Below are 55987 nucleotides of genomic sequence, written 5' to 3' on the forward strand. Positions count from 1 at the left end.
GCCGAGGGAGATGCCGGAGCCGTGCACGTTGAGCCGGTCGAAGTCCTTTTCGCCGAAGCCCCATTCGCGGGTGCAGGCCAGTGCCTGCGCGGCGAACGCCTCGTTGAGTTCGATCAGATCGAGGTCGGAGATCTTCAGCCCGGCACGCTCCAGCGCGAGCGCCGAGGCGGGCACCGGACCGATGCCCATCACCTTCGGCTCGACCCCGGCCACGCCGTGGGATACCAGCCGCACCAGCGGGCGCAAGCCCAGTTCAGCGGCACGCTCGCGGGTGGTCACGATGCACACGGCAGCGGCGTCGTTCTGCCCGCTCGCGTTGCCCGCGGTCACCGTCGCGTCCGGATCCTGCTTGCCCAGCACCGGTCGCAGCTTGGCGAGCGTTTCGACGGTGGTGTCCGGACGCGGGTGCTCGTCGGTGTCGACGACGACGGTGCCTTTCCGCGTCTCCACCGGCACCGGAATGATCTCCTCGGCGAACACCCCGGACTGCTGTGCGGCGACGGCCCGCTGATGCGACGTGGCGGCGAGCCGGTCCTGCTCCGCACGGGTGATGCCGTACTGGCGTCGCAGGTTTTCGGCGGTTTCGAGCATCCCGCCGGGCACCGGGTAGTGCTTGCCGCCGGGCGTCTGGCGGCCGCGGGTCAGGGAATCGTGCAGCATGACGCCCGCACCGGTCGCGCCCCAGCGGACGTCGTTGGCGTAGAAGACGGTGTTGGACATGCTTTCCGCGCCGCCCGCGACGATCAGGTCGCTCGCGCCCGCCTGCACCTGCAGTGCGGCCAGCAGTATCGACTGCAGCCCGGAACCGCAACGCCGGTCGACCTGCATTCCGGGCACGGTGACCGGCAAACCGGCGTCGAGCGCGACGACGCGGCCGATCGCGGGGGCCTCGGCGCTGGGGTAGCAGTGGCCGAGGATGACGTCGTCGATCGCTTTGGCGGGCAGGCCGGTGCGGTCCAGCAAGCCCTTCAGCGCGATCGTGCCGAGGTCGGCGGCGGGCACGCTCTTGAGCGAACCGCCGAAACGGCCGATCGGCGTGCGGACAGGTTCGCAGATGACGGCGTCACGCATGGGGAGTGCCTTCCTCGTGATAGTCGGCTTCGAGGCTGGTGCGCGGCCAGGCGGCACCGATGAGGGTCAGGGTCGCGCCGCCGGGACGGGGCTCGGTGCGCAGCTGCGCGGGCTGGCCGCAGAACAGCGGGGCCAGGTTGCGGTGCGCCAGCCGGGTCACTCGCGCGGCGGGGGAGTCCAAGCGCAGCACCTCGGCCAGCGCCAGCGACATCAACGGCCCGTGCACGACCAGGCCTGGATAGCCCTCGACTCGGGTGGCGTAGGGCCAGTCGTAGTGGATGCGGTGCGCGTTCGCGGTGGCCGCGGAGAAACGCATCAGCAGGGTGGGGTCGGTGGCGAAGTCCCAGCCGTTTTCGCCGCGGCGGAACGGAGTGCCCGCCAAGTCGGCGGGCTCCGCCGCAGGCGCTTCGGAACTCCCGCCTGCCTCGCGGTAGATGAGGTCCTGCCGTTCCTCGACGAGCGGCGAACCGTCCACACCGGACAGCACGGTCCGCACCACGACGATCACCAGCTGCCCGGAGCGGCCGGATTTCTCCGTCACGGAGTCCACAATGGACCGCCGGGTGACCGTCTCGCCGATCTTCGGCGGCCGGTGCACGGTCACCTCCCCGCCGGCGAACATCCGGCGCGGCAGGTCGACCGGCGGCAGGAACGTGCCGCGCGCCGGGTGCCCGTCGGGGCCGAGTTCGGCGGAACCAGGCCAGCGGGGGAGTGCGACCCAGTGCCACAGCGGCGGCAGGTCGTCGCCCGGCCGCGGGGCGGGCAGCCCGTTGTCGAAGAGCGCGGCCAGCGCCGCGACCGGGGCCGGGTCCACCAGCTCCGCGGTCGTCACCGCATGGGGTTCCCAGCCGGTCACATGAACCGTCCGCCGGTCACCTCGAGCACCGTGCCGGTCATGTACGACGAGAGGTCGGACGCGAGAAACAGCGCCACCGAAGCGATTTCGCCGACCTCGCCCGCCCGGTGCATCGGGATCTCGGCCATCTTCTGGTCCCACGCCTTCTGCGGCATGGCCTCGGTCATCGCGGTGCGGATCAGACCCGGCTGGATCGCGTTCACGCGGACGCCGTGGTGCGCCATCTCCTTCGCCGCGGCCTTGGTCAGCCCGACGATCCCGGCTTTGGCGGCGGAGTAGTTGGTCTGCCCGACCATGCCGACCTTGCCCGACAGCGACGACAGGTTCACGATCGCGCCGCTCTTGCGTTCGCGCATGATCGCGGCGGCTTTGCGGGTGCCGTTCCAGGTTCCCTTGAGGTGCACGGAAATGACCTGGTCGAAGTCGTCCTCGGTCATCGTCCGCATGGTCGCGTCGCGGGTGATGCCCGCGTTGTTGACGAACACGTCGACCGGGGAGAACGATTCGGCCGCGGCGGCGAGCAGAGTGTCCACATCGGACCCCTTGGTGACATCGCAGGCGACGCCGACCGCTTCGCCGTCCAGGCTGCTCGCGGCTTTCGCGGCCGCGTCGCCGTCGATGTCGCCGAGCACCACGCGGGCGCCCTGGGCGACGAACAGCTGGGCGATGGCGAGCCCGATGCCCTGCGCGCCGCCGGTGACGACAGCGGTCCGGCCGTTGAGCAAAGTCATGGGATTCCCTCAGATCTTGTTGCGGGCGACGAACTGTGCGGCGATGACGTTGCGCTGGATTTCGTTGGTTCCCTCGCCGACGATCATCAGCGGCGCGTCGCGGAAGTAGCGTTCGACGTCGTATTCGCGGGAGTAGCCGTAGCCGCCGTGGACGCGGATGGCGTCGAGCGCGACCTCCATCGCGGTTTCCGACGCGAACAGTTTCGCCATCCCGGCTTCCATGTCCGCTCGTTCGCCCGCGTCTAGCTTCTCCGCGGCGTCCAAAGTGAGCAGCCGCGCCGCGCGCATCTTCGTGGCCATGTCGGCGAGCAGGTTGCCGACGGACTGGTGTTTCCAGATCGGCTTGCCGAACGACTCCCGCTCCTGGGCATAGCGGACCGCGTCGTTCAACGCGGCCTGGCCGACGCCCAGCGCGCGCGAGGCCACCTGGATCCGGCCGACTTCCAGCCCGCGCATCATGTGCGACCAGCCCTGGTTCGGCTCGCCGCCGAGAACGGCGTCCGCGGGCACCTTCTGGCCGTCGAAGACAAGTTCACAGGCCTCGACGCCGCGGTAGCCGAGTTTGGGGAGCTTCTTGGAGACGGTGAGGCCGTCGCCGGGTTCGACGAGCAGCACGCTCATGCCGCGGTGGGCGGGGGAGGCGTCGCGGTCGGTGATGCACAGCAGGCCGATCAGGCCGGAGTGCGCGGCGTTGGAGATCCAGGTCTTCGAACCGGCGATCGTGTAGCCGTCGTCTCCCGGCACGGCCTGGGTGCGCATCGCCTGCAGGTCGCTGCCGCCGCCGGGCTCGGTCAACGCCATCGTGGCGCGGATACGTCCCTCGGCCATCGCGGGCAGGTACTTCTCGCGCTGCTCCGGCGTGCCGAAGGTCTTGATCAGGTACGTGATGACCGAGTGCCCGCCGATCGCGCCCGCCAGACTCATCCAGCCGCGCGCGAGTTCCTCGGTGACGCGGGCGAAACAGGCGGTGCTGACGTCGACGCCGCCGTACTCGGCCGGGGCGAGCAGGCCGAAGAAGCCGAGCTTCTTCATCTCGTCAATGAACTCGGCCGGGTAGATGTCGTCGGCTTCGAATTCGCGGACCCGGGGCCGGACCCGTTCGTCCACGAACTCCGCGACCAGTGCGACCATCTGCTGTTCGTCGTCGGTGAGCGTCATCGCCCATTCCCTTCTCGTGCCTGCCGGAGGACGCGCTGGGCGCGTTCCAGCACTGGCTTGTCGACCATCTGCCCGTTCACCGCGACCGCGCCGTCCGCTCCGGCGTCGAGGATCGACTGTGCCCAGCGGACTTCCTCGCGCGTCGGCCGCAGTGCCGCCGCGGCGACGGGCACCTGTTTCGGGTGTACGCACAGCTTTCCGGTGAACCCGAGCCGCCGTGCGTAGTGGACTTCGTCGGTGAGGTGCAGCTCGTTGTCCAGATCCGCGGTGACGCCGTCGATCGGCCCGGGCAGTCCCGCTGCGGCGGAGGCGAGCACAAGCGCGCCCCGCGCCGCGACGAACGCGTCGCGGTCCGCTGGATCCGCGCCCAGTTCCGCGGCCAGATCGAAGCTGCCGAACGCGAGGCGCTGCACGTTCGGGACGGTCGCGGTCTCCCGCGCGTCCAGCACGCCTCGCGCGGTTTCGACGAGCGCGATCACCACCGGCAGGACACCGAGCTGTTCGCCCGCGGCGCGCGTCGTGGCCGGTTCGGCCTTCGGCAGCATCACGGTGCACCGGCGCCGCCTGAGCACGGCGAGGTCTTCGTCGTGCCAGGCGGTGCCGGCGGCGTTTACCCGCACCGCGCACTCGGGGTTCTCCTCGAGCCACGCGACGACCTGTTCCCGCGCGTACTCCTTGCGGTCCGGCGCGACGGCGTCCTCCAGATCAAGCACGACCAGGCTCGGCCCGGCCGCCATCGCCTTGCCGAAGCGCTCCGGCCGGTCGCCCGGGACGAACAGCAGCGTCGCCGCTTCCCGGGCCCGGGTAGCCGCGCGGCTGGTCATTTCCGCGCCTTCTTCGCCTGCCGGACGAGGCCGCCGCCGATGATCAGGCGCTGGATTTCGCTGGTGCCTTCGTAAAGCCGCAGCAGGCGGATGTCACGGTAGATCCGCTCGACCGGCACGTCGCGCATGTAGCCGGTGCCGCCGTGGATCTGCACCGCGAGATCGGCGACCTTGCCCGCCATCTCGGTGCAGTACAGCTTCGCCGCCGACGGTCCGATCCGCCGGTCCTCGCCGGACACGTAGCGCGCCGCGGTCTCGCGCACCAGCGCCCGCCCCGCCAGCACGCCGGTCTGCTGATCGGCCAGCATCGCTTGCACCAGCTGGAAATCGCCGATCGCCTGACCGCCCTGCGTCGCCGAAGCCGCGTACGCGACGGACTCGTCCAACGCCCGTTGTGCGGAACCGACAGCCAGCGCGGCGATGTGGACCCGGCCGCGAGCCAGCGACGTCATCGCGGCGCGGTACCCGGCGTCCTCGTCCCCGCCGACCAGCGCGGAAGCGGGCACCCGGACGCCGGTGAAGGTGACGTCCGAGGTCCAGGCGCCTTCCTGGCCCATCTTCTTGTCCTTGGGCCCGACCTCCAGCCCCGGCGTGTCCGCGGGCACGAGGAACACCGCGATTCCCGGCCCGGAGTCGTCCGCCGGGCGGGTGCGGGCGAAGACGACGAACAGATCCGCGATGGGAGCGTTGGTGATGAAGCGTTTCTGGCCGTCGATGACCCAGTCGTCGCCGTCGCGCACGGCCTTGGTGCGCAGCCCGGCGGGGTTGGACCCGGCGCCGGGCTCGGTCAGCGCGAAGGACGCGACGACCTCGCCCGAGGCGATGCGCTCCAGCCACTGAGTCTTCTGCTCGTCGGTGCCGAAGCCGACCAGCACCTGTCCGGCGATGCCGTTGTTGGTGCCGAACATCGACCGCAGCGCCAGCGAGGTGTAGCCGAACTCCATCGCCAGTTCGACATCCTGGGTCAGGTCGAGCCCGAGCCCGCCCCATTCCTGGGGGATCGCGTAGCCGAACAGGCCCATCTCCGCCGCCTGCCCGCGCAGATCGGCCGGGATGGCGTTGCCGTCCATGATCTCCTGCTCGCGCGGAACGACCTTCGCCCGGACGAAGTCGCGCACCAGGTCCAGGATGGGCCGGAAGTCCTCGGGAGTCACCGCTGCTGCCATGCCCCCACTATGACTCAGCCGACCCGCTGAGAAAATACTTTATCAGAAATCATCGAATGGCTCACACTGTCGGGCGATGGTCAGATGGCGGTAAAACCGCAGGTGAACTCGGGATTATGGCGGCGTCGGGCGCGCCTCGCGGAGCGGGAAGAGGTCGCCTGTGCGTGCCACTGTCGTGTAATACTTCATCCGATACAGCTGTCGGCGCAGGGATGGGAGAAGGTCGTGGCGATGCCCGAAACCGCGAGTGCCGGACCGCGCCGCACCGGCCCGGCGAACCTCAACGCGATGGCCGCGCAGGAGATCCGGCGGCGCGTCTTCTCCGGCCATTTGCGAGCGGGCGCGAAGATCGACCAGGAAGCGCTCGCCGACGAGCTAGGCATCAGCAAACTGCCCGTCCGCGAAGCGTTGATCACCCTCGACCACGAGGGCGTCGTCGAGCACATCGCCCGCCGCGGCGCGTTCGTCGCCCGGATGACGCGCGACGACATCCGTGACCACTTCCGCGTGTTCGGCGTCGTGTCCGGATTGGCCGCGGAGCGCGCGGCGAGGAACCTGTCCCCGGAAAGCCTGCAGGCGATGCACGATCTGGCGGACCGGATGGAGTCCGGAGCGGACCGTGCCGAACAGGAACGGCTGAACTTCGAGTTCCACCGGAGGATCAACTACGCCGCCGACTCGCGCCGGCTCCTCTCGCTCCTCGGCATCCTGGGCAAGACGGTGTCGCACGGGTTTTACGAGGCGCACGAGGATTGGCCGGACAAGGCACGGGCCGATCACCGGCTGATCCTGGCCGCGTTGTCGGCTCGCTCGGCCGCCCGGGCGCGCACGCTCGTGGAGAAACACCTCGCCGACGCGGGCGAACGCGCGGTCGCTTTGCTTGAGAGACAAGGATTCTGGGACCACTGACCTTCAGGTCGGTTTCTGGTCCATGCCACCGGCGAGGAGCGCGTCCGACACGGCGCAGCCAGTGGTGAGCCGAGTACGGAGCGCGAGTTCTGCGGTGGTCGCGGGATCTGCCCAGGACTTTGGCGAGCGTGGTCAGCGGGTCGGTGCCCCCGCCGTCGACGATCCATGCCCTGCGGGTGACCGAGACCATCTTCGCCCCGTTGTGCGAATTCATATTTTATGGCTTCTCCAGGTACCCGTTACGGTCAAATTCATGGAGCAGAACTTTCACTCGGCCGAAGAACTCGCGGCTGCTTTGCGTGCTGGCGGAGTGACGTCGGCGGAGCTGACCGACGAGGCAATCGCCCGCATCGAGCGGGAAGACAAGGCGCTCAACGCGATCTGCGTGCCGGACTTCGACCGTGCGCGCGCCGCAGCCCGCGACGCCGACCAGGCGCGCGCCCGCGGCGAGGACCGGCCGCTGCTCGGGATTCCGGTGACCGTGAAGGAGTGCTACAACGTCGTCGGCCTGCCCACGACCTGGGGCATCCCGGAGCACCGGGACTTCATGCCCGCCGAGGACGCGGTCCAGGTGTCGCGTCTCAAAGCGGCTGGCGCGGTAATCCTCGGCAAGACCAACGTGCCCCTGGGACTGCAAGGTCTGCAGAGTTCCAACCCGGTCTACGGCACCACCAACAACCCGTGGAACCACGACCGCACCCCCGGCGGCTCCTCCGGCGGTTCGTCAGCGGCCCTCGCGGCGGGCTTCGGCGCGTTGTCGATCGGCTCCGACATCGGCGGCTCGCTGCGCACCCCCGCGCATTTCTGCGGCGTCTACGGGCACAAGCCATCCCTCGGGTTGGTGGCGAACCGCGGGATGGTCGCACCGCCCGGGCCAGCGTTGCCGGTCGACCTGGACCTCGCCGTCGTCGGCCCCATGGCGCGCACCGCCCGCGACCTCGCACTGCTGCTGGACGTCATGGCCGGACCGGACCCGCTCACGTACGGCGTGGCACACGAGCTAGCCCTGCCGCCCGCACGGCACTCGCGCCTGAACGACTTCCGGGTCCTGATCCTCGAAGACCATCCGCTCATCCCGACCGGGTCCGCCGTGCGAGCGGGCGTCAACCGGGTAGCCGCCGCACTTGCCGACGGAGGAGCCCGCGTCGAACGCCACAGCTCGCTGCTGCCCGACCTGACCGAAGCCGCGACCTTCTACACGCAACTGCTGTTCTCCGGCTCCGTCGCACGATTCCCCGTCGACGCGTACGAGCAGTTGCAGACCCGCGCCGCCGGACTGAGCGCCGACGACCATTCCCTCGACGCCTCACGGCTGCGCGGAATGGTGCTCACCCACCGCGATTGGCTGGAAGTCAACAACCGCCGAGAACTGCACCGCCACGCCTGGCGGCAATTCTTCGCCGAGTTCGACGCCGTGGTGTGCCCGGTGACGCCGACGCCCGCGTTCCCGCACGACCACAATCCCGACCTGCTGGCCTGCCGCCTCGACATCGACGGCGTCGAATACCCGTTCTTCGACCAGCTCGTCTGGGCGGGTGTGGCCACCATGCCCGGTCTGCCCGCCACCGCGATGCCAGCGGGCCTGTCCGCCGAAGGACTGCCGGTCGGGGTGCAGGTGATCGGGCCGATGTTCGAGGACCGGACGCCGCTGAAACTGGCCGAACTGCTGGAGGAGCGGATCGGCGGGTTCCAGGCTCCGAAGTAGGGGCTCGGTGTTCGCCTCGAAGACGAGGGGTTCGAGGCGAACACCGACGGTCCGCTTCCGGGCCGCGAGTTCGGGATGCTCAACGGAGCTCGCCGCCGGGCCGAAGGGGTGCGTAGCGGTACCTGCGGTAGGCCGTGGGAAGCGGACCGGTGACCGTCTCCGGAGTGACCGTGAATCCGAGGTGCCTTCCCAGAATCGCCATCAGCGCGATCGAGCTGTCGGCGATCGTCGCGTCCGACGCGAAGTCGATGAGGCCGGAATCGATCATCTCGTCGTCGAACAGGTGCGGGTGCGTGCCGCCGCGGGAGTCGTACCCGCCCCCGCAGGTGAAGGTGAAGACGAGGTCGCCGTGCGAGAGATAGCTGACCACCGCCGGGTCGTCTTCGTTCGCTGCGATGAAGACGACGTCGGTGTTCCGGGCGAGGTCACCGGCGATGCCGTCGACGTGGGTTTTCTGTTGGATGTACTCCACGACTACGGCCCACTCGCCGGACTCGGCGACGCGAATCCATTGTGGTCCCTCGAAGAACCCGGCCGTGCTCAGCACCGGGTCGGCGAGGGCTTGCGCCGCGGTCATGACGCGTGCCGAGTCAGGGTCGAGGTCGAACGTGCGGAACACCTCGGCCGGAGCCATGCCGCGCACGAAGGTCAGGGCTCCGCCGTCGAGGACGACACCGGCCGGGGTGGCGAGCCACGTCCAGTCGGGATCGAGGCGGTATCGCGCATCGACCGGTGACGTCTCGTTCATCGTCAACTCCTCAGCAGACAATCAGCCCCAAGTAACCGAAAGCTCGTGCACCCCGTAAATGTTCATGTTCGTCCGCAACGGCACCTCCCCAGCCGGAACCGCGAGCCGCAAGTCCGGGAAACGGCGGAACAGCCCCTCGAACCCAGCCCGCATCTCGAGGCGAGCCAGCTGCTGCCCGAGACACTGATGAATCCCGTGCCCGAACGCCACCTGCCCCCGGACTTTCCGGTGCACGTCAAGCACATCGGGGTTCTCGAAACGACCCGGGTCGCGGTTGGCGGCGAGCAGTGACACAACCACAGTCGATCCAGCCGGAATCGTCTCCCCGCCGAGTTCGACGTCCTCCGTCGCATAACGGTAGAAGATGTCGGCCACCGACAGGTAGCGCATCAGTTCTTCCACCGCGTTGGAGAACAGCGACGGGTCCGCGCGCAGTTCGGCCAGCGGCGCGGGGTTCTCGAGCAGCGCGAACGCACCCAGCGACAGCATGTTCGCAGTGGTCTCGTGTCCGGCCAGCAACAGCAGGAACGACATCCCGGTCAGCTCTTCGATGCTGAGATCCTCGTCGCGGGCCAGGTCAGAGAGGATGTCCTCACCAGGCTCGGCGCGCTTGTCCGCGCACAGCTGGCCCAGGTAGCCCATCATCGCGCCGAACGCGGCCATCTTGTCCTCGAGGTTCACGTCGCGTTCCATGAACTTCGACGAGTTCGCCTGGAAGGTCTCGCGGTCGGCGTAGGGAACGCCGAGCAGCTCGCAGATCACCAGCGACGGCACCGGAAGCGCGAACTCCCGCACGAGGTCCACCGGCGGCGCCAGCTGCGCGACCGCGTCCAGTTGCTGTTCGGTGATCTTGATGATGCCGTCTTCGAGCTGCTTCATCCGCTTGACGGTGAACGCGCCGGTGAGCTTGCGCCGCAACCGGGTGTGGTCGGGGGCGTCCATGCTGATGAACAGGCCGGGGATCTGCGGCGACGGCTCGGTGGCGACCGGCATGCCCGGCGTCTCGTACGGCACGTGGACCACGCCGAGGTCCATGCGGTTGCTGAACCGCGCGTCGGACATGACCTGCCGGACCGCGTCGTAGCCGGTGATCAGCCAGCCCTCGTGGCCGTCCGGGAACAGCATCGGGCTGACCGGGCGGGTTTCGCGCAGCGCGGTGATCGCGGCGGGCGGGTCGAACGGGCCGGCGTCGCGGTCCATCGGCAGGCCCTGGACCGGGGAAAGCTGCTGGCTCATCGGAAATCCTCTCGTGGTGGCTTGATGTCACCACGATCGCGGAGCGGCCAGACACCGGGCGGTCACGGCGCTGACACGGGCCGGGCGCCGCGTCAGGGCGCGAGCGGTGCCACGACCAGTTCGGTCCACGAGGCCGCCGCGCCCTCCCGCGCGGCCTGGTCGAACGCGTCGTCGCCGAGGTGGCTGCGCGCCTCCTGCTCGATCCGCGGCACGTCCGGGTTCGACAGGTCTTTCCGGCCGAGCACCTGCGCGCTCGCCGCCAGCAGCCGCGCGGCGTGGTCGTACTGCGCGCGTCGCGATGCCAGGTCAGCGACTCCGACGACCATCTGCGCGATCACCGGCGCACGACCGGTTTCCGCTGCCGCGTCGCAGGCAGCGGCACGGTGCTCGCGCGCCTCGTCGAGATCGGCGGTGAACCAGGCGTGCAGGTCGTGGGTCGCGGCCCGCAGATGCGGTTGCCGCGCTTCGTCTCCCAGCAGGCTCATCGCCTGGCCGAACTGGTCGAAGGCGTCCTGCGCGTTGCCGTTCCACCGGGCCAGTTCCGCCCGGACCAAGGCGAGCGAGGCCAGCGTTCCGGGCCAGGTGACGCCTTCCGCGAGGCTTTCCGCTTCGGCCACCGCGGCGGCGCTGGCGTCCTTGTCGCCCGCGAGCCAGTGCAGCCGCGCTTGCCGCATGCGCATCTGGACGACGTCGTCGAGCGCGTCCAGTTCGGTGACGACGGCGATCGCCTGGTCGAAGTGTTCGCTGGCCTCCGCGAATTCACCGCGCATGGCCACGCAGCCGGCGAGTTCGGTCTGCGCGAACGAGATGCCGAACCGTTCGCCGAGCACCCGGAACTCGACCAGCGATTCGTCGAACCAGGATTCGCCGTCCTGGCCGAGCATCATCCGCAGCTTGCCGATGTGCAGCCGGGACAACGCGCGCACCCACGGGTCCTCGTCGGCCAGCAGCGACTCCCAGGCCGGCAGGAGCGCGTCCATGTCGCGCAGCATCATTTCCAGCGGCACCACCAGCCGCAGCGCCGCGTGGCGATGCCGGTCGTGCCTGCCGAGTTCGTACGCCTGATGGATCCACTTCGCGGCTTCCGGCATGTCGCCGGGTCCGGACGTGACGAACATCGAGGTCAGGGCGTACACGATGGCCTTGATCCCGTCAGGGACCTCGCCGGGAGTCGCGATCGCGGCGCTGATCAGCTCCATGCCCTCGGCTTTGCGGCCCACGAGCCACCAGTACCAGCCGCAGGCCGCGGCGAGCCGCATCGACGCGTGGGCATCGCGAGCCGCGAGTGCACCGCGCATCGCCGAGACGAGATTGTCGTGCTCTGCCTTGAGAAGGGTGAGCCACTCCAGCTGCTCGCCGCGGCGCAGGCGGGGTTCCGCGGTCTCGGCCAGCTCGGTGAAGTACGCGAGATGCGCCTGCCGAGCAAGGTCCGTCTCCCCGGCCTCGGCGAGCCGTGCGGCGCTGTACTCCTTGATCGTGCCGAGCATCCGGTATCGCGGCTCGCCTTCGCCGAACGCGACGAGCAGGGACTTGTCGCTGAGCGCGGTGAGCAGGTCCAGGACCTCGTACTCGTCGACCTGCTCGCCCGCACAAACCCGTTCCGCCGCTTCCAAGCTCGCACCACCGGCGAACACCGACAGCCTGCTCAGCACGAGCCGTTCGCCGTCGCTGAGCAGTTCCCAGCTCCAGTCGACCATCGCGCGCAGCGTCCGGTGCCGGGGGAGAGCGGTGCGGCTGCCGCCGGTGAGCAGCCGGAACCGGTCGTCGAGCCGGTCCGCGAGCTGCTCGGGCGACAGTGTCCGGAGCCGGACCGCGGCCAGTTCGATCGCGAGCGGCATCCCGTCCAGCGCAGTGCAGATGCGGGCAAGAGTCCGGTCGTCGGCGAGGTCCTGGCGGCGCGTCGTCGCCCGGTCCCGCAGCAGCTGGACGGCCTCGGCCCGCGCGAGCGGTTCGACCGGCCACAACGCCTCGCCGGTGATCCCCAGCGGTTCGCGGCTCGTCGCGAGGATCCGCAACCCGCGGCACTCGCCGAGCAGCCGGTGCGCGAGGGCGGCCGCGGACTCGATGACGTGCTCGCAGTTGTCCAGCACCAGCACCATCTCGCGGTCGCGGATCGCGGAGACCAGCCGGTCCACCGGATCCGCCGAGGACGCTTCGCCGAGCAGCGCGTCGCGCAGACCGAGCCCGGACAGCGTGGCCTGCGCGACGTCGTCGCCGGTCCCGATGGCGGCCAGCTCCACCAGCCAGGCGCCGTGGTGCAGGCCGTCGACCACCGTGCGGGCGGTTTCTGTTGCCAGCCGGGTCTTTCCCGAGCCGCCGGGACCGGTCAGGGTGGTGAGCCGATGCCGCGACACCATGTCTCGGACGGCGGCGACATCGGCCTCTTTGCCGACGTAGCTGGTGAACTCGGCGCGCAAGTTGGTCTTGCGGCTTTCCTCGCGCCGTCCCACCTCGCCTCGCAGCAATGCGACGTGCAACGCGGACAGCTCGGGCGACGGATCGGCGCCCAGCTCGTCGACCAGCGTTTCCCGGAGGCGCTGAAACGCTTGCAGCGCTTCGGTGTTGCGGCCCGCGGCGGCGAGCGCCCGCATCAGCGCGGCGACGAGCTTCTCCCGCACCGGGTTCGCGGCGACCAGGTCAGTCAGCTCCGCGACGAGGTCCGCGCCCCGGCCGAGATCGAGTTCTGCTTCGAACCGGTCTTCCACGGCCGCCAGGCGCAGGGCCTCGAGCCGGGTGGCCGCCGCGTCGAACGCCTCGCTGTCCTGCAAGCCGACGTCCTGCATCGCGGGCCCGCGCCACAACTCGAGCGCTTCGCGCAGCTGCCCAGGCCCGTGGTCGGCGCGGGCCTGGGCGACGAGCCGCTCGAAGCGCACCGCGTCGACCGCGTCCGGGTCGAGCACCAGCCGGTAGCCGTCCGTCAGTCCTTCGACGACGGCCCCCGGCAATGCCTTGCGCAGCCGGGAAACCAGGCGTTGCAAGGCATTCGCGGCCTCGGCGGGCGGGTGTTCGCCCCAGATCCAGTCGATCAGCGCTGCCTTGGGGACGACCTGGCCCGGCCGGAGCGCGAGGGCGACGAGCAGCCCGCGCAGGCGCGCGCCCGGAACGTCGGCCACGTCGCCGTCGCGGACCTCGAACGGACCCAGGATCTTGATCTGCACCTGCACGATCCTGCCATCCGATCGGGTGGTCAGGCAGCGGGATAGAGAACGATGTCGTCGAGCCGCGTGCGGGCGTGGACCTTGAGCGCGGCGCCCGAGCTGCCCGGCGTGCCGAGCGTGCTGCGGACCAGGCCTTTCGTGCTCTTCGCGTCGACGTCGGCGGCGATGCCCGCGCTGACGCCGACCTCGATCCCGCCCGCCGCGTTCGACAGCTCCACCTGGCCGCGCGTGACCCGCCCGATCCGGATCGGGCAGTTGGCCGCCTTGGCGACGACGCTGCCGTCGGCCGTCCCGATGTCGAAGCTGCCGTTCGAGCCGCCGAGATCGACGTCGGCGCGAGCGTGGCCGATCCAGACCTTGCCGCTCGTGCCCTGGTAGCGGATCTCGCCGTCGGCCTCGCCGATCCGCAGACCCGCCGTGCTGCCCTCGATGACCGCCGCGCCGGAGACGTGGCCGACCGCGAGCCCGCCCGCGCCGAGGCTGCCGCGCAGCGCGGCGACCCGGTCGAGCTGAACCTGGCCCGAGCCGATGTTGACCTCGCAGTCGCCGAGGACGCCGTCCGCCCGCACCTCGGTCCAGGCCGTGTTGAGGACGAGCCCGGACCCGGCGGGCAGTTCGATCGCGATCTCGACGGAGCCGGTCTGGCTGCCGGACTTGGTGGTCTTGACCGACAGCACGCCGTCGGCGAACTCGACCTTGGTCTTCTCGGCGACCTTCACGTCGGTGGGGTTCGCCGCGTTGACGGGTTGCACCCGGACGACGGTGTCGGTGCGCTCGGCGGCGGTGATCCGGACGCGGGCGCCGGCGGTGGTGAGGGCGGCGGTGATGGGGTTCGGGGTGGTGAAGGTGGACATTTTCGGTCTCCTTGGCTGGCTTGGCGGTTCGTTGTGACCACATTCGCCTGCTGGGGAGACACGCGGCTGTCACGGCTCAGACGCGGCGGAGCGCACCCGTGTCAGTGCCGGTGTCAGTGTTGTCAGGCCCGTTCGCGGCTGCGGGCCCGGTGGTTGGCGACGCTGACGCGGTTGCCGCAGAGGTCGGGCATGCAGTAGCGGCGACGTCCGGCGCGGCTGGTGTCGACGAAGACGCCGTCGCAGTCCGGTGCGGCGCAGTGCCGGAACCGGTCGTGGCCGAGCGACTGCAAGGCGCCGAGCAGACCAGTCCCGAACACCGCGGCCAGTTCGTCGGCCAGCGCCGCGTGCGGTGCGGTTTCGGCGTGCCATTGCCAGCGGCCATTGGCGTCGCGATGCAGCAGCGGCCCGGTTCCCGCCCGGGCGACCAGTTCGCCGGCGCGGCGGGCGACCTCGTCCTCGTCCGCCTCCAGCACGGCGCGGATCTCGTCGCGGAGGGCGTGCACCTCCGCTAGGTCGTCGCTCTTCCTGGTCGCGCCCGGGCAAATGCCGTGCTCGGCGAGAAACCGGTCCAGTGCCGGGGAATCTGGGAGTGCGTCACCCGCACTGCGCACCCGGGGAGACGTGTTGACCAGGTCCGTCGCCGCGCCCGCCCCGGCTGCGTAACCGTTAAAAGCTATCTTCACGCCTTACTCCCTGTTAGGGTAACCGTTGCAAGGACACTTTACCCCTTACGGAGGAGAGCTATGCCCACGCGCACCGCGACCTGGCCGCTGACCGACCGGATCCGGGTGTCCGGCGGCGAGGTCGCGGCCGGCGTGTTCGGCGAAGGGTCGCCGGTGGTCCTGACCCACGGGACTCCGGCGTCGTCCTACCTGTGGCGCGAGGTGGTCCCAGTGCTGGCCCGCAAGCACACGGTGTACGTCTGGGACCTGCTCGGTTTCGGCGATTCCCGTCCCGGCCCGGGGGTCGCCCCGTCGATCGCCCGGCAGTCCAGGACTCTCGCGGAACTGGTGGCGCACTGGGGGCTCGAGTCGCCCGCGCTGGTCGGCCACGACATCGGCGGCGGGATCGTGGTGCGGGCGCATCTGGCCGACAACGTGGCCGTCAGCAGGCTGGCGCTGGTGGACGCGGCCGTCCTCGGTCCGTGGAACACGCCCTTCACCGAGCACATGCAGCGGCACGCGGCCGCTTACCGCACCATGCCGCCGCACGTTTTCGCCGACCTCATCGCGCCCCGGATGCGCACCGCCACCCACCACGCGATGTCCGACCAGGTCGCCGCCGCGTATCTCGCGCCCTGGGCCGGACCCGAGGGACAGCAACGCTGGATCGACCAGGTCGCCGCCGTCCGCTTCGACGACGTGCGCGAAGTGACGCACCGGCTCGACCGGGTCGCGGTGCCGACGCTGGTGCTCTGGGGCGAGCGCGACCAGTGGCTCGACCTCGCGACCGGCGATCGGCTCGCCGCGGCGATTCCCGGCGCGCGGCGGGAGAACATCCCCGGCGCGGGGCATTTCGCACCCGAGGACAATCCCGCCGATACCGCCGAGGCGCTCTTGCGTTTCCTCGGCTGATCCACGCCGGGGATAAGAAATTCTGATCGAGAACACTGCGAAAGCAGCGAACGGGAACGGATTTCCTGCGCCACCCGGCCCAATTCGCCGCCGAATCGTTTTCGGTGCTCCCCGGCTGTGGTGAACTCGGGTGCCAGAAGGACTTCGCGTTCAAAGGGGATAAGTCGTGGTGATTCTTTCCTTGCTGGGTTCGAGCGTGCTGGCGGCCGGAGTGCTGTCGACGTCCGGGACGGCCGTCGCGCCGGTTCCTTGCGACGCGGCCAGCCTCAGTTCCGCGATCGCGGTCGCCAACGCGCATCCGGGCAGTTCGCTCGACCTGACGGAGAATTGCACCTACCAGCTCACCTCGGCGCTGCCCGCGATCACCGCGCCGACGACCGTCAACGGCCATCACGCCACTCTCGCCCGCACGCAGACTGCCGCGCTGTTCCGCATTCTGCGCACCGACGCGTCATTGGTTTCGATTTCCGATCTTTCACTCACCGGCGGCCGCACCGCACCGGGCGAAGACGGCGGCGGCATTCTCAACACCGGTGCGCTGACTCTGAGCCGGGTGACGATCCGCGGCAATTCCACCGGCGACGGCCCGCCCGCCGCGGACGGCGGATCCGGCGGCGGCGTGTTCAGTTCGGGCGGCACACTGTCGATTTCCGACAGCACAGTCGCCGCCAACTCCACCGGCAGCGGCGGGCCCTGGGCCAGGGTCGGCACAGGCGGTTTCCCCGGTTCGGGCGGCAATGGCGGCGGAATCGCGGTTCGCCAGGGCGTGGTGAAGGTCGAGCACAGTTCGGTCGACGGAAACCGGACCGGGACCGGCGGCGACAGTTCGACGGCTCCCGGCGCCGAGGGAGACAACTGGGCGCACGGCGGACACGGCGGCGGGATCTGGAGCACCCAGCGCACCACCGTCACCGACAGTTCCGTGTGCGACAACACCGCGGGCGACGGCGGGATCGGCGGGCCGGTCGGCAGTTCGCCCGCCGGATCCGCCGGTCATGGCGGGCCTGGCGGAAACGGCGGCGGGGCATACGTCGCCGGTGACACGACGTTCGCCCGCGGCACGGTATGCCGCAACACTTCCGGCGGCGGGGGCACCGGTGGCTCCGGCACGACCCGCGGCTATGACGGGAACGCGGGCGACGGGGGCGGAATCTGGACCGGCGCGGGCCAAGCGACCCTCGACGGCACGACAGTCGCCGACAACCGCACCGGCTCGCCCGGCTCCGCCCGGCCAGGAACTCCGGGCTCCGGCGGCGGGGTCTACGACCACACCGGCGAACTGACCGTCACCGGCGGCCTGGTCGCCCGCAACCGCGCCGGGCAAGACGGCGGCGGCATCGGGCTGCACAGCACGCGGAAGCGCCCAGTCGCGCAGTTCCGGATCACCGGGGCGAGGATCGCCGACAACGTCGCGGGCGGCAGCGGCGGCGGAATCGTGATCTCCAGCGTCCACGGCGCCGCGGCGCACGTTCTGGCCGACAGCGTCGTCACCGGGAACACCGCGGCCAGGGGCGGCGGGATGCACGTCGGCTCCGGCAACACGGTGAAGCTGGAGCACACTGCCATCACCGGCAACCGTCCCGACGACTGCGATCCGGCCGGATGCCAGGGCTCCCGCTGAGGTCCGGAGGCAGCGGTCGAACGCGGGCCGGCGCGGCGACAAAGCCGAAGCTGCCTGCGAATTCGCTCTTTTTCGTTCTCGCATCTCACGTTTCGCGGGCGGCGCGCGTCTACGAGACGGAAGAGAGGGGACGCAAGTGAGCGCATCGCCGTCGAGGCCGGGCCCGGGCCGGTCGCCGCGGGCGGGGCATTCCGGCACGCTCGGGGTGACCGGCGACCTCGCCGCGGCTGCCACGACCACGTCTTCAGCGGGATGGACATGCAACTGCCTTTCGAGCACATAGTCGCGCGGCACGGGGCCACTGTGCTGCGCGTCTGCCGGGTCGTCCTCGGCCCGCACGACGCGGACGACGCCTGGTCGGAGACCTTTCTCTCCGCCCTGCGCGCCTATCCCGACCTGCCGGAGACGGCGAACGTCGAGGCGTGGCTCGTGACGATCGCGCACCGCAAGACCGTCGACGTGCTGCGCGCCGCCAACCGGAATCCGCTGCCCGTCGGCGAGATCCCGGAGGAGCCGGGACCGCGGGACGTCCCCGATCTCGAAGACCGCGACCTGTGGGCCGCGGTGCGCGGTCTCCCGGACAAGCAGCGCCAGGCCGTCGCCTACCGCTACGTCGCCGGGCTGCCCTACGCCGAGATCGCGGAGATCCTCGGCGGCTCGGTCGACGCGGCACGCAGAGCCGTCGCGGACGGCATCAAGAACCTCAGAAAGAACCGTACGGGCGCGATCGCGAGAGGAGCATCGTCATGAACGGCATCCGCAACGACGACGACCTGGTCGCGCTGCTGTCGACGCACGTGGACGCCGATCTCCTCGACCGGCTGCACGCCCGGCTGGAACGGGACGCCGACCACGCCGGACTGATCGACGTCGCCTACTCCACTGTGGACTCACCGGTCGGAAAACTGCTGCTTGCCGCGACGCCTGCGGGCCTGGTCCGCGTGGCGTTCGCCGGCGAGGACCACGACCGGGTGCTGGAAACCCTCGGCGAGAAACTGAGCCCGCGGATCCTGCGCGCGCCGAAGCGGCTGGACGAGGCCGCGCGGGAGATCGAGGAGTACTTCGCCCGGAACCGCCGGACGTTCGACGTGCCCTTGGACCTGTCCCTCTCGCGTGGTTTCCGGCGGCTCGTGCAGACGCATCTGCCCGAAATCGGCTACGGCGAGACCCGCAGCTACCGGGACATGGCCGAACTCGTCGGCAGCCCGAGGGCCGTCCGCGCGGTCGGCACCGCGTGCGCGACCAACCCGCTGCCGATCGTCGTCCCGTGCCATCGCGTGCTGCGTTCCGACGGCACGCTCGGCGGGTACATCGGCGGCACCGAGGCCAAGACCGCGCTGTTGAACCTGGAGAGGGCATGAGCACCGCACGGCGAAAGACCCGGGACCGCTGGCGCGAACGCGTCGAAGCGGGGGACTGGGCCGCGATCACCGCCGAGGTCAACGAGTACGGCGGCGCGCTGCTGCCGCGGTTGCTGGCCCCGGAGGAAACCGAAGAGATCAGAGAGCTCTACGGGCGGGACGAGTTGTTCCGCAGCACCGTCGACATGGGACGGCATCGTTTCGGCCGGGGCGAGTACCGGTACTTCCACGCACCGTATCCGGAGCCGGTCGAGCGGCTGAAACAAGCGTTGTATCCGCGTCTTCTGCCGATCGCCCGCGACTGGTGGGCGAAACTCGGCCGTCCCGCGCCCTGGCCGGACACGCTCGACGAGTGGCTCCGGATGTGTCACGACGCGGGCCAGCCGAAGTCGACGGCGATCCTGCTCCGCTACGCGGAGAAGGACTGGAACGCGCTCCACCGCGACCTGTACGGCGACCTGGTGTTCCCGCTGCAGGTCGTGATCAACCTGAACGAGCCGGGCGTGGACCACACCGGCGGGGAATTCCTGTTGCTGGAACAGCGTCCCCGCGCCCAGTCCCGGGGCACGGCGACCCTGCTGCCGCACGGGCACGGCTATCTGTTCACCACCCGCGACCGCCCGGTCGAATCCGCCAGGGGCTGGTCGGCCGCGCCGGTCCGGCACGGGGTGTCCGCCATCAGGTCGGGCGAACGGCACACCTTGGCGCTCGTTTTCCACGACGCGGCATGACCTACACCCTGCTCGGACCAGACGGTCGCGGCTACCGGTCTCCGGTCAAAGGACGATGGGGCGGCCACCGCGCAGCGAGAATCTACGGACGGCTCGACTGCCCGTCCGCGCGGCGCGCGATCGCTTGCGGCGGCTACGTCCGGCAGCGGGTCTTCTTCGCCGACGAGGCCACCGCGATCGCGGCCGGCTTCCGCCCGTGCGCACGCTGCTGCGCGGACCGATACCGGAAATGGAAGAACGGCGAACCATGGAAACGCTGACCAGTCCGTTGCTGACCAGTCCCGCCACACACGACTCGGACCCGACCGCCACTGACGCCGAGGTCGAAGCCATCGTCCGGCTCGCCCGCGATCGCGGCGCCAGGGACATCGCGATCGGCTCCGGCCGCACCGCCCGTGCCGTCGCGACCGCCCGGGCGGTCGAATCCGCCTGGGACAAGGCAGGCGGCCGGACTCTCGCCACCGTCACCTGGCCCGAGACCGGCGCGTCCTGGCTGCGCCCCGCGTCGCGCTTCGCCGCGACGGACCCCGATCTGTGGATCATGACCGGACCGGCGACCGGCTGGGCGCAGATGACCCGGCGGCTCCTGTGGTCCACCCGCTGGCGCCCGGACCGCACCCTCGCGACGGCCGCGATCGGCGATCCGCGCACCCTCGCCCTCGTCGGCCTCGCCACCCTGGACGGCCTGTCCGGGGCCACCGCGGCGGGCGCTTCGTGGCGGGTGAACCACGACTGGCCGAAAAGGACGAACGCATGACACCGGACCCGGACGTCGTCGTCGGGGACGACGGGCTCGCCCGCCCCGCGTGGGCCGCCGCCGACCCGCTGCTGCGCGGCTACTACGACACCGAATGGGGAATGCCCGTCACCGACGAGCACGGCGTCTACGAACGCGTCAGCCTCGAAGGCTTCCAGGCGGGCTTGTCCTGGGCGACGATCCTCCGCAAACGCCCCGCCTTCCGCGCCGCGTTCGCCGACTTCGTCCCGGACAAGGTCGCCGGCTACACCGAGACCGACGTCGAACGGCTGATGGCCGACGCCGGGATCGTTCGCAACCGGAAGAAAATCGAGGCGACGGTCGCCAACGCTCGCGCCACTGTCGCGCTGCGACAGGAGATGGGGCTCGCCGAATTGGTGTGGTCGTTCCGGCCGGAGGACACGCCCCGTCCGGTTCGGTTCGACGAGATCCCCACGAAGTCCGCCGAATCCATTGCCCTGTCGAAAGAACTGCGCCGGCGCGGGTTCGCCTTCGTCGGGCCGACCACCATGTACGCGCTCATGGAGGCGATCGGCGTCGTCGACACCCACCTGCTCGGCTCGCACCGGCGGGGCAGTTCGGGAATCTGGGCCGCGTGACGCTGCCGTGCCAGGCGGTCAGGCGGTGGTGCGGGTGACGAAGCCGGCGATGGCGTCCTCCATTTGCCGGAGGCCGGGGTCTTCGAGGGGATAGTGGCCGGCGTTGTCGAGCATGACGGTGTCGACGGGGACCTTGGTGATGCGGGAGAGGACCGGCACGCTGAGGCGGTGCGGGGTCCAGCGGTCTTCGGCGGGCTGGGTGAGCAGGACGGGGCAAGCGTCGAAGTCGGGCGGTTCGACGGCGGGGGTGTAGGTGGCGTAGCTGTCGAGGAACCGGACGCTGACCCAGTTGGCGGCGGAGGTGCGGTCCTTCATGAGGACCTTCATGGCGTCCGGGTCGTTGGCGAGCGCGGACATCTTGGAGGCGAGGCTCATCGGGTATTTGGCCGCGGCGGCGGGGGTTTTCGCGAGCAGGCCCATGAGCGGGACACCGGCCCGGGCGGTGAGCTTGTCGTGCGAGGTTTCGTCGCGGACCTGCTGGTCGCGCTGGTCGAGGAAGGTCATGCCGACGATGCCGCGCAGCGTGCCGCGGGGAGCTTTGGCCGCGACGTGGTAAGTCAGCATGCCGCCGGCGCTGAGCCCGTAGAGGACGATCGGGCGGTCGTCGCGGGACTGTTCGTGGGCAAGGAAGTCGACGACGAGGTCGACCCAGTCGTCGTAGGAGGGCGTGGTGCCGGGTTTGACCTGGGTGAGACCGTAGCCGAGGTTGTCCAGGGCGACGGTCTCGAAGCCGCGCCTGGCCAGCGGGCCGCCGAGGATGAGGGACATCTGGCGGCCGTTGGTGCCGACGCCGTGGTGGAGGACGACTTTGGCCTTCGCGTCCGGGTTGCGGTAGCGGTCGAGGTGGACGCGGTGGCCGTGCCAGTCCCAGTACTCCTCCTCGGGAGCGGTGGAGTCGGTCAGGCGCAGCCTTTCGGGCAGGAACTGCTGGAGGTCGCGCCATGCCTGCTGGTCGCGGTAATACGCGGTGTTCATCCGGGAACGCCTTTCGGGTGGGGCCAACCTGAGACGGTCAGCCAGAGGTGGCCGCAGGACGGGCCAAGGCCCCGCGGGTGATCATGTGCACGCCAGTCTCGAGTTCGCCGCGCACGGCGTCGGCGTCACGCAGGTCGTCCTCGAGCCCGCGCGTGAAGGTGAGCAGAACGGCGGCGGCCTGCCGCGCACCGTCGGGCACGGCCTCTGCCAGCGCTGAGGTCAGGAGCTCGGCGAGGCGGTCGATGTAGCCGGTCACCAGGCCGGGAGCCTGGGCCGTGGCCGCGGACAGCAACTCCTGGGCGTGCGCGGGGCTGTCCTGCCAGAGCCGAATGGCGACTTCCAGTTTCACCGTGAGCACAGCGAGGACCTTCTCGTCCGGCGCACCCGCGGCGTCGGCCGCTTCCTGTGCCGCCGCACCGGCGCGCTCCAGCAGGGACTGGACGACCTTCGTGATCGCCTCTTCCTTGCTGCCGACGTACTTGTAGACCGTCGGACGCGACAGCTGCGCCTCCTCGACGATGTCGGAGATCGTGGTACGGCGATAGCCGGTGCGGCAGAAGCAGCGGTACGCGGCGTCGAGGACGATCTGGGAGGAGGGAACCTTCGGCATGCTTACAAATTTAACACGCGATTGGAAAAGTGTAAAGTTTGGTGTCAGGCGGGGGAGTGCGAGAGGTTCCCCGGCACTGGTTGCGAGAGCTGATCGAGCGGCACGCCCGCTGACCCTCGACTGTCCCCGGAGACCGCTGCCGGGCGACGAGGATTGGCCGAGTCCGGAGAAGCAGCAGTACCGGGCCAACCCACCCGGGCTTGAGTGTCCACTATGGACTCATCGGAGCAGCGTGCGACACCCTATCGGCCCTGGAACGGAGGGGCACCTGGCTTTAGCATGCGACCGAGGACGTTTCCGGTCTCGCTGGGAGGTTCCTGTGCGCCCGAGTTCAGGTGTTCTGGCGGCGCTCACCGGGCTGACGTTCTTCGCGGCCCCGGTCGCACACGCCACCGGTTCTGTGTCGGTCAGCGGCGGCGACGCGATCTGGGGTACGGGAGGCGTTCGCTGCAGCGTCGGGTTCAACGTGCACAGCCACGACGCGCCCGCGCTGCTGACCGCCGGTCGCTGCGGCCAAGGTGCCAGCGACTGGTACGCCGACCCCGGGCTGACCCAGCACATCGCCACGACCGCGCTGGTCGGCTTCCCCGGCAACGACTACGTCCTCGCGATCTACGACCAGGGCGTCTCGGCGCCGAGCACCGTGAACCTCCACGACGGGACCTTCGCGACGATCACCAGCGCGGGCGACGCCGCTATCGGACAACGGGTCACCCGTTCCGGAGCCGAGACCGGGGTGCGGACCGGCACCGTCACCGGGCTGAACATGACCGTGAACTTTCCCGAAGGCACCGTCTCCGGCCTGATCCGGACCGACATCTGCGCCGAGCCAGGCGACAACGGCGGCTCGCTGTTCGACGGCTCCGCGGCGCTCGGCCTCACCGTCGGCATCATCGGGGACTGCGCTTCCGGCGGCGAGAGCTTCTACGAGCCGGTGCCGACCGTACTGGCGGCGGTCGGGGCGACCATTCCCTGATCCTGGGCGAACGGCGCGGGCAGTGGACAAGGCAGTGTCGGTTTCGCATCGAGCGCGGCGTGAGTTTATGGCGGCTTCGGGGAGTGCCGAGAGCGCCGGAGTCGGCGTTGACCTTCTTTCTGGTCTTCAACATCGGCGCGGCCGTGGTTGTCATCCTCGCGGGCGCGCTTGCCGACCGGATCCGGCGGCGCTGGTGGTCATCGGTCCGGGGGATGGGCAGGAAGACTCGACTGTCGGGGCAGATGCCGGAGACTCCCCGTCACGCGGTCTTTGGGGCGGTGGACGAAGCGCGAGTGTCTGCTGAATCCGGACGATGCGAGCGCGGTTCCGGAGGTCGGGTCCCCGCCGCGGCGGCAGTCTCGTCCGGAGATCGTGTCGGTGGAGACCTTCCTTCAGACACGGTCGTTGCGCGGCCGAGGGACTAGGCGGCCGTAATCATTGCCGCGGGTCCCTTTTGCGGCGCTGCCAGAAGGCTTCGATGATCTCCGTGAGCTCCGCTCGGTCGGCTTCGTCCAGACTGGCCGTGCGGATGTTGATCGTGACCTGCATCTCGGCGAGTTCGGCGAGTTCGGGCTTGGAGCGTTGCATCTCCATCAAGCGGTCGAGTTCGGCGTCGACACGCTCGGCGACTTCGGAGTCGGTGAAGTAGCCGGCTGAGACCCCGAAGGCGCCGGCGATTCCGACGAGGTGATCCAGCGTCGGGTTGTCGCGGACGCCGCTGCGCAGCTGGGAGATGTAGGCCGACGAGATCGATCCTCCGAGCTGCTTGACCCGCGCGGCCAGGTGCCGGTTGGTGATCGGCCGCTGTCCAGCGGGATGAAGCACCTCGAACAGCCGATTGAGCTTCTCGGCGATCGTGTGCGGCCGATTGGCCGCGTCGCCCGGGCTGTCCCCATTGCTCAACTTCGATCACCCGCCTTCCTGTGCCAGGCGCGCCCGCGTGGCCGGATTGTTCCAGCCCAGCATGCCATCCGGTCCCAATGAAGCAAACACCAGCTACGTTGCGGTTGTGTTTAGTTAGCTGATGTGCCACTGTCTTGAGAGAGGTTAGTGCTCGGATCGTCGCAATGAGGCCCGATCGAGCACTCTCGAACGCCCGTCCGTTTGCTCGCACAGGGTCGTCGGCGCAGCGGACATCATGGATGTTCTCCAGTTTCAGGCAGGCTCGGCAGCGCGGGTGTCCGCCCCGCCGCGGAGCGGCAATCAGCGCTACAGCGCCGTTTCAACTAGCGCGCGACGTCAGTCACTATCGTCCAGCGCGAGGCGATCGGCTGGGGTGACCCGAGAGCAAGAGGGGTCGCAGATCTCAGCCGGGGACTCGTGACGGTACCGGAGGGGGCCTCATGGCGACGATTCATCTGACCGGTCCGAGCAACCTCGATCCCGCGCGACTGCCGGCGATGCGGTTGGCGGCGCTGAACTGCCTTGCCGTTGGCAAGGCGGGAAAACCGGATCTCGTGCGGGACGCGCGAGCGTCTCTGGGCGAGACGCCCTAGTCAACGCCATTTCGCCACGCGCGCGGCCGACCGCCGGCGCGCATCGAGCCAGGTTTTGTTCACGACGGGACGGCACGTCCAGCCCGCTCGCCCCACGACGTTGCGCGGAATCGGCCCGGCCGTGCCGACGACCGCACGGGCAGGCAGGCAGCTCTGGGCGGCCGATATTCATTAGGCGGCGGGAAATAGTCCTGCCGTGCCGGGAGAACAAACCGGAACTGAAACCGAGTGCGGGGAGGTGAATTTTGAGCGTTGATTCGGGCGCGATTCGAGTCGTCAAATTCGGTGGCACGTCGCTGGCGGACGCGGATCTTGTCGCGGCGGCGGCACAGAAGGTCGTGTCGCTCGCGGACGGCGGTTACTCGGTAGTTGTCGTGGTGTCGGCGCAAGGGGGTACTACCAACGAACTCCTCTCCGCGGCCCGGGCAATTGCCCGGAAACCGTCCGCGCGCGAAGTGGACCAGTTGCTGATTACCGGCGAAGCCGCGTCCGCCGCGCTTCTGGCGATGGCTGTCGACGCCCGCGGTCGCGCGGCGACGTCACTGGTCGGCGTGCAAACTGGAATCAGGGCACAGGGCAGGCACGGCTGGGGCCGAATGGCTGAAATCGATCGGCGGAGGATTGACGTCCTGCTTCACAAAGGCCACGTTGTCGTTGTCGCCGGGTTTCACGGCGTGACATTCAAGGAAGAAGTGCTCACGCTCGGCAGGGGTGGATCGGACACCGCGGCGGTCGGGCTCGCCGCGGCGCTCGGCGCCTCCGATTGCGAAATATATACCGACGTCGACGGCGTGTTCACCGCGGATCCCCATCTCGTTCCCGCCGCGCGATTGCTGGCGGGAGTGTCCGCCGAGGTGATGGTGGAGATGTCCTACGCGGGCGCCAGGGTCCTGCATCCCCGCGCGGTCGACCTCGCGTTGCGGCATTGCATAGACATCCATGTTCGAAATTCGCTGAGGCCGTCGACCGGGACGACGGTGTTCAGCGGACTTCGGAAAGGAATTCAGGGAATGATCGAGGATTCAGGGGCGGTCGTGGGCGTAGCGCACGACCGCGCAAAGGCTCGCGTGATAGTGTGGAACCGTCCGAGTTCTCTCGACTGCACCCCGGAGTTTCTCGGTGCGCTCGCCGAAGAGTCGATCGAGATCGACGTCGTTGTCCGGCAGGGAAGCTCGGAATCCGGATTCGAACTTGATTTCGTCGTGTCCCTCGACCAGCTTGACGCTGTTTTCGAGGCGGCTGCTGAACTCGGCCTCGAGACGACGTCGGACCGAAACATCGCGACCGTCTCCCTGGTCGGCACGAGAATGCTCGAGCGTCCGGGAATCCTCTCCCGGTCGCTGAGCTCTCTGCGATCGTCGAGAATCGAGGTCAAATCCTTCTCGGTCGCCCAGAATCGCATCAGCCTCATCGTTCCGGAAGAGCACTCCGGCAGCGCGGTGAACGTGCTCCACCGGAGCATGGGACTCGCTTCACGGCGGGACTGCTCCGGTTCCGAAGTCAACGTGTGAGCAACAGGAAGAAGGTGTGCGCCGGTGTCACTATCGCTCAACGGATCGTTCGCCAGGAGACTGCGTACTCTGCGTCTCTACAAACACCACGACGAGCGCCTCTTGGTCATCCCGCTGGACCATCCCGTCGGCAATGGGCCGGTCACCGGCGGCAGGCGGGTGAATCAGCTCGTCGAGCAGATCGCGGCGTCCGGGGCCGATGCGGTGGTCCTGCACAAAGGTTCCCTCCGATACGTCAATCCCCGATGGTTCGCGAGGGTTTCGCTGATCGTGCACCTCAGTGCCAGCACGGTGCACGCGACGGACCCGGACGCGAAATATCTCGTAGCCGGGGTGGAAGAGGCGCTGCGGCTGGGCGCGGACGCGATCAGCGTGCATGTCAATCTGGGCTCGTCCCAGGAGAAAGAGCAGATCAGGGATCTCGCCGCGGTGTCGGATGCCTGTGATCGCTGGAATATCCCGCTCCTGGCCATGATGTACGCGAGAGGGCCGAAGATAGCGAACCCGTACGACCCGGGTTTGGTCGCGCACGCGGCCGCGGTGGCGACCGACCTGGGTGCGGACCTGGTGAAACTCGATTACGTCGGCGATGCCGTCGCCATGCGCGAAATCGTGGACACCTGTCCCGTTCCGGTCGTAGTGGCCGGCGGTCCGGTTCGCGAGGGCGAGGCCCTGACCAGACATGTCGAACAGGTTCTTTCCTGCGGCGTCGCGGGTCTGGCCATCGGGCGCAACGTGTTCACCGCCGCCGACCCGGCGGCGGTGACCCAACTGCTGAGCGGCTTGGTCCACCCCGCCTCGTCCCCGTCTGTTCCGGCACTCGACGCGCCCCTGACCCGCATTGGAGCATTGACATGAAGCTGAGCTGGCTCGATGTGCGTCTTCTCGAACCGGAGTTGCGCACCGCCGTCATCGAAGAAGCCATCCACCAGGGCGTCGACGCGGTCGTGTCCGATGACCCCGCCGTGCTCGCCGCGCTGCCCCCGACGGTGCGCACGGTTTACCTGGCCGACGGCGAGGACCTGCGGGAACTGCCGAATGTCTCCGTCGTCATCGTCGACGCGGCGGACACCACCGCACTCGCGGTGCGCCACCCGGAGATCGAGTTCGGCCGCTACGTCGAGATCGTCGACGCGCCCTCCCTCGAGGAAGCCTGCCGAGCCGCGCGAGAGGAACGCTGGAGCCTGCTGAAGTTCCGCGACCCGACGAAGATCCCGCTGGAGATCGTCATCGCGGCGGCCTCCGGGGCCGAGGGCAACATCATCACGGTGGCCGAGGACGTGACCGAGGCCGAGATCATTTTCGGGGTCCTTGAGCACGGCTCGGACGGGGTGGCGATGGCGCCTGGCCGAGTGGGCGACGCCACCGCACTCCTGTCTGCCGCCAATGCGGTCCTGCCACCGCTCGCGCTGACCGAACTGACCGTTACCGGGACCGCGCATGTGGGCATGGGCGAACGAGCGTGCGTCGACACCTGTTCTTATCTTGGCCAGGACGAAGGGATCCTGGTCGGTTCGCACTCCAAAGGGATGATCTTGTGCGTGAGCGAGACCCATCCTCTGCCGTACATGCCTACCCGGCCGTTCCGGGTCAATGCCGGCGCCATCCACTCGTACACCCTCGGGGCGAACGAACGGACCAACTATCTGTCCGAACTCAAGGCCGGGGCCTCCGTCACCGCCGTGAACGTCAAGGGAGAAGCACGGCTCGTCACGGTCGGGCGGGTCAAGATCGAAAGCCGGCCCCTGATCTCCGTCGACGCGACGGCTCCGGACGGAACCGAGGTCAACCTGATCCTGCAGGACGACTGGCACGTCCGGGTGCTCGGTCCCGGCGGGGTCGTGCTCAATTCCACCGAGTTGAAGGCCGGCGACGCGGTCTTGGGATATCTGCCCACAGCGGACCGCCACGTCGGCTATCCGATCAACGAGTTCTGCCGGGAGCAGTGAGCAGAGGCATGGCAATCCTGGTCGCCGGAACGGGGTTCGCCCCGGTCGCGCGGCCAACGGGTCCGCCTCGGAAAGTGACGGTAGCTGTATGCGCTCGGTCGATGAATTGCCGTTGTCTGACAGGGCTGCCGGTCCTCCGCGGGCCACCGCTGAGGATCTTCGTGCCTGTATGCGCCTGTTTCCCACCGGCGTCGCTCTGCTGACGGCGGGCGAGGGCGACACCGCGATGGGCATGACCGTCAACTCGGTGGTCAGTGTGTCGCTTTCGCCGCCGATCCTGCTGGTCTCGGTGCATCGGAGTGCACGAATCACCGGACACGTCGTGCCGGGCATGGAGTTCGCTGTGAGCCTCCTCGGCACCGAGCAAGTCCATCTCACGCGACGGTTCGCGGCAGCGGACCGGCCGGTCGGCGAGGCCGCGGTCTCGGTATTGGGCGGGGCGCTGGCGGCCAGCGGCGTTCCGATCCCCGCCGGGGCGCTGGGCGTCGTCCAGTGCGTGGTGGAGCGGACGGTTCCGGTCGGCGACCACGTTTTGGTGCTCGGCCTGGTGGTCTGTGCCGAGGCGAGCGCGGAGGAGAGCTCGCCTCAGGTCTTCCACCGGGGAAGTTTGACCACGGTCGCCCGAGCGGTCCGTTGACGACGGCCCGATTCGGGCGACGGGGGACCGGGCCTGCCGCCCGTACGAACGAGAGGCGAGCACCAAAGTGGACGATCACCTGGTTCAGGCCTATCTGGACCGGATCGGCGTCTCGGAACGCGGTCCGAGTGCGGCGTTCCTCCGGGAGTTGCACGAGCGGCACCTGATGACGATCCCCTTCGAGAACATCGACTACCACCTCGGCGAACCCATCCGGCTCGGCCCGCACGCACTGGACAAGGTCGTCCGCCGCGGCCGGGGCGGAACGTGCCGAGAGCTCAACGGGACGGCATTTCCCAGTCTGCTGCGGGCGCTGGACTTCCCGGTGACCTTGCTGGGCGGCAAGGTTTTCCGCGAAGACGGCCCGAGTTTCGCCCTCGCTCACACGGTCGTCCGGGTGGACACCCCGAGCCCCTGGCTGGCCGACGTCGGCTTCGGCAAGCACGGGGCCCGGTATCCGCTGCGACTGGACACCGGGCTCCGGCAACGAGACCCGAACGGCGTCTTCGAGTTCGTCTCGGGGCCGAACGGGGACCTCGACCTGATGCGGAACGGGACGCCGACGCTCCGGATCGAGAACACGCCCAGAACCGTCGAGGACTTCCGGCCGCTGCTGTGGTGGTACGAGAGCTCTCCCGACTCCCCGTTCCGGAAAAGCTTGTTCTGCACTCGCCTGACCGAAAACGGGCGGATCACGTTGCGGGGCGACGTGCTGACTCGAACGGAGGGGGCGAACCAGGAGAAACGTCAGCTCAACGGCGATTCCGAAATACGACAGGCGTATTGGGAGCACTTCGCCATCGCCCTCGATCGACTGCCGCCGATCCCGCCACCGTGATGCCGCCTGGAGCGATACCCGTCACCAGCAGCAGACTCTCGAAAGGTGCGAGGCAAATGCCACTTCCGGACGAATCCGCTTCGGACGGCCGCTCCGAGCCCCGCGGTTCGCTCGGCGACCGGTTCGCGGGGGAGGGGGTGCCACTCGGCGCCGCACTGGACCGGCTGGCCGCGGAATCCCCCGACGCCCCGGCGGTGACCTGCGGAGACACTACGCTCAGCCGTGCCGGTCTGGCTCGGGCGAGCAACCGCTACGCCCGGGCGCTGGCCGAGACGGGAGTGGCCGCGGGCGACCTGGTGACCATCGGATTGCCCAACGGGATCGAGTTCTACGTCGCCACTGTCGCCGCGTGGAAACTCGGAGCGATCCCGCAGCCGGTGTCCGCGCGCTTGCCCGCCGCCGAGCTGGCAGCGGTGATCGAGACCGCGGACCCGTCGGTCGTGGTGGGACTGCCCAGCCCGGACGGCAGACCGAGCCTGCCCGGGGGATTCCAGCCGGATCCTTCGCTGCCGGACGAGCCGCTGCCGCCGATCGTCCCGCCGAGCTGGAAAGCACCCACCTCCGGCGGCAGCACCGGCCGCCCCAAGATCATCTTGGCCGGGGACGCGGGAACGGTCGAGGCCGTGCTGCCGCGGGCTCGTTCCCTCCGCATCGATCCCGCCTCCACTTTTCTGGTGACCGCGCCGCTTTATCACAACGCGCCCTTCGCTTTTTCCCTGGTCGCGCTGATCAATGCGGGCCACGTGGTCGTGATGCCGCGTTTCGACCCGGCCGACGTGCTGGCGCACATCGCGCGGCACAGGACCACCTGGGTCTACCTGGTGCCTGCCCTGATGGGGCGGATCCTGCGGCTGCCCGCCGAGACCCGCGCGGCGGCGGACCTGTCCAGCGTCCGGACGGTGTTCCACGTGGGCGCGCCGTGCCCGGAGCATGTGAAGCGCGGATGGCTGAACTGGGTGCGGCCGAATGTGGTGCTGGAGCACTATTCCGGGACCGAGGCGACCGCGGTGACTGCCATCGACGGCGAGGACTGGCTGGATCATCCCGGCTCGGTCGGCCGCGTGGTCTCCGGCGAGATCGTGGTGGCGGACGAGGGTTTTCGCCCGCTCGGACCCGGGGAGATCGGCGAGGTGTGGATGCGTCCGCCCCGGGGGAGGCGCACCTATCGGTACCTCGGCGCCGTGCCGCGGTCGCGGGACGGATGGGAATCGCTCGGCGACATGGGACGGTTTGACGCGGAGGGCTATCTCTACCTCGCCGACCGGCGTACCGACATGATCTTGGTCGGCGGGGCCAACGTGTATCCGGCAGAGGTCGAAGCGGCCCTGGAAGCGCATCCGGCGGTGGAGTCGGCGGCCGTCATCGGGCTGCCGGACGACGATCTGGGCAACCGGGTCCACGCGATCGTGCACACGGTGCGCTTCGTGCGGGACGAAGCTCTCGACGCGCACGTCCGCGAACGCCTGGCTCCCTACAAGGTGCCGCGTACGTTCGAGCTTTCCGAACTCCCGCTGCGCGACGACGCGGGCAAGGTTCGCCGGTCCGCCTTGCGATCCGCTCGAATGCCGCGGCCGTCCCGAACTGGTTCTGCCGCCGGCGGAACGTGACCCCGAGAGGTGCTTCGGCACCCCGCCGTCTCCCTGCCGCCAAGCGTGGGCGCGCAGTTCAGCGGCAGGCAAGGTCCGGCCGCCGATCGTGGTTGTCCCCCTCATCGTGGAACGAGGATCCTGTGAGCAGCGAAGTCATCTGGAACACCGAGAAGTACCTGCGGTACTCCGACGTGCAGAGCAGAGCATTCGAAGACCTTGCCTCGCGGGTCGACGCTCGCGACCCGCGCCAGGTGGTCGACCTGGGGTGCGGTCCCGGAGACCTCACCGCGGCTCTGTCTCAGCGGTGGCCCCTGGCGGTCGTCACCGGAATCGACAGCTCCGCGACGATGGTGGCGAAGGCACGTCAGCACGGTGTGCGGGCCGAACTGGGCGATATGCGGGAATGGCGTCCGTCCGCGGAGACCGACGTCGTGCTGTGCCACACGGCTATCCACTGGGTGCCGGAGCACCCTCAGCTCATCGCTTCCTGGCTGAACGACCTTCCCGGCGGCTCCTGGTTCGGCATGTGCTCGCCGGACGACGCGGGCGACGGGATTCACGCGCTGATGGAAGAGGTGGCGGATCGCCCGCACTGGCGCGAGCTGGTCTCGGACTGCGTGCTGCGGCTGGGGGAGGTCATGCGCCCGCCGGACGTGTATTACAGCCTGCTGGAGCAGCAGGGTTTCCGGCCCGATGTATGGCAGTCCCGGCACTGGCGGTGCCTGCACGGGGAAGACACCTTGCTCCACGACCTCGAGGCGGCGCCGTTGCGGCCGATTCGCGCCAAGCTCGACGACGAACAGTGGGAGGAGTTTCGCGCCGAGTTCGCTTCGGAGCTGCGGCGGGAATACCCGCGCCGCGCGGACGGGACGACTCGGTTCGCCACTCGCATGCTGTTCGTCGTCGGACACCGCCTGGAGAACGCGTGACGCGTGAGCGGGCGCCTCGCGTTTCCGGCGGCGGGATCGGGAATGCGCGCAAGGCAGGAAACCGCCGCGGCACTCGATACGGCATATCGGAGCGACGCAAACGGATCGGGAAGGATCTCGGGTGAACGAGAACGACGGGCACGTCGACTGCGGCATAGTCGGAGGGGGACCGGCGGGGTTGCTGCTCGCGCTGTTGCTCGCCCGGCGCGGATGGCGAGTGTCGGTGATCGACAAGCACGAGATCCGAGATACGCGAATGGCGAAAATATCGCCGTTCCTGGCGCCGCCGAGCCTGGAGCTGTTCGACGAACTCGGCTTCCTCGGCGAACTGGCCCGGGTCGGTCAGCCCGTGCGCGAAGTAGTCGAACACACCGCCGCCGGCGAACAGCGCGCTATGGACTATTCCTCGGACATCTGGGGCCGCCATCCCTACATCATGAGCACCCCGCTGCCGACGTTGACCGGCCTGCTGCATGACGCGCTGGAGGAGGAGCCGACCGCTGCCGTCCTGCCGAGCACCTCGGTGCGCGGCCTTGCCGAGACCGCCGACGGCGGCTATCGCCTCGAGCTGGCGGACGCGCGCCAAGAGCGGACGATGACGTGCCGGTATCTGATCTGCAGCGACGGGAAGTTCTCGGCGATGCGCACGCTGGCCGGCATCGGCGCCGACGTGTTCCGCTTCGACCGGCCCGCGGTGTTCGTCATTCAGCCTCAGCCGCCCGGCTGGCCCGAACGGGTGGACATACACCACGCCGCGGACGGCTCGTGGCTGGGCGTGCTGCCGGTCGCCAACGGGCAGCTGGCCGTGCAGTGGGCCCCCGATCCAGCGGAGTTCGAGCAGGTCCGATCGGCGGGAGCGGCCGCGCTGCGCGCGCGGATCTCGGCTTTCCGGCCGGATCTGGCCGGGTGGCTCGACGGCTTGACCGACTGGGACCAGGTCTTCGTGGCCTACCACCATGTGGTGCAGCCGGAAGTGTGGTCGCGCGGCGGTCTGGCTTTGCTCGGCGACAGTGCACACGGGGTGCACGCGATCGGAGCGCAGGGCCTGAACATGGCGGTCCAGGACGCGCTGGTGCTGGCGGATCGGCTGATCAGGGCCGAGGAGGGCGAGCAGATCGCGCCGTTGGCGTCCTACGAAGCGTTGCGGTGCCCGTTCGTCAGCGACTTTCAGCGGTACCAGATGCGTCTTCCGCACGCCACGTCGCAGGGGGACCGAGACCGGGCGGGCGACAGCATGTACGCCGGGATCGCACGGCTCATGGCGAGCGGGCAGCCAGAGGTCCGATCCTGCTACGAGCGGGTCGTCGCCGGCAGCCGAAATTGAGAACACCGCCCGGCTCGCGACGTCGTCGCGGCGGCTCCCGCTCGGCCCCGGCCCGAAACCCGGGCCGGGAGCATTCCCGGCCGAGACGCACCAGTCTGGCCAAGCACGCCTGAACGCCGAACCCCGGAGGTCGCGTAGCAGATGCGCGTTGCAACCATGATCTTCCTGACCGACGAAACGATCCGGCCGGACCGGCTGGGACGCGCGTTGGAGGAGCGCGGCTTCGCCGGGCTCTACCTGCCTGAGCACACCCATATTCCGGTAGGCATCACGATGCCGTCCTCGATGACGGATCCCTTGCCGCGCGAGTTCGGGCGCACACTCGACGCGTTCGCGGCGCTTGCCCAGGCGGCCGTTGTCACCGATCGGCTCGCGCTGGGCACCGGGATCACGCTCGTCGCTCAGCACGACCCCGTCGACCTCGCCAAACAAGTCGCCACGCTCGACTTCCTCTCCGGCGGCCGCCTTACGCTCGGCGTCGGCTACGGCTGGATCGTCGAGGAGGCGGCCGATCACGGTGTCGAGTGGTCGTCGCGGCGGGAGCTGGTGCGCGATCGCATGGCGCTCATGCGAGCGCTGTGGGCGAGCGAACCCACGGCGTACGAGGGCGAGTTCGGGTCCGTGCGGGCCAGCCACGCCCACCCGAAGCCGATGCGGGGAGCGCCGCGGACCCTGCTCGGAGGGGTGGCGGGGCCCAAGCTCTTCGCCGCCGTCGCCCAGTACGCCGACGGCTGGCTGCCGAACGACGGGCGCGACGACTTGGCGCAGGCGATTCCCGCGCTGAGAAAGGCGTGGGAGCTGGAAGGGCGCGAGAAGGAGCCCGAGGTGGTTCCGTACGCGGTCCAGCCCTCGGCAGAGAAACTCGCGTACTACCGCGACTTGGGAGTCGAGGAGGTCGTGCTGCGTCTGCCGTCTGAGGGCGAGGCCGAGGTGCTGCGAGTGCTGGACGACTGCGCGCAGTACCTCTGAAACGAAGCAAGGCTTCGGTGTCCGTGAGCCACTCAGTCCCGGTAGGACGGTCGCCGCTCCGGATAACGCCTACGAGCGGCATAAGGCATCGAGGAGCGTAAGCCGGGTAAGCTCCTGCTCATGAAGGACCCCGAGGGCGGAACTACCGTAACCCGCGATCGCCGGACCGGTGATCGACTGCCGCTGCGGGAGCGCAAGAAGCTGCGCACGCGTCAGGCGCTCGTCGATGCCGCGCTGGAACTCTTCACCGAGCACGGCTTCGGCGGCGTCACGCTGGACGAACTGTGCGATGCCGTCGACGTCTCGAAGCGCACGTTCTTCCGCACCTTCAGCAGCAAGGAAGAGGTGGCGCTGGCGCCTCTGCACGACTTGTGGGCCGCCTTCATGGAAGAGCTGGAAGCCGTGGAGCCCACGGGCGGCCCGGTCTTCGAACTGCTGGAGGGCGTGCTGCGCACGGCGATCGGCCGTGTTGGCGAGGACGGCTGGGCCGAGCGCCTGCGGCTCAGCCGCAGGCTGACCGCGCGGACCCCGTCGATGGAGGCGCACGGCCTGGCCTTCTGCGACCGGACGAACGCGGACATCGTCACCGTTATGCGCCGCAGGTTCGACCTGCCCGCGCACCCGGACCCGGACGGTCTGCGTTCACGCCTGGCCGTCGACCTGCTGGCCGCGGCCTTCCACCTTGCCCTGCAGCTTTGGGTCGCCGACGCTTCCGAGCCCGGTCCCGAGGGGCTTGCCGACGCGCTTCAGGACGCCTGCGCGGCTGTGCCGGAAAGTCTCGCGCTGCCCGCGCGTCCGCGCTGAACCGCCGCCAGGAGCGCGAGAACCCCGTCCGTCCGGTCTCCTCTGGGTGCGAGGCCTCGAAGGTCAGTCGCGGCGCGGCACCGGTCGGCGGCGCTGTTCAAGCTCTTCGTTCCCGTGGCCGGGATGCTTGGGCACCAGGATCTTGCGGCGGTAGACGCACACCACGGTGCCGTCCTGCTTGTAGCCGACCGTGTCGATTCGGACGACGCCGCGGTCCTTCTTCGACGAGGACTCGCGCTTGTCCAGGACCGTCGACTCGCCGTAGATCGTGTCGCCGGAGAACGTCGGGGCCACGTGGCGCAGGGACTCCACCTCCAGGTTGGCGATCGCCTTGCCGGAGAGGTCGGCCACGGACATTCCGAGCAGCAGCGCGTACACGTAGTTGCCGACGACGACGATGCGTCCCTGCTGGGTGCCCTCGGCGTAGTGCGCGTCGAGGTGCAGCGGGTGGTGGTTCATCGTGAGCAGGCAGAACTGCTGGTTGTCGTACTCGGTGATCGTCTTGCCCGGCCAGTGCTTGTAGGTCGCACCGACTTCGAACTCCTCGAAGTATCGACCGAACTGCATCTTCCCGCCTTCCGAATGTTTCGCTAGCTCCCCGCCGGCCAGGGCACGAGACCGGTGACGGCACCGGCAGTGGCTCTCGGGTTCGTCGCGTCGTGTCAGGAAAAGAAAGCCGAGGCGCTGGCTATTCGGCGCTGCGCCCCGGATTCGGGTGCGTCTCAAGGAGGTTTTCCAGCGGTGGCGAGGAAATCCGGCCCGGTGCGCCGTCGGCGCAGCGATCGCGGCGCGCGGCGTGGTGCCTCCTCCGCGCGCCAGGTTTCGGAAGGACTCCGGTCGGCAGTCATCTGGTTGTGCCGCCGACAAGCCGGCTGCCCGCGCGGGGAACGGCCGCGAGCAGCGCCTTGGTGTACTCGTGCTCGGGCTCGGCGAAAACCCGCTCGGTCGGCCCCTGTTCCACCACTCTGCCGTCGCGAAGCACCAGCACGCGATCGGCGACCTCGCGGATGACGCCGAGGTCGTGCGAGATGAATACCAGCGAAACCCCGAGCCTGCGCTGGAGATCGAGGAACAGCGACAAGACCTTCGCCTGTACTGACACGTCCAGTGCGGACACTGGCTCGTCGCACACGATCACCTCCGGGCCGGGGGCCAGCGCGCGGGCGATGGCGACCCGCTGCCGTTGCCCGCCGGAGAGCTGGCGCGGGCGCCGGGCGCGAAGTTCGCCGGGCAGGCCGACCTGGGCCAGCAATTCGCCGATCCGGTCAGCGCGGTCGTGGCGGGATCCCGCGGGCAGTGCGTCGCGGATGATCCGTTCCACGCGGTGGCGGGGATCGAACGAACCGAGAGGATCCTGCTGCACCAGCTGAACCCGGCCGCGCAGCGACCGTCGCGCTCGCTCGGACGTCCGTGACCACGGCTGTCCGCCGAGGGTGATTTCGCCCCGCTGCGGTGTTTCGAGCCCGAGCAACAGCGATGCCAGGGTGCTTTTGCCCGAGCCTGACTCGCCCACGACGCCCAGGACTTCGCCTGCCGCCAGTGCGAGCGAAACATCGAACACGCCGCGCCGCGCCGCCAGGTCGGCCGAACGGTGGCGGTACGTCACGCCGTCGGCCCGCAGCAACTCGACGTATTCGCGTGCGGGGGGCGGGTCCTTGGGCTCGGTGCCGGGGACGGCGGCGAGCAGCGTCTTGGTGTACGTGTGCTCAGGCTGGGCCAAGACCTGCGGCACGGGGCCGCTCTCCACGACCTGGCCGGCGCGCATGACGATGACGTCGTCGGCGAAGGACGACACCAGCGAAAGGTCGTGGGTGATCAGAAGGAGTGCCATGCCCCGGTCCCGTTCCTCCGCCAGCAACGCGAGCACTCTGGCCTGCACCGTGACGTCGAGGGCGGTGGTCGGCTCGTCGGCGACGAGCACGGCGGGATCGCCCGCGAGCCCGCTCGCGATGAGCGCGCGCTGCCGCAGGCCGCCGGACAGCTCGTGCGGTCGTTGGCGCGCCCGTTCTCGCGGCTCTGGCACGTGCACCCGTTCCAGCAGGTCCACCGGAGTCGGGGCGTCCCGGCGCGAGTGGTTGCGCAGCGCTTCGGAGATCTCGGCGCCGACCGTGCGCAGCGGGTCGAGCGAGACCAGCGCGTCCTGCGCGACCAGGCCGATCCGGCCCCCGCGCACTGTGCGCCAGTCCTCTTCGCGCAGCGAACGCAGGTCGACGCCCGCCAGCTCCATCCGGCTGGCGGTGACGCGCGCTCCCGGACCGGCAAGGCCGAGCAGCGCGCGAGCGGTGGCGCTCTTGCCCGATCCCGACTCGCCGACGATCGCCAGGCAGCGCCCGGCCGCCAGGGCGAATCCGACGCCGCGGACGGCTTGGACCGTGCCGGTCCGAGTACGGAAATCGACGCGAAGGTCTTCCACGGCCAGCAGCGGCTCAGCTCCCATCGAGGAGCCTCCCTTCGAAGCGGCGGCGAAGGTCGGCACCCACGACATTGACCGCGACGACCGTTGCGGTGACGGCGAGGCCGGGAAACACCGCGAGCGCCCACGCGGTGTCCGCGAATTCCCGTCCGTCCGCGAGCATCGCGCCCCACTCGGGAACGGGAACCTTCGGCCCCAGACCCAAAAAGCTCAGCGTGGAGCCGGAAACAATCGACGTGCCCGCGGTAACGGTCGCGAACACCAGCAGCGGAGGCAGCGCGTTGGGCAGCACATGCGAGACGGAGATGCGCGCGGGCGTGCGGCCGAGCACCACCGCCGAACGCACGTACCCCGACTCGCGCACCGCCAGCGCCTGGCCGCGGGCGAGCCGGATGAAACCCGGCGCGGTGGAACAGCCGATGGCGATGGTCGCGTTGAGCGTGCCCGGGCCGAGAACCGCGACCACGAGGAGGGCCAGCAGGAGCCCGGGGAAGGCAAGCAGGATGTCGGTCACCCGGCCGAGAATCTCGTCCAGCCAACGCGGGCCGGTCGCGACGAGAACGCCGAGCACCGCGCCGGCGGACAAGGCCCCCAGCGTCGCGCCGAGGCCGATGACCACCGACCAGCGAGCGCCGTAGACGACCCGGCTGAACGTGTCGCGGCCGAGGACGTCAGTGCCGAACAGGTGCTCGGCACTAGGCCCTGAAACGGGACTGCCCAGGTCGACGGCGTCCGGCGGATGGGTGGCCAGCAGCGACGGCCACACTGCCGCCAGGCCGACCAGGATCAGCACCAGGTAGGCGGGCCACAACGCGAACCGGGCACGGCGCCAATCGGCGGCGAGCGATTTCGGCGTCGCGGTCATCGCGACGCTCCTTCGCTTCTCGTCGCCAAGCGGTGGTCGACGGCCCGGTACAGCACGTCGACGATCAGGTTCAGCACAGCGAACACCGCGGCGGCAATCACCACGATGCCGGTCACCATCGGCATGTCCCGCGCGGAGATCGCGGTGGCGAGCACGCGGCCGATGCCCTGCCTGGTGAAAACGGTCTCCACGACCACCGCGCCGGACAAGAGCGTGCCGATGGTCCACCCGGAGAGGGTGATCAGGGGAATCGCCGCGTGCCGCAGGGCGTGCCGCACCCGTACTCCGACCTCGGAGGTCCCCCTGGCTCGGGAACTGAGTACGAACGGCTCGAGCAACGCCCGTTCGACGCCGTCGCGCAGTACTGGGGAAAACACGCCGGCGAGGCCGATGGCGAGCGTCACGGTGGGCAGTACCAGCCCGGGTATCCCGCTGTTGCCCGCGACGGGAAACCAGTGCAACCGGAAGGACAGCATGCTCAGCAGCAGTGCACCGACCCAGAAGGCGGGAGTGGAGACAGCGACCAGTTCGAGGGTCGTGGCGATCCGCCGCAGCAGGGGTCGCCTGCCGGCGGTGGCCAGCGCCAGCGGCACCGACAACGCGATCGCGAGGCCGAAAGCGCCCAGCGTCAACGCCGCGGTGGGACCGATCTGGCCGGCGAGCACCGCGACGACCGGCGCCTCCAGCTGATAGGACCGGCCGAGGTCGCCGTGCGCCAGCCTCCCGAGATAGTCCAGGTACTGCACCGGCAGCGGCTGGTCGAGACCGAGCTCGTGGCGAATCTGCTCCACGCGGGCGGCGGGCGGCAGCATGTCGCCGAGCAGCGTGATCACCGGATCGCCCGGCATCAAGTGCAGTGCCAGAAAGGCCGCGGTGGCCGCTCCCCAGATCACGAACAGGGTGAAACCCGTCCGCCGCAACACTGCCCGAAGGCCCCTTCCGCTCATGTCCGGTCCTCCAGCCGCACGTCGTAGAACAGCGGGAAGCCCACCGGATCGGCGGTCAGGCCGTGCACCCGCCGCGCGTATCCGACCAGGGCGGCGGGCACCGACAACGGCAGCACCAGCGCGTGGTCGAGCACGAATCGCTGGGCCATGGCGTAGGCGTCCGCCCTGGCCGCGGGGTCCAGCTCGACGTTCCCGGCCGCCAGCCAGCGGTCGAGTTCCGGGTAGGACTGGGCGAAGAAGTTGCCGCCGCCCGCGGCGCGGGTCTTCCCGCCCTGGAGGAAGAAGTTGAGAATGTCCGGGTCGGCGCGGTTGAAGCTGGTGGCGAACATGTCGATCGCGCCGGCGTCCAGCAGCCTGCCGAACGTGCCGGTGTCCTCGGCCGTGCAGTCCAGCGCGATGCCGACCTTCTTGACTTCGGCCTGGACGCCTTGCGCGGTGGTGATCATCCCGGACTGGTAGGTGGCGGCGTAGGACCAGCGCAGCGTCAGCCTGCGGCCGTTCTTGGTGCGGTAGCCCTCGGCGTCGCGGCCGGTCCAGCCCGCGTCGTCGAGCAACCGGTTCGCCTCGGCCGGCTCGTACGGCCACGAGCCCTCGACGCCGCGGTCGTAGCCCGGGGTAGTGGGGCTCAGCGGGCTCCACGCCCGGTCGAACTGTCCGAAGTAGACAGAGCGGACGAGGGAGCCGACGTCGATCGCGCGCAGCATCGCCTTGCGCACCCGCTCGTCGGCGAGAGTGCCGCGGACGGTGTTGAACACCACGGCCGAGACGAACCCGGGGGACTGGGTGCGGACGTGCCGCAGGGTGTCGAATCGCTTGAGCGAGGGGATGTTCGCGGGCGGGACCTGATCGATGATGTCGGCTTGGCCGCTGGTGAGCGCGCCGAAGCGAGAAGCGTTTTCCGAGATCAGCCGAATGGTGATGCCGGGGATGAGCGCCGGGCCGTTGTGCCGTGCGTTGGCGGGCGCCCAGCCGTACGCGGAGTTGCGGTCGAGTTCGATCGCACTGTTCTTTTCCCAGCTGCGGAAGGAGAACGGGCCGGAGCCGACCGGCTTGCCGCACAGCGATCCCTTGTTCACCCGCAAGGACGTGGGCGACTGGATGCCGAGATAGGCGGTGCTCAACGCCTCCAGGAAAGGCGCGCTGCGGCGCTTGAGGCGGATCCCGATCTCGGTCGGGCTGATCACCTCCGAGCGATCGTAAGCGTCGATCAGGCTCGCGGCGTACTGCGATTTCGTGTCCGGGGAGACAGCGTGGTCGAGAGTCGCCGCCACCGCGGCGGCGTCGAGCGAGGTGCCGTCGTGGAACCGCACGCCCTCGCGGAGCCGGAACGTGTAAAGCAGCCCGTCCGGCGAGATGTTCCAGCCGGTCGCCAGCCACGGCTCGAAACGCCCGTCAGCGGTGAGCACCACCAACGAGTCGAAGATGTTCCGGTCGATCGTGGCCACGATGTCCTGGGGGCTGACTTGCGGGTCCAGGCATTGCGGGAGCTGCCCGGTGCCGAAAACCAGCCGGTCTCCTCCGGCGCCTGCGGAACCGGCGCCGCAGGCCGACAGCGCTGCCAGCGCGGCCGCGGCCATCAGCGCAGTCGCCGGCTTTCTTAGCCGCCTCACAGTTCCGGCGCCGGGTCCGGGAACGCATGACGCGCACGCGGTTTCATGCGTTCCCGCAGCAGCAACGGATCACCAAGCCGGCGATCCTGGGCCGCGCGGGTCCCGCGGTTCGGGTCGTCCATGGGCGGAAGCGTACCGCGAAATTCGCCACTTGACGCCTTATGCCACTCAGTGGCACGGTTGCTGCCGAAGCTGACATCGGGCGAGCGCTGTCGCCGTAGAACCGAGAGGCATAACTGGAATGCGAATGTCGACCCGGCATGGCTCGGGGTGGCTGGTCGGTCTCCTTTTGACGACCTTTGTCATCGGCACCGACGACTTCATCATCGCGGGGATTCTCCCGAGAATTTCGGGCGATCTGGAAGTGAGCGCGGGTACCGCCGGCCAGCTGGTGACTGTGTTCTCGATCGTTTACGCGGTCGCCTGCCCCGTCCTCGCGGTGGCTACCAGGCGGGTGCCGCGCAAAGCGCTGATCGTGGGCGGGCTCGCGGTGTTCGCGGTGGTCAACTTCGGCACGGCGCTGGCTTCTTCGTTCGGGATGCTGATGATCCTTCGGGTGCTGGCCGCGCTGGTGGCCGCCACGCTCTCGCCGGCCGCCTTCGCGGTCGCGGGCCGGCTGGCCGCCCCGGAACGCACCGGCAGGGCGATCGGGACCGTGGCCGCCGGGCTGACCCTGTCGCTGGTCGTCGGAGTGCCCTTCGGCTCGTGGCTGAGCGGCTTGGCGGGGTGGGAAGCCACCTTCCTCGCGGTGGGGGCGTTCACGTGCGTGGCGATCGCGATCACGGCGCTGACGTTGCCCCGGATCCCGCAGACCCAGGTGGCCGGGGTGGCCGAGCGGCTGCGTCTGCTGCGTCAGCCCCCGGTGCTGCTGTGCGTGCTCGGCACGACGCTCGCGGCCGTCGGCGGGTTGATGCCCTACATCTACATGGCCCCCATCGTTCACGATTTCACTGCCATCGGCAGTCAGTACGTGGGCGTCTTCATCGCGATCGTGGGCGTCTCCGGCGCGGCGGGCACGGTGCTGGGCGGACGATTGACCGACCATTGGGGCGTGGACCGCACGCTGCTGGCCGCGTTCGGCGGGGTAGCCGCGGCCGCCCTGGTGCTGATGCTGATCGGCGTCCTCGGGCACGGGGCGGCTCCGGTGTGGCTGGTCGGCATCGCGTTCGTGCTGTGGGGGGTGCCCGGATGGGCCAACAATCCGCCGATGAACGCCCGCGCCATGCACATGGGCGGCGACGCCGCCACCGAGGCAGTGGCGCTGAACACCAGCGGAATCTACGCGGGAATCGCGCTCGCCGGGGCGATCGGGGGCGGCACGGTCGACGCCTTCGGCGGTGTCGGCGTCCTGGTGGTCGCATGCACAGTCGGCCTGATCACCATCACCGTGATGGCGCTGTCCGTACGTCGCTATCCCGCTGCGAAACGCCCGGCCGGCGGCGCTGCTTCGGAGAAGGTCGTCGCACGGTGAACCCGGCCAGGCGTCGGCCCGCCCGTCCAGTCCCGTCGTCGTCCAGCTCCGGCTCAGCCCGCACGCGCGAGTTTCCCCGTCCCCGCGACGAATTCGGAGCCGAGCATCCAGCAGTCCGGACCTCCTGGAACCGGGAGTCGGCGGACCGCCTGCGAGAACACCGCCATGCACGGCGTCGCGAAGGCCGCTCCCACCGAGAAGCGGGCCATTCGCGAAGCCTGGTCGGCCGCGCCGGGGGAGATCGTGGCAGGTGGGGCTGGTGAGGACGCTTCTCTCAGCCGGCCAGCTCCTGATCGGTCCCGCCGGCGAACGGATTCCTGGCGGCGCGGTGCTCGTCGACGGCACCACGATCACAGCGGTTGGGCCGCTGACCGAACTGGAGCACGCCGCCGACATCGGCGAGCACGTGCACCATCCTGGCGGCACGCTCCTGCCGGGGCTGATCGACATGCACGTCCACCTGTGCTTCTCTCCCGGTTCCTCGCTCGACGCGGAGTCCGACACCGACGAGCGCGATCTGGTCCTGACGATGGCGGGCCACGCCCGCGCGCTGCTCGACGCTGGCGTGACGACGGCCCGCGATCTGGGCGGGTTCGGAGATCTGGCCGTCCGGGTGCGGAACGCGATCGCCGCCGGGCGCCTCGACGGGCCCCGGCTGCGCGTGGCCGGCTCTCCGCTGACGACGCCGCGGGGCCACTGCTGGTTTCTCGGCGGACAGGTCGCGGCCGGTGACGAGGCGGCACTTCGGCGGGCGGTCCGAACGCGCGCCGATGCCGGTGTCGACTGGATCAAGGTGATGGCCTCGGGCGGAGCGAGCACCCCGGGCGGCGCGTCGATGTGGGAACGCCAGTTCGACGCTGCGGACTTGCGGATCGTGGTCGACGAGGCGGCTCGGCACGGGTTGCCGGTGGCGGTGCACGCCCACGGTGCCGACAGCATCGCCGACGCCGTCGTCGCCGGAGTGGCCACCGTCGAGCACGCTACCTGGATGACCGGGCTCGACACCTCGGACCACCGCACAGAAGTCGCCGCCGCGATGGCCGAGCACGGCGTCGTGGCCTGCACTGCCGACCCCGGGCGCTGGCGCCTCCTCGCCGAGTGGGCGGGCGACGAACGCGCGCACGAGCTGATGGGCCGGATGCGCTGGATGGCCGGCCAGGGCGTCGGCATTGTTCTCGGCACCGACGCCGGTCTGGTCCCGTTCGACACCCTGCCCCGCAGCCTCGCTCTGTGGGCGGACTGGGGCTTCAGCATGGCCGAGACGATCGAGGCGTCGACCGCCCGGGCCGCGGACGTGCTCGGGCTGGCCGCCGTGACCGGCCGGCTCGCGGCCGGTCTGGCCGCCGACGTGCTGCTGGTCGACGGCGATCCGCTCGCCGAGCCGGGATCCCTCGCCGCGCCGGTGCTCGTCATGGCCTGCGGGCGGGTGTACCGGCCATGAGCGAGTCCGCCCCGCTCCTGGCTGAACGAGGGCTGCCCGCGCCGCGTTCGGCCGTCCCCCGAGCGATCGCCGCGCCGGCTGGGATCACGCCGGTCGCCCAAGCTTCCGGCGAACAACGCGGCTTTTCCCTTTCTCCGGGCCCTCATGCCGCCGCCTGTTCTTTCTGGCGGGCACGCAACGCGAGGGAGAGCTGCGCGAGTTGAGCGGCGACTTCGGTGAGGGGATCGACGTCTTTCCCGATGGCGAGCTCGACTGGATTTCTCCCCGCGACCAGGGCATCGAGTTCCGGCTTGCGGTGCAGCGCGGCCCACACGTGTTCAGCCAGATCGGGCACGGAGAGCCGTTGAAGGTCAGTGCTGCCGGCGGAAGTGGCGATGTGGGGGCTGAGGCGTGCCAGACCGTCCAGGCATTCGATGCACCGCCGGCGGAATCGTTCCGCCGGCCGCCGCCATTCCAGTTCGATCTCCGGAAAAGCGCGCTGCATCTCTCCCCACAGGGTGGACATGTCGCGGTACTGCTGTCCTCGATGCCGCAGTGTCCGGATCGCGCCGGCGATGTCCGCCGCCGCCAACAGGGACAGCCCCACGGCCATCAGGAGGAACGCGATGTTGCTCAGTTGCCAGTTGACCCATTCCAGAAGATCGAGGGACGAGGCTCCCAGGCTCCGGTACAACACGCTCGTCAAGCGAATGATGGAGGTGAGCGCCAACCCGACGGTCGCGACCAGCACGATTCGTAAGGACAGCCGCAGGAGAGAGGTGACCGCGGTCTTCCTGGTGCTCAGATACCGCCACGTTCGCCACCCCGCGACGATGTAGGAGTAGACGAAAAAGACGTTGCCCACGAGGTAGAACGACACTATCTGCGGCACATGCATGAACGGCGACTGCAGCGTGTGCTGCCGCAACGCCTCCGGGGTGGCGATCATCAGCCCTACGAAGGCTCCTGCCGCGACCACGAAAAAGCCGCTGTGCATCAAGGGAAACCGCGACCGTCGAGCAGGGCCGTCGGCGCGCCAGAAAAAATAGACCAGCAAGAACAGTCCGGTGCTGGAAGCGACGTTGTAGGCGACTTTGCCGGCGCCGCCCGCGAAAGCGAGGTCGATGCGATGGGTGATCGGCGGGATGCTGAACAACTGCCCGGCCGCGAGCATCAGCAGTCCGACGCCGAGGATCAGCCGTGATCGGCAGCGGCGGCCGCCGAGAACAGACGTGTACAGGCGAGGGAGAGCCGCGAGTACCATCCCCACCAAAACGCAGAGCTGCGTGATCATGCCTCGGTGCTCCTGACCGGGAAGTATGGCGAAGGAATACGCGGACCACGAGTCAGGTGCAGCCGAGAGCGTCCTCGAAGGGGCCGCGGAGCGGGTCGGTGACAATGCCGTGGCTGGTCCAGCCCAGCATGATCGTCGCCATGGTCTCGGCCTCCCATTCGAACGGATCGTCGTACAACGACCGCCGGACCCGACGCGCACGCGATGCCGCCGGGAGTTTCGCGGGCGACCCGGAGCCCAGTACCCGGTTGACCATGCTGAGGGAGATCTCGCTGAACTCGCTGGCCGGATCCGCGCGGTAGGAGTGATCGATCGCGTGCCCCGGATGGCCGAGCATGATGTGGGCGAACTCGTGCAAAATGACCAGATTCCGGTGCAGCCGCCCGATCCGAGCCTCGTAGCCGACGACGATCTGACCGGTCTCGCGATTCTTGGCGGTGTAGCCGTAAGCCTTGGCTCCGAGCAGGCCGTGCTCTGCCCGCAGTTCGATGGCCATCCCGCAGCGCAGCGAGAGCTGGGTGCGCATCTGGTCGAGGTCCAGAGGTTGTTCGAGTCCCATCTCCCGAATCATCCGCCGGCACACCGCGCCCAATCGTCTTCGGTTCAGCAAGCCCGCAGCCCCCATTGCCTTTTTCGCGGCTCTCGCGCAAGGATTCGCGGCCGTGCCGTCTCGTCGCCGTGCTCCTGACCCGTCTGCCTGGCAACAGGGGCAAAGCCCAAGCCCGCGTCGCGCCTGCGACCGGAGCCGCCTTCTCTGCCTGGTCCGATCTGGTGAGCTGCGCTTGCGGAGACGAGAAACGAGCAGAAACCGAGGAGCGCAACGCGGCGGTCGTCTGCACGCCCGGCGTCCTTGCGACCTCCTTTGCGCCATATGACGCAACAAGACCTGCTGCCAAGAACCCGCCGCGCTAGCGGCTGAGCAAATTCCACTGCGACACCCCCTGGCTCATTTTCGCGATCGGCGGCGAGGCGTGTCAAGGACCTTGGGTGGTCATTACTCCGAATTCCCTCTCGGTCCAGAGAAGGAATTCGAGGAGTGGTTCGCCACACCTTCCTGAGCACGCTTGACTCTTGCCGAGATCGTTGGCCGCGACTCCGGATCTCGTCAGTGAAAGACGCGCTTAGTCTGTTGTGCTCCTTGATGTCAAGCGCAAATGGGTGAAAGGTCTCGCTCAGCAGCGCATCGATCCCTGTCGAATACCTGTCGGCTGCGTCGCTTCCGGTTTACCTGAAGGGCGCCAGGTATACGCCAAAGGTGGGCGAGGCAGAACAATTACTTCTGTTCCCGAAGGTTCGCGCGCGGCGGTTCGCTGCTATTTGCCCGGTGTTGCTATCCCTGTTGCCATCGGGCACTGGTTCAGGCGGAGATCGGAGGAATGTTGTCAAGTTTTAACGATTTGCGGATCTTCAATGGCGCATGGGTGAGTATTCCGTTTTCCTCCTGCTTGTGCGTCACGGAATACGCCTGGCCTGCCGTGCGGCGCGGTCGGTGCTCAACGTCTCGGCCGCGGTCAGATCCTGCTCGCGCTTGCGAGGAGGATTCCGTCTGGAGTGTCGGCGCCAGGGGAGTCGCATCCGGTGGAGATGACCAGCCGGGGCATGCTGGGGTACTTGTTCGTCGGCTCGTTCTTCTTGCGGGACTCGTCGGGCGTTGACCGCTACGATGCCGGACGTGTCGCTCGACCGGGTTGAGGGAATTCCAGGGCTGGAGTACCGGGTGTCGGACTCGCCCTACATCGAGGGCGTGTACCGGGTGGGGCCGGACAGCGGGCGCGGCGGGTTCGTGCCGGAGCGCATGGTGTCGGTCGTGAACTCGAACTGGGAGCTGCTGGTGTGGGCGTCGGCCGGGGTGACCGCCGTGTCGGTCCGCGGTCCCGAGACGCGGCCCACCGTGGTTCCGCTGGGCGGCGGGCTGGGCAGCGCCTTCGGCGTGATCTTCCGGCACGGCGCTTTTCTGCGGAATCTGCCCGTGGGCGGCCTTGTGGACGGCACCGTGTCGAGCCCGTACACGACTCCGCGCTCGTTCGTGCTGCAGAACACTGAGTGGGAGATCCCCACCTACGAAAACGCGGAGACCTTCGTGGACCGCCTGGTCCGGGCGGGATTGCTGGTGCGCGACCCGCTGGTGGCCGACGTCCTCGCCGGGGAGCGGCCGGTGCTGGTCACCCCTCGTTCGGTGCAGCGCCGGGTCGCCGCGGCCACGGGCTTGACGCAGGGCATGATCCGGCAGATCGAGCGGGCGCGACGGGCCACGATGCTGCTGCGCCAGGGCGTGGCCGCGACCGACGTCGTGCATCTGGTCGGGTATCACGACCAGCCGCACCTGGCGCGGTCGCTGACCCGGTTCGTCGGCCGGACGGCGACCCAGCTGCGGCGGCCCGACGCCGGCGAGATGGTGTCGCTCCTGTACAAGACCGACGCCGACGTCGCGCCCTAGGTTCTCAGTCAGCCGGAACGACCGGCTGCCGGAACTTAGGAGCACCAGTGGCTTTCACCCAGATCTATGTCAACCTGCCGGTCACCGACCTGGCCGCGAGCACGGCGTTCTACACCGCGCTGGGCGGCGAGCTCAACCCGCAGTTCACCGACGAGACCTCCGCGCAGGTCGTCCTCGGCGAGGCGGTGACCGTGCAGCTCATGACGCACGAGCAGTTCAGCCAGTTCACTTCGCGGCCGGTCGCCTCCGGCGCGATCGAGTCGATCCTCGCCTTGCCCGCCGAGTCGAAGGAGGAGGTCGACCGGCTGGCCGACGCCGCCGTCAAAGCGGGCGGGTCCGAGCCTCGCCCGCCGCAGGACATGGGCTGGCTCTACAACCGCGCGGTGGACGACCCGGACGGCCACAGCTGGGAACTGCTCTCCTTCGACGCCTCGGCGATGCCCGGTACGCCGGAATGAAGGCAGGTGTCTGACCAGCAGTATTGTCGCTGGTCAGACACCATTTGCGGCGTTTTGGCCGCAGTCGTACTCCGCTAGCCGGTGCACTCACCGCTTCCCGATAAGGAACGTCGCACATAATCCGCAGCGTCGCATGCCCGGTAAATATCTCATAGTAGAATGCTGTAATTCCTGCGCTCGCGACTGCGGTGCTGAGACGCATCCAGCGATGGCTGTGCGCATAGGCCCTGTTGACTGGGTCTTTTCCGCCCGCGTCGATCGCTTTCCTTCCGGTCCGGGGTGCCTGTCAAACCGCCTGCGGAGCGGAATCGGACTGTGCCGTTGACGTTTTCGTGCTCAGCCGGGGAAGTTCCCGCAGCAACAACCCAGCCACAACGGAAATCAACGCCGCGCCGCCGTTGTAGATCGCGACCGTGGTCCAGCTTCCGCTTGATTTGAACAGGGCTGCCGAGATCAGCGGGGCGAACGAGCCGCCGAGCACCGCGCCCAGGCCGTAGGACACGGCCAGCCCGCTGTACCGGATGGACGGTGGGAAAGCGAGCGCGAAGAACGTCGGCTCGGCGGCGGAGTTCGCGCTGACTGCCAGGAACAGCAGTACGAAACCGGCCACCATCGGCAGGTAGCTGCCGCTGCCCAGCAGCGGGTAGAACGCGAACGGCGTCAGCACCAAGGCGATCGCGGACACGACGAAGACCTGTTTGCGGCCGAACCGGTCGGCGAGCAGGCCGAACAGCGGCGTGCTGACCATGTACATCGCGGTCACGATGAGCAGCATCGACAGCAGCGTGGTCTTCGGCTGGTGCAGCACCGAAGTGCCGTAGGTCAGCGAATACACCGTCACCACATAGAAATTGACGTGCGTACCTAGGCAGCAGAGCATCACCAGGATCATCGGACGCCAGCCGCGCTTGATCGCGTCCGCGAGCGGGACCCGTTTCACCGCCTGGGCGTTTTCCACGCGGACGAACTCGGGGCTCTCGTCGAGCTTGGCCCGGATGTACAGGCCGACCAGGACCAGCACCGCGCTCAGCAGGAACGGGATGCGCCAACCCCAGGTGAGGAAGGCGTCGCCGGGGAGTTCATTCAGCACCAGGAACAGCAGGTTCGCGAGCAGCAAGCCCCAGCCGGCGCCGGAGTTGACGAAGGCGCCGGCCAGGCCGCGGCGTTTGTCGCCGGAGCTTTCCACGCTCATCACGAAGCCGCCGGCCTGTTCGCCGCCGAGGGCGAGTCCTTGGATCAACCGGCAGAGCACGAGCAGGATCGGCGCGAGGATGCCGATCGTGTGGTAGGTCGGCAGCAGGCCGATCGCGAAGGTGCCCACGCCCATCAGCATCATGGTCAGGAACAGGACGCGTTTGCGGCCGACGCGGTCGCCGAGGTTGCCGAAGATCGCGGCGCCGATCGGGCGCATCACGAAGGCGATCGCGAACGTCGACAGCGACAGCAGGACCCCGGCGGCCGGGTCGACCTGCGGGAAGAACAGTTTTCCGAAGACCAGCGAGGCGGCGACCCCGTAGACCAGGAAGTCGTAGTACTCGACGGTGGTGCCGACCATGCTCGCCACGACGGCGCGGCGGCCGGAGCGGGCGCGGGCGGCGGGTTCCGGTGCGGACGGGGATTTCGGCGTCGTCATTGAACGCCCCTCTCCGAATGGGGTGCGGCGGACCGGGAAATGTGATCAAAATAGAGCCCCGAGCGGGGTCGCCGTAGCGTATGCAGGCCGTTCGGGGTAATCAATTCGGAGTTCCCGAAGCGCGGCTTCGGGTTTGCGAAATAGGTTTCCGCCCCGCGCGCGCGTAGCGTCGCGAGGATGGAAGACACGCACTCCGGACCGCTCAAGGGCGTGCGGATCGTCGAACTCGGCGGGGTCGGGCCGACGCCGTTCGCCTGCATGCTGCTGGCCGATCTCGGCGCCGAGGTGCTGCGCATCGAACGCCCGCCCGGCTACGACGGCGGCGCGCCGATCGAACCGCGCTTCGACCTGATGCACCGGGGCCGCCGGGGCGTGCCGCTGAATCTCAAGAACCCGGACGCGGTCGCCGCGGTGCTGCGGATGGTCGAGCGGGCGGACGTGCTGGTCGAGGGGTTCCGTCCGGGCGTCGCGGAGAAGCTGGGACTCGGGCCGGACGAGTGCCTGGCGGCGAACCCGGCGCTGGTCTACGGCCGGATGACCGGCTGGGGACAGGACGGGCCGCTCGCCACAACCGCGGGCCACGACGTCAACTACGTGTCCCTGACCGGCGTCGTGCACTCGATCGGCGAGGCGGGAGGTCCGCCCGTCATCCCGCTGAACCTGACCGGCGACTTCGGCGGCGGGTCGCTGTACCTGGCTCTCGGCGTGGTGTCCGCACTGCTGGAAAGCCGCAGTTCAGGCGAGGGGCAGGTGGTGGACGCGGCCATGGTGGACGGTTCGGCGTCGCTGATGACCGCCTTCTACGGCTTCCGGGCGGCGGGCTACTGGGCCGACGAGCGCGGCACGAACCGGCTCGATTCCGGCGCGCCCTGGTACCAGGTCTACGAGACCAAGGACGGCGGTTGGATCAGCCTCGCCGCGAATGAGACCCGTTTCTGGCGCAGCACCCTGCGGATGCTCGGGCTCGCCGAGGACGAACTTCCCGGTCAGCACGACCGGCAGCGGTGGCCGGAAATGAAAGAGCGCTTCGCCGAGGTGTTCCGGACGAAGACGCGTGACGAGTGGTGCGCGCTCGCCGAAGGGCAGGACGTGTGCCTCGCGCCGGTGCTGTCGATGGCGGAGGCTCCGCACCATCCGCATCTGCGGGCGCGCGGCACGTTCGTCGAGGTCGACGGCGTCGTGCAGCCCGCGCCCGCGCCGCGGTTCAGCCGCACGCCGGGAGCGATCCAGCGGCCGCCGGCCGCGCCGGGGGAGCACGCGGACGAGGCGCTGGCCGACTGGGGCTTTTCCGCTGCGGAGGCCGCGGCCCTGCGTGCCGGGTTCGGAAAACCCGAATCCCGCCTTCGGGAATCGTCAATTGGCTTTCCGGTTCGGCCGCATTAACCTGATGGAAACCGCGATGGGAGTACGAGAAAATGTGCGCGAATTTCCTCAATGAATCGCAGTCGGAGTGGCTGAAGACCGTCAACGACTTCATGGACAACGAAATCACCGTCGAGTATGTCCGGAACTGCGATTTCGAACGGCAGTACCCGTACGAGGCGTATGACAAGATCGCGAAGCAGGGCTGGCTCGGCATCCTGATCCCGGAGTCCGAGGGCGGCTCCGGCGGGGACATCTTCGACTACTCCCTGATGGCCGAGGGGCTCGGCAAGTTCGGCTTCGACTTCGCCTGCTCGGTGCTGGTGCCCACGTTCACCGCGATGAACATCACCAAGTACGGCACCGCGGAGCAGAAAGCCCGCTACGTCAAGCCGTTCATCGACGGCGAGATCCGGTTCTCCGTCTCGATCTCCGAGCCGGACGCAGGTTCGGACGCGGCCAACACCAAGACCCACGCGCGCCAGGACGAGAACGGCGACTGGATCGTCAGCGGCTCGAAGCTGTGGTGCAGCGGTGCGGCGGCGAAGGACACCGTCATCGCGATGCTGGTCCGCACCGACAAGAACGACAAGCACAACGGCCTGTCCGTGCTGCTGATCCCGAACGACACCCCGGGCCTGGACATCCGCAAGCTGCCCACGCTGTCCCGGCACGCCACCGGCACCACCGAGATCTTCCTCGACGAGGTCCGGGTGCCCGCAGACGCGCTGCTCGGCGAGGTCGGCCAGGGCTGGAAGATCATCACCGAACACCTTGAGCTGGAACGCTGCGCGGTCGCCGCTGCCTACACCGGCAACGCGCAGGAAGCGGTCAGCAACGCCAACCGCTACGCCCACCAGCGCACCCAGTTCGGCAAGCCGATCCGCGATTTCCAGGTGCTCAAGCACATGCTGGCGGAGAACCAGACGCGCGTCGACGCCGCCCGGCTGCTCTGCTACCGCGCGGCGCAGATGAAGGCGGACAACCTGCCGGCCGCGCGCGAGACGTCGATGGCCAAGCTGTACGGCTCGGAAACCCTGAAGCAATGCGCGCTCGACGGCATGCAGATCCTGGGCGGCTACGCGAACCTGCCCGAGGGCGACATGGAGCGGTACCTGCGCGAAAGCATCCAGTCGACGATCGGCGGCGGCACCTCGCAGATCCAGCGCACGATCATCGCGAAGTCGATGCGCCTGCCCGCCTGACCCGCCCGTTTTCCTGAGGAGAGAAGATCAATGGGGATCAACAACCGCATCGACATGCCTTACGACGAACTGGAGGTCGGCCAGGTCTTCCGCACCGGCGGGCGGACGATCACCGAGGCCGACGTCGTCAACTACTGCGCGCTCACCGGCAACTGGATCGAAATCCACTCCAACAAGCACTACGCGGAGCAGACCCGGTTCGGCAAGCGGCTGGTCCAGGGCTCGCTGACGTACTCGATCATGACCGGGCTGATCCAGTTCGGCCCGTCGATCCAGGCGAACTACGGGATCGACAACCTGCGCTACCTCAAGCCGGTCGCGATCGACGACACGATCTACGTGACCGCCGAGGTCACCGCGAAGAAGGAAAAGGACGAGAAGTACGGCGTCACCACCTTTCTGATGAAGGCGCTCAACCAGGACGGCTACGTGGTGCAGCGCAGCGAGTGGAGCCTGCTGATGCTGCGCCGCCGCGACGACCTCGAAGCGCTGCTCGCGGCGTCCCTGCCGACGGAGAAGCAGCCGGAGAAGAAGTGAGCGCCGGCGAACCGGTCGCCGCGATCGTCGGGATGGGCGACGCGTACGCGTCGAAGGCCGACCGGAAAGACCCGCTGCAGCTGGCCACCGAGGCGACGATGGCCGCGCTGGCCGACGCCGGGATCGGCAAGCACCAGGTGGACGCGGTGTTCACCGGGCGCTCGCCGTGGGCGGACAAACGGTCCCAGTGGAGCAATATCTTCATCTCGCACCTGCAGATGCCGGTGACGCTCAACAGCGAGATCACGCTGCACGGCGCCGGGCTGACGTCGACTATCGCGGTGGCGTCGCAGATGATTGCGGCGGGCGCGGCGGAGTACGTGCTGTGCGTCCAGAGCGACGCGACCGAACTGTTCGTGGACGCTGTGGCGATGGGCTCCGAAGCCGATTCAGACCCGCAGTACGAGGTGCCTTACGGCCCGACCATCCCGTCGCTGTACGCGCAGGCCGCGCACCGGTACTTCCACGAATACGGGATGACCGAAGAAGACCTCGCCGACGTCGCTATCGCCAACCAGCGGTGGGGCGCGCAGCATCCGCACGCGGCGAAGCGCAAGCACGGCGAGATCGACCGCGAGAAGGTGCTGTCCTCGCCGTACGTCGCCACGCCGCTGCGCCGGTGGATGTGCTCCACTTGGGGCGGCGGCACCGGCGGGGCGCTGGTGGTCACCTCGCCCGAGCGCGCGAAGGAAGCCCGCGATCCGGTGTGGGTGCGGGGCTACGGGTCGGCGACCACGCACGAGTACCTCACCGACCGGATGAACATGCGCTCGGGCCGGTTCGCCGGACTCGGCGAGTTCCCGAACCTCACGCACACCGCGACGGTCGAGGCCGCCCGCCAGGCGTTCACCCGGTCCGGGCTCACTCCGTCCGATGTGGACATGCTGCAGCTGTCGGTGAACTTCGCGCACATGGGCCCGATCGTCATGGAGGACCTGGGTTTCGCGAAGAAGGGCCACGGCATCGACGTGTACCGCGAAGGCCGCACCGGCATCGACGGCGACCTGCCGACCGACACCAACGGCGGCTGGCTTTCCTTCGGGCAGCCGGGGATCTCGTGCAATATGGACAGTCTGGTCGAGGCCGTCCGGCAGTTGCGCGGGACCGCGCTCGGGCTGGCGCCGAAGCGGAAGCCGCGCACGGTGCTGGTGCAGGGCGCGGGCGGGATGCTCGCCGCGGCGGGTGTGATGGTGTTGTCCGGCAACGAAGCTGGGAGGCCGTGATGAGCGAGGACTGGCCGCAGCCCTACCGGCTGCCGGACGCCGAACCGTACTGGACGGCGCTCGACGACGAACGGCTCACCTACCAGCGCTGCGGTTCGTGCAGCGAGGTCGTGTGGCCCGCGCATTCGTACTGTCCGCACTGTTCCGCCCGATCGCTGAGCTGGGAAGAGTCTCGGGGGCGCGGCACGGTGTGGTCCTACAGCACGATCACGCGCGGTCCGACGCCGGTGTGGGCCGCGATCGTGCCCTACACGGTCGGGTTCGTCGAACTGGCGGAGGGTTACCAGCTGTTCACCCAGATCGAAGCGGAACCGGACGGGATCGAGATCGGTATGCCGGTCGAGGTCCGCTTCGTGCGGCGCGGGGAGCAGACGCTCCCGGTGTTCGCCCCGGCAACGGAGGAATGACATGGCAGGCCCGCTCGACGGTGTGCGGATCCTGGACCTGACCTCGAACTTCATGGGGCCGTACGCGTCCCTGTTGCTCGCGGATCTCGGCGCCGACGTCGCGAAGGTGGAGTCCCCGGAAGGCGACACCACCCGCGGCGTCGGCCCGCGGCGCAATCCCGGGATGGCCGCGATTTTCCTGCACCTCAACCGGAACAAGCGCAGCCTCGTGCTCGACCTGAAGCATCCGGACGGCCGCGACGCACTCGTCCGCATGATGCGCTCGGCCGACGTCCTGCTGCACAGCCTGCGCCCGGCGGCGATGCGACGGCTCGGACTGTCCTATGCGGACGCTCGCGAGATCAATCCGCGGCTGGTGTACTGCGGCTGCTTCGGGTTCGGCCAGAACGGTCCTTACGCGGCCAAACCGGCTTACGACGACCTGATCCAGGCGGCGGTGGGCATGCCGGTGGTGCAGAGCCGCGGACAGGGCGAACCCGCGTACGTCGCGACCGCGATCGCGGACCGGGTGGTCGGCATGGCGACCTCGTCGGCGGTCACCGCCGCGTTGTACTACCGGGAACGCACCGGGCACGGGCAGGAGGTGCAGGTGCCGATGTTCGAGACGTTCGCGCATTTCGCGATGGGCGACCACCTCTACGGGCACACCTTCGTGCCGCCGATCGGGGACTGGGGCTACGCGCGGATGCTGAACGCGGACCGCCGCCCGTATCGGACTCTCGACGGCTACCTGGGCGTCAACATCTACACCACCCGCCATTGGCAGCGGTTCTTCACCGCGGTCGGCCGGGCGGATTTGGCGGAGGACCCGAGGTTCGCCGACATCCACGGCCGGACCGAAAACATCGGCGAGCTGTACGCGTTCCTGGCCGAGGTGTTCGCCACCCGGTCCACCGACGAGTGGCTGAAGGTGCTCACCGAGGCGGACATCCCGGTCATCCGGATGAACACGCCGGAGACGCTGCTGAGCGATCCGCACATGAGCGACATCGGGTTCTTCGCCGAGCAGGACCATCCCTCGGAGGGACGGCTGCGCACC

At 69.1% G+C, this 55987-nt stretch carries 55 protein-coding genes (2 of these 55 only partly in view); 32 read left to right on the forward strand and 23 right to left on the reverse strand.

What is annotated here, in order from left to right; genetic code table 11:
* The 6 genes in view from ABZX37_RS18755 to ABZX37_RS18780 are tightly spaced (at most 20 nt apart) and all read right to left on the reverse strand, a layout consistent with a single transcriptional unit that may run on beyond the window.
* Positions 1 to 1071 carry the 5' portion of an acetyl-CoA C-acetyltransferase gene (locus ABZX37_RS18755; RefSeq protein ID WP_354741012.1) on the reverse strand. Its footprint begins 144 nt before the window's first position, so the window shows 1071 of its 1215 coding nt (coding positions 1-1071); its start codon is at positions 1069 to 1071; the stop codon falls past the left edge of the window.
* Entirely contained in the window at positions 1064 to 1903 is an 840-nt protein-coding gene (locus ABZX37_RS18760; protein ID WP_354741014.1) for a MaoC family dehydratase N-terminal domain-containing protein, read from the reverse strand. The genes ABZX37_RS18755 and ABZX37_RS18760 overlap by 8 nt, the downstream gene beginning before the upstream one ends.
* A 20-nt stretch (positions 1904 to 1923) precedes the next feature.
* A complete protein-coding gene (gene fabG / locus ABZX37_RS18765) occupies positions 1924 to 2658 on the reverse strand; it encodes a 3-oxoacyl-ACP reductase FabG (RefSeq protein ID WP_354741016.1) in 735 nt (244 codons plus the stop codon).
* Positions 2659 to 2667: 9 nt separating this feature from the next.
* Positions 2668 to 3816 (reverse strand): acyl-CoA dehydrogenase family protein, encoded by a 1149-nt coding sequence (locus ABZX37_RS18770; protein ID WP_354741018.1) that lies wholly within the window; start codon positions 3814 to 3816, stop codon positions 2668 to 2670.
* A complete protein-coding gene (locus ABZX37_RS18775) occupies positions 3813 to 4640 on the reverse strand; it encodes a CoA ester lyase (protein WP_354741020.1) in 828 nt (275 codons plus the stop codon). The genes ABZX37_RS18770 and ABZX37_RS18775 overlap by 4 nt, the downstream gene beginning before the upstream one ends.
* A complete protein-coding gene (locus tag ABZX37_RS18780; protein WP_354741022.1) occupies positions 4637 to 5806 on the reverse strand; it encodes an acyl-CoA dehydrogenase family protein in 1170 nt (389 codons plus the stop codon). Before ABZX37_RS18780 ends, ABZX37_RS18775 begins: the two co-directional genes overlap by 4 nt.
* Positions 5807 to 6037: 231 nt before the next feature.
* Between ABZX37_RS18780 and ABZX37_RS18785 the strand changes: the two genes are divergently transcribed.
* Together ABZX37_RS18785 and ABZX37_RS18790 are read left to right on the forward strand one after the other, a co-directional pair.
* Entirely contained in the window at positions 6038 to 6715 is a 678-nt protein-coding gene (locus ABZX37_RS18785) for a GntR family transcriptional regulator (protein WP_354741024.1), read from the forward strand.
* A gap of 253 nt (positions 6716 to 6968) precedes the next feature.
* On the forward strand, positions 6969 to 8420 hold the full coding sequence (locus ABZX37_RS18790) for an amidase (protein WP_354741026.1): 1452 nt from the start codon (positions 6969 to 6971) through the stop codon (positions 8418 to 8420).
* Positions 8421 to 8499: 79 nt separating this feature from the next.
* Here ABZX37_RS18790 and ABZX37_RS18795 read toward each other — a convergent pair whose 3' ends face one another.
* The 5 genes from ABZX37_RS18795 to ABZX37_RS18815 form a co-directional block, all read right to left on the reverse strand.
* Entirely contained in the window at positions 8500 to 9168 is a 669-nt protein-coding gene (locus ABZX37_RS18795) for a DUF6461 domain-containing protein (RefSeq protein WP_354741028.1), read from the reverse strand.
* 21 nt (positions 9169 to 9189) lie between these two features.
* Complete coding sequence (locus tag ABZX37_RS18800) at positions 9190 to 10404, reverse strand: cytochrome P450 (RefSeq protein ID WP_354741030.1); 1215 nt, start codon at positions 10402 to 10404, stop codon at positions 9190 to 9192.
* A 92-nt stretch (positions 10405 to 10496) separates the two neighbouring features.
* Complete coding sequence (locus ABZX37_RS18805; protein WP_354741032.1) at positions 10497 to 13562, reverse strand: BTAD domain-containing putative transcriptional regulator; 3066 nt, start codon at positions 13560 to 13562, stop codon at positions 10497 to 10499.
* 29 nt (positions 13563 to 13591) lie between these two features.
* Entirely contained in the window at positions 13592 to 14416 is an 825-nt protein-coding gene (locus ABZX37_RS18810) for a hypothetical protein (RefSeq protein WP_354741034.1), read from the reverse strand.
* 122 nt (positions 14417 to 14538) lie between these two features.
* Positions 14539 to 15099, reverse strand: a complete 561-nt coding sequence (locus ABZX37_RS18815) for a CGNR zinc finger domain-containing protein (protein WP_354741035.1) — start codon at positions 15097 to 15099, stop codon at positions 14539 to 14541.
* 60 nt (positions 15100 to 15159) lie between these two features.
* On the opposite strand from ABZX37_RS18815, the gene ABZX37_RS18820 reads away from it, so the two are divergent.
* From ABZX37_RS18820 to ABZX37_RS18855, 8 genes are all read left to right on the forward strand, one after another.
* On the forward strand, positions 15160 to 15990 hold the full coding sequence (locus tag ABZX37_RS18820) for an alpha/beta hydrolase (protein ID WP_354741037.1): 831 nt from the start codon (positions 15160 to 15162) through the stop codon (positions 15988 to 15990).
* A gap of 166 nt (positions 15991 to 16156) precedes the next feature.
* A complete protein-coding gene (locus ABZX37_RS18825; protein ID WP_354741039.1) occupies positions 16157 to 17611 on the forward strand; it encodes a hypothetical protein in 1455 nt (484 codons plus the stop codon).
* Positions 17612 to 17869: 258 nt separating this feature from the next.
* Positions 17870 to 18361 (forward strand): sigma-70 family RNA polymerase sigma factor, encoded by a 492-nt coding sequence (locus ABZX37_RS18830; RefSeq protein ID WP_354741041.1) that lies wholly within the window; start codon positions 17870 to 17872, stop codon positions 18359 to 18361.
* Positions 18358 to 18972, forward strand: coding sequence for a methylated-DNA--[protein]-cysteine S-methyltransferase (locus ABZX37_RS18835; protein ID WP_354741043.1), 615 nt, complete (start codon positions 18358 to 18360; stop codon positions 18970 to 18972). Before ABZX37_RS18830 ends, ABZX37_RS18835 begins: the two co-directional genes overlap by 4 nt.
* Positions 18969 to 19703: a 2OG-Fe(II) oxygenase gene (locus ABZX37_RS18840; protein WP_354741045.1), complete on the forward strand. Its 735-nt coding sequence runs from the start codon at positions 18969 to 18971 to the stop codon at positions 19701 to 19703. Before ABZX37_RS18835 ends, ABZX37_RS18840 begins: the two co-directional genes overlap by 4 nt.
* Positions 19700 to 19963 carry an Ada metal-binding domain-containing protein gene (locus tag ABZX37_RS18845; protein WP_354741047.1) on the forward strand — a complete coding sequence of 88 codons (264 nt, stop codon included), beginning with the start codon at positions 19700 to 19702 and terminating at the stop codon, positions 19961 to 19963. The genes ABZX37_RS18840 and ABZX37_RS18845 overlap by 4 nt, the downstream gene beginning before the upstream one ends.
* Complete coding sequence (locus tag ABZX37_RS18850) at positions 19951 to 20460, forward strand: hypothetical protein (RefSeq protein ID WP_354741049.1); 510 nt, start codon at positions 19951 to 19953, stop codon at positions 20458 to 20460. Before ABZX37_RS18845 ends, ABZX37_RS18850 begins: the two co-directional genes overlap by 13 nt.
* Positions 20457 to 21059 carry a DNA-3-methyladenine glycosylase I gene (locus ABZX37_RS18855; protein WP_354741051.1) on the forward strand — a complete coding sequence of 201 codons (603 nt, stop codon included), beginning with the start codon at positions 20457 to 20459 and terminating at the stop codon, positions 21057 to 21059. Before ABZX37_RS18850 ends, ABZX37_RS18855 begins: the two co-directional genes overlap by 4 nt.
* 18 nt (positions 21060 to 21077) lie before the next feature.
* Here the strand turns inward: ABZX37_RS18855 and ABZX37_RS18860 are convergent, their stop codons facing one another.
* A complete protein-coding gene (locus tag ABZX37_RS18860; RefSeq protein WP_354741052.1) occupies positions 21078 to 22034 on the reverse strand; it encodes an alpha/beta fold hydrolase in 957 nt (318 codons plus the stop codon).
* A gap of 37 nt (positions 22035 to 22071) precedes the next feature.
* Positions 22072 to 22644: a helix-turn-helix domain-containing protein gene (locus ABZX37_RS18865; RefSeq protein ID WP_354741054.1), complete on the reverse strand. Its 573-nt coding sequence runs from the start codon at positions 22642 to 22644 to the stop codon at positions 22072 to 22074.
* Between the two features lie 319 nt (positions 22645 to 22963).
* Between ABZX37_RS18865 and ABZX37_RS18870 the strand changes: the two genes are divergently transcribed.
* Positions 22964 to 23620, forward strand: a complete 657-nt coding sequence (locus ABZX37_RS18870; RefSeq protein ID WP_354741056.1) for a S1 family peptidase — start codon at positions 22964 to 22966, stop codon at positions 23618 to 23620.
* A gap of 435 nt (positions 23621 to 24055) precedes the next feature.
* On the opposite strand, the gene ABZX37_RS18875 is transcribed toward ABZX37_RS18870, so the two are convergent.
* Positions 24056 to 24523 carry a helix-turn-helix domain-containing protein gene (locus tag ABZX37_RS18875; protein WP_354741058.1) on the reverse strand — a complete coding sequence of 156 codons (468 nt, stop codon included), beginning with the start codon at positions 24521 to 24523 and terminating at the stop codon, positions 24056 to 24058.
* Positions 24524 to 24963: 440 nt separating this feature from the next.
* On the opposite strand from ABZX37_RS18875, the gene ABZX37_RS18880 reads away from it, so the two are divergent.
* From ABZX37_RS18880 to ABZX37_RS18930, 11 genes are all read left to right on the forward strand, one after another.
* Complete coding sequence (locus ABZX37_RS18880) at positions 24964 to 25116, forward strand: hypothetical protein (RefSeq protein WP_354741060.1); 153 nt, start codon at positions 24964 to 24966, stop codon at positions 25114 to 25116.
* Between the two features lie 245 nt (positions 25117 to 25361).
* On the forward strand, positions 25362 to 26627 hold the full coding sequence (locus tag ABZX37_RS18885; RefSeq protein WP_354741062.1) for an aspartate kinase: 1266 nt from the start codon (positions 25362 to 25364) through the stop codon (positions 26625 to 26627).
* 24 nt (positions 26628 to 26651) lie between these two features.
* On the forward strand, positions 26652 to 27485 hold the full coding sequence (locus ABZX37_RS18890; protein WP_354741064.1) for a 2-amino-3,7-dideoxy-D-threo-hept-6-ulosonate synthase: 834 nt from the start codon (positions 26652 to 26654) through the stop codon (positions 27483 to 27485).
* Positions 27482 to 28576, forward strand: coding sequence for a 3-dehydroquinate synthase II (locus ABZX37_RS18895; RefSeq protein ID WP_354741066.1), 1095 nt, complete (start codon positions 27482 to 27484; stop codon positions 28574 to 28576). The genes ABZX37_RS18890 and ABZX37_RS18895 overlap by 4 nt, the downstream gene beginning before the upstream one ends.
* Before the next feature lie 169 nt (positions 28577 to 28745).
* Positions 28746 to 29213 carry a flavin reductase family protein gene (locus tag ABZX37_RS18900; RefSeq protein ID WP_354741068.1) on the forward strand — a complete coding sequence of 156 codons (468 nt, stop codon included), beginning with the start codon at positions 28746 to 28748 and terminating at the stop codon, positions 29211 to 29213.
* A 67-nt stretch (positions 29214 to 29280) separates the two neighbouring features.
* Positions 29281 to 30051: an arylamine N-acetyltransferase gene (locus ABZX37_RS18905; protein ID WP_354741069.1), complete on the forward strand. Its 771-nt coding sequence runs from the start codon at positions 29281 to 29283 to the stop codon at positions 30049 to 30051.
* A gap of 56 nt (positions 30052 to 30107) precedes the next feature.
* Positions 30108 to 31658 (forward strand): AMP-binding protein, encoded by a 1551-nt coding sequence (locus ABZX37_RS18910; protein ID WP_354741071.1) that lies wholly within the window; start codon positions 30108 to 30110, stop codon positions 31656 to 31658.
* Positions 31659 to 31780: 122 nt separating this feature from the next.
* Positions 31781 to 32569, forward strand: coding sequence for a methyltransferase domain-containing protein (locus ABZX37_RS18915; RefSeq protein WP_354741073.1), 789 nt, complete (start codon positions 31781 to 31783; stop codon positions 32567 to 32569).
* 121 nt (positions 32570 to 32690) lie between these two features.
* Positions 32691 to 33893, forward strand: a complete 1203-nt coding sequence (locus tag ABZX37_RS18920) for an NAD(P)/FAD-dependent oxidoreductase (RefSeq protein ID WP_354741075.1) — start codon at positions 32691 to 32693, stop codon at positions 33891 to 33893.
* Positions 33894 to 34034: 141 nt separating this feature from the next.
* The gene (locus ABZX37_RS18925; protein WP_354741077.1) at positions 34035 to 34862 is read left to right on the forward strand and encodes a TIGR03619 family F420-dependent LLM class oxidoreductase; all 828 of its coding nucleotides are present in this window, start codon (positions 34035 to 34037) and stop codon (positions 34860 to 34862) included.
* 120 nt (positions 34863 to 34982) lie between these two features.
* Positions 34983 to 35666, forward strand: a complete 684-nt coding sequence (locus tag ABZX37_RS18930) for a TetR/AcrR family transcriptional regulator (RefSeq protein ID WP_354741079.1) — start codon at positions 34983 to 34985, stop codon at positions 35664 to 35666.
* Positions 35667 to 35729: 63 nt separating this feature from the next.
* Here the strand turns inward: ABZX37_RS18930 and ABZX37_RS18935 are convergent, their stop codons facing one another.
* From ABZX37_RS18935 to ABZX37_RS18960, 6 genes are all read right to left on the reverse strand, one after another.
* Positions 35730 to 36233 (reverse strand): MaoC family dehydratase, encoded by a 504-nt coding sequence (locus tag ABZX37_RS18935; protein WP_354741081.1) that lies wholly within the window; start codon positions 36231 to 36233, stop codon positions 35730 to 35732.
* 277 nt (positions 36234 to 36510) lie between these two features.
* Positions 36511 to 38103, reverse strand: coding sequence for an ABC transporter ATP-binding protein (locus ABZX37_RS18940; RefSeq protein ID WP_354741083.1), 1593 nt, complete (start codon positions 38101 to 38103; stop codon positions 36511 to 36513).
* Positions 38093 to 38944 carry an ABC transporter permease gene (locus ABZX37_RS18945; RefSeq protein WP_354741085.1) on the reverse strand — a complete coding sequence of 284 codons (852 nt, stop codon included), beginning with the start codon at positions 38942 to 38944 and terminating at the stop codon, positions 38093 to 38095. Before ABZX37_RS18945 ends, ABZX37_RS18940 begins: the two co-directional genes overlap by 11 nt.
* A complete protein-coding gene (locus ABZX37_RS18950; RefSeq protein WP_354741087.1) occupies positions 38941 to 39891 on the reverse strand; it encodes an ABC transporter permease in 951 nt (316 codons plus the stop codon). Before ABZX37_RS18950 ends, ABZX37_RS18945 begins: the two co-directional genes overlap by 4 nt.
* Positions 39888 to 41468, reverse strand: a complete 1581-nt coding sequence (locus ABZX37_RS18955; RefSeq protein ID WP_354741089.1) for an ABC transporter substrate-binding protein — start codon at positions 41466 to 41468, stop codon at positions 39888 to 39890. Before ABZX37_RS18955 ends, ABZX37_RS18950 begins: the two co-directional genes overlap by 4 nt.
* Positions 41469 to 41497: 29 nt before the next feature.
* Complete coding sequence (locus ABZX37_RS18960; RefSeq protein ID WP_354741090.1) at positions 41498 to 41623, reverse strand: hypothetical protein; 126 nt, start codon at positions 41621 to 41623, stop codon at positions 41498 to 41500.
* Between the two features lie 125 nt (positions 41624 to 41748).
* Between ABZX37_RS18960 and ABZX37_RS18965 the strand changes: the two genes are divergently transcribed.
* Together ABZX37_RS18965 and ABZX37_RS18970 are read left to right on the forward strand one after the other, a co-directional pair.
* On the forward strand, positions 41749 to 42972 hold the full coding sequence (locus ABZX37_RS18965; RefSeq protein WP_354741092.1) for an MFS transporter: 1224 nt from the start codon (positions 41749 to 41751) through the stop codon (positions 42970 to 42972).
* 259 nt (positions 42973 to 43231) lie between these two features.
* Positions 43232 to 44413 (forward strand): amidohydrolase family protein, encoded by a 1182-nt coding sequence (locus ABZX37_RS18970; RefSeq protein WP_354741094.1) that lies wholly within the window; start codon positions 43232 to 43234, stop codon positions 44411 to 44413.
* Between the two features lie 142 nt (positions 44414 to 44555).
* Here ABZX37_RS18970 and ABZX37_RS18975 read toward each other — a convergent pair whose 3' ends face one another.
* Both ABZX37_RS18975 and ABZX37_RS18980 read right to left on the reverse strand, forming a co-directional pair.
* Positions 44556 to 45686 carry an MAB_1171c family putative transporter gene (locus ABZX37_RS18975; protein WP_354741096.1) on the reverse strand — a complete coding sequence of 377 codons (1131 nt, stop codon included), beginning with the start codon at positions 45684 to 45686 and terminating at the stop codon, positions 44556 to 44558.
* A gap of 52 nt (positions 45687 to 45738) precedes the next feature.
* Positions 45739 to 46245, reverse strand: a complete 507-nt coding sequence (locus ABZX37_RS18980) for a hypothetical protein (RefSeq protein WP_354741098.1) — start codon at positions 46243 to 46245, stop codon at positions 45739 to 45741.
* Positions 46246 to 47358: 1113 nt separating this feature from the next.
* Between ABZX37_RS18980 and ABZX37_RS18985 the strand changes: the two genes are divergently transcribed.
* Both ABZX37_RS18985 and ABZX37_RS18990 read left to right on the forward strand, forming a co-directional pair.
* The gene (locus ABZX37_RS18985) at positions 47359 to 48123 is read left to right on the forward strand and encodes a helix-turn-helix domain-containing protein (RefSeq protein WP_354741100.1); all 765 of its coding nucleotides are present in this window, start codon (positions 47359 to 47361) and stop codon (positions 48121 to 48123) included.
* 47 nt (positions 48124 to 48170) lie between these two features.
* Positions 48171 to 48581 (forward strand): VOC family protein, encoded by a 411-nt coding sequence (locus tag ABZX37_RS18990; RefSeq protein WP_354741102.1) that lies wholly within the window; start codon positions 48171 to 48173, stop codon positions 48579 to 48581.
* Between the two features lie 286 nt (positions 48582 to 48867).
* Here the strand turns inward: ABZX37_RS18990 and ABZX37_RS18995 are convergent, their stop codons facing one another.
* A complete protein-coding gene (locus tag ABZX37_RS18995) occupies positions 48868 to 50214 on the reverse strand; it encodes an MFS transporter (RefSeq protein ID WP_354741104.1) in 1347 nt (448 codons plus the stop codon).
* A gap of 177 nt (positions 50215 to 50391) precedes the next feature.
* On the opposite strand from ABZX37_RS18995, the gene ABZX37_RS19000 reads away from it, so the two are divergent.
* The 6 genes in view from ABZX37_RS19000 to ABZX37_RS19025 are tightly spaced (at most 32 nt apart) and all read left to right on the forward strand, a layout consistent with a single transcriptional unit that may run on beyond the window.
* Positions 50392 to 51597, forward strand: a complete 1206-nt coding sequence (locus tag ABZX37_RS19000) for a CaiB/BaiF CoA-transferase family protein (protein ID WP_354741106.1) — start codon at positions 50392 to 50394, stop codon at positions 51595 to 51597.
* Between the two features lie 32 nt (positions 51598 to 51629).
* Positions 51630 to 52781 (forward strand): acyl-CoA dehydrogenase family protein, encoded by a 1152-nt coding sequence (locus ABZX37_RS19005; RefSeq protein WP_354741108.1) that lies wholly within the window; start codon positions 51630 to 51632, stop codon positions 52779 to 52781.
* Positions 52782 to 52811: 30 nt separating this feature from the next.
* Entirely contained in the window at positions 52812 to 53318 is a 507-nt protein-coding gene (locus tag ABZX37_RS19010) for a MaoC/PaaZ C-terminal domain-containing protein (protein WP_354741110.1), read from the forward strand.
* Positions 53315 to 54541, forward strand: coding sequence for a thiolase family protein (locus ABZX37_RS19015; protein ID WP_354741112.1), 1227 nt, complete (start codon positions 53315 to 53317; stop codon positions 54539 to 54541). The genes ABZX37_RS19010 and ABZX37_RS19015 overlap by 4 nt, the downstream gene beginning before the upstream one ends.
* Positions 54541 to 54948 (forward strand): OB-fold domain-containing protein, encoded by a 408-nt coding sequence (locus ABZX37_RS19020; RefSeq protein WP_354741114.1) that lies wholly within the window; start codon positions 54541 to 54543, stop codon positions 54946 to 54948. The genes ABZX37_RS19015 and ABZX37_RS19020 overlap by 1 nt, the downstream gene beginning before the upstream one ends.
* A gap of 1 nt (position 54949) precedes the next feature.
* Positions 54950 to 55987 carry the 5' portion of a CoA transferase gene (locus tag ABZX37_RS19025; protein ID WP_354741116.1) on the forward strand. It continues 171 nt past the right edge of the window, so the window shows 1038 of its 1209 coding nt (coding positions 1-1038); its start codon is at positions 54950 to 54952; its stop codon lies off the right edge, out of view.

Origin of the sequence: Amycolatopsis sp. NPDC004079, from assembly GCF_040610415.1 — a bacterium.
GTDB lineage: Bacteria > Actinomycetota > Actinomycetes > Mycobacteriales > Pseudonocardiaceae > Amycolatopsis > Amycolatopsis halotolerans.

What these genes read in the sequence shown, in the direction of transcription:
- fabG (WP_354741016.1), bottom strand. Translation starts at nt 2,658, where the DNA reads ATGACTTTGCTCAACGGCCGGACCGCTGTCGTCACCGGCGGCGCGCAG.
- ABZX37_RS18770 (WP_354741018.1), bottom strand. Translation starts at nt 3,816, where the DNA reads ATGACGCTCACCGACGACGAACAGCAGATGGTCGCACTGGTCGCGGAG.
- ABZX37_RS18775 (WP_354741020.1), bottom strand. Translation starts at nt 4,640, where the DNA reads ATGACCAGCCGCGCGGCTACCCGGGCCCGGGAAGCGGCGACGCTGCTG.
- ABZX37_RS18780 (WP_354741022.1), bottom strand. Translation starts at nt 5,806, where the DNA reads ATGGCAGCAGCGGTGACTCCCGAGGACTTCCGGCCCATCCTGGACCTG.
- ABZX37_RS18785 (WP_354741024.1), top strand. Translation starts at nt 6,038, where the DNA reads ATGCCCGAAACCGCGAGTGCCGGACCGCGCCGCACCGGCCCGGCGAAC.
- ABZX37_RS18790 (WP_354741026.1), top strand. Translation starts at nt 6,969, where the DNA reads ATGGAGCAGAACTTTCACTCGGCCGAAGAACTCGCGGCTGCTTTGCGT.
- ABZX37_RS18795 (WP_354741028.1), bottom strand. Translation starts at nt 9,168, where the DNA reads ATGAACGAGACGTCACCGGTCGATGCGCGATACCGCCTCGATCCCGAC.
- ABZX37_RS18800 (WP_354741030.1), bottom strand. Translation starts at nt 10,404, where the DNA reads ATGAGCCAGCAGCTTTCCCCGGTCCAGGGCCTGCCGATGGACCGCGAC.
- ABZX37_RS18810 (WP_354741034.1), bottom strand. Translation starts at nt 14,416, where the DNA reads ATGTCCACCTTCACCACCCCGAACCCCATCACCGCCGCCCTCACCACC.
- ABZX37_RS18820 (WP_354741037.1), top strand. Translation starts at nt 15,160, where the DNA reads ATGCCCACGCGCACCGCGACCTGGCCGCTGACCGACCGGATCCGGGTG.
- ABZX37_RS18830 (WP_354741041.1), top strand. Translation starts at nt 17,870, where the DNA reads ATGCAACTGCCTTTCGAGCACATAGTCGCGCGGCACGGGGCCACTGTG.
- ABZX37_RS18835 (WP_354741043.1), top strand. Translation starts at nt 18,358, where the DNA reads ATGAACGGCATCCGCAACGACGACGACCTGGTCGCGCTGCTGTCGACG.
- ABZX37_RS18840 (WP_354741045.1), top strand. Translation starts at nt 18,969, where the DNA reads ATGAGCACCGCACGGCGAAAGACCCGGGACCGCTGGCGCGAACGCGTC.
- ABZX37_RS18845 (WP_354741047.1), top strand. Translation starts at nt 19,700, where the DNA reads ATGACCTACACCCTGCTCGGACCAGACGGTCGCGGCTACCGGTCTCCG.
- ABZX37_RS18850 (WP_354741049.1), top strand. Translation starts at nt 19,951, where the DNA reads ATGGAAACGCTGACCAGTCCGTTGCTGACCAGTCCCGCCACACACGAC.
- ABZX37_RS18855 (WP_354741051.1), top strand. Translation starts at nt 20,457, where the DNA reads ATGACACCGGACCCGGACGTCGTCGTCGGGGACGACGGGCTCGCCCGC.
- ABZX37_RS18860 (WP_354741052.1), bottom strand. Translation starts at nt 22,034, where the DNA reads ATGAACACCGCGTATTACCGCGACCAGCAGGCATGGCGCGACCTCCAG.
- ABZX37_RS18865 (WP_354741054.1), bottom strand. Translation starts at nt 22,644, where the DNA reads ATGCCGAAGGTTCCCTCCTCCCAGATCGTCCTCGACGCCGCGTACCGC.
- ABZX37_RS18880 (WP_354741060.1), top strand. Translation starts at nt 24,964, where the DNA reads ATGGCGACGATTCATCTGACCGGTCCGAGCAACCTCGATCCCGCGCGA.
- ABZX37_RS18895 (WP_354741066.1), top strand. Translation starts at nt 27,482, where the DNA reads ATGAAGCTGAGCTGGCTCGATGTGCGTCTTCTCGAACCGGAGTTGCGC.
- ABZX37_RS18900 (WP_354741068.1), top strand. Translation starts at nt 28,746, where the DNA reads ATGCGCCTGTTTCCCACCGGCGTCGCTCTGCTGACGGCGGGCGAGGGC.
- ABZX37_RS18910 (WP_354741071.1), top strand. Translation starts at nt 30,108, where the DNA reads ATGCCACTTCCGGACGAATCCGCTTCGGACGGCCGCTCCGAGCCCCGC.
- ABZX37_RS18925 (WP_354741077.1), top strand. Translation starts at nt 34,035, where the DNA reads ATGCGCGTTGCAACCATGATCTTCCTGACCGACGAAACGATCCGGCCG.
- ABZX37_RS18930 (WP_354741079.1), top strand. Translation starts at nt 34,983, where the DNA reads ATGAAGGACCCCGAGGGCGGAACTACCGTAACCCGCGATCGCCGGACC.
- ABZX37_RS18935 (WP_354741081.1), bottom strand. Translation starts at nt 36,233, where the DNA reads ATGCAGTTCGGTCGATACTTCGAGGAGTTCGAAGTCGGTGCGACCTAC.
- ABZX37_RS18940 (WP_354741083.1), bottom strand. Translation starts at nt 38,103, where the DNA reads ATGGGAGCTGAGCCGCTGCTGGCCGTGGAAGACCTTCGCGTCGATTTC.
- ABZX37_RS18945 (WP_354741085.1), bottom strand. Translation starts at nt 38,944, where the DNA reads ATGACCGCGACGCCGAAATCGCTCGCCGCCGATTGGCGCCGTGCCCGG.
- ABZX37_RS18950 (WP_354741087.1), bottom strand. Translation starts at nt 39,891, where the DNA reads ATGAGCGGAAGGGGCCTTCGGGCAGTGTTGCGGCGGACGGGTTTCACC.
- ABZX37_RS18955 (WP_354741089.1), bottom strand. Translation starts at nt 41,468, where the DNA reads ATGGCCGCGGCCGCGCTGGCAGCGCTGTCGGCCTGCGGCGCCGGTTCC.
- ABZX37_RS18960 (WP_354741090.1), bottom strand. Translation starts at nt 41,623, where the DNA reads ATGGACGACCCGAACCGCGGGACCCGCGCGGCCCAGGATCGCCGGCTT.
- ABZX37_RS18965 (WP_354741092.1), top strand. Translation starts at nt 41,749, where the DNA reads ATGTCGACCCGGCATGGCTCGGGGTGGCTGGTCGGTCTCCTTTTGACG.
- ABZX37_RS18975 (WP_354741096.1), bottom strand. Translation starts at nt 45,686, where the DNA reads ATGATCACGCAGCTCTGCGTTTTGGTGGGGATGGTACTCGCGGCTCTC.
- ABZX37_RS18980 (WP_354741098.1), bottom strand. Translation starts at nt 46,245, where the DNA reads ATGGGACTCGAACAACCTCTGGACCTCGACCAGATGCGCACCCAGCTC.
- ABZX37_RS18995 (WP_354741104.1), bottom strand. Translation starts at nt 50,214, where the DNA reads ATGACGACGCCGAAATCCCCGTCCGCACCGGAACCCGCCGCCCGCGCC.
- ABZX37_RS19000 (WP_354741106.1), top strand. Translation starts at nt 50,392, where the DNA reads ATGGAAGACACGCACTCCGGACCGCTCAAGGGCGTGCGGATCGTCGAA.
- ABZX37_RS19005 (WP_354741108.1), top strand. Translation starts at nt 51,630, where the DNA reads ATGTGCGCGAATTTCCTCAATGAATCGCAGTCGGAGTGGCTGAAGACC.
- ABZX37_RS19010 (WP_354741110.1), top strand. Translation starts at nt 52,812, where the DNA reads ATGGGGATCAACAACCGCATCGACATGCCTTACGACGAACTGGAGGTC.
- ABZX37_RS19020 (WP_354741114.1), top strand. Translation starts at nt 54,541, where the DNA reads ATGAGCGAGGACTGGCCGCAGCCCTACCGGCTGCCGGACGCCGAACCG.